Below are 56,335 nucleotides of genomic sequence, written 5' to 3' on the forward strand. Positions count from 1 at the left end.
CCCGGTCCAAAGCCCCACCCTCTGACGCGGTACGCGCGCCGCGGCCCCGGCCGGCACGGGCCGGGCCGGCGGCGCGCCACACCGGAGGGAACACCATGGCACAGCCTGCAACGGAGCCGGCGAAAGGCTCCTGTTCCACCCCGCCGGAGCACACGAAGGACGCCGTCACGTCCGTGCACCCGGTGGACGAGAAGCTCCACCCCTCGCGGCTCGTCCCCGCCGCACTCCAGCACATCGCCGCCATGTACGCGGGCGTTGTCACTCCTCCGCTCATCATCGGCCAGGCCTGCGGACTCGACATCGAGGCCCGCACCCGGCTGATCGCCGCCTCGCTGCTCATCGCCGGCGTCGCGACACTGCTGCAGACCCTCGGCGTCAAGGGCTTCGTCGGCAACCGGCTGCCCTTCGTCAACGCCGCCTCCTCGGCCGGCATCGCACCGATCCTCGCCATCGCCGAGACCAACGACAAGGGCAGCCAACTCCCCGCCATCTACGGCGCGGTGATGGTCGCCGGCGTCTTCTGCCTCGCCGTCGGACCCTTCTTCGGCCGGCTGCTCCGCTTCTTCCCGCCCCTGGTCACCGGCGTCGTCATCACCCTCATCGGCGTCACGCTGATGCCCGTCCCGGTCGGCTGGGCCCAGGGCGGCGACAGGACCGCCGCCGACTTCGGCTCCATGAACAACCTCGCGCTCGCCGCCTTCACCCTCGGCGTCATCCTCGTGATGCAGCGCTTCGGCCGCGGCTTCTTCAAGCAAGTGGCCCTGCTGTTCGGCCTGTTGGTCGGCACCCTGGTCGCCATCCCCTTCGGCATGGCCGACTTCAGCGCCCTGAGGTCCGCACCGGTCGCGGCCCTGCCGACGCCCTTCGCCTTCGGCGCCCCCGAGTTCCAGCCCGCGGCCATCCTGTCGCTGTGCATCGTGATGCTGGTCCTGATGACCGAGTCCAGCGCCGGCATGCTCGCCCTCGGCGAGATCTGCGACCGCCGCGCCGACGGCAAGGTCATCACCCGCGGCCTGCGCACCGACGGCCTCGCCACCCTGGTCGGCCCCGTCTTCGGCGGCTTCCCCACCTCCGCCTTCGCGCAGAACGTCGGCGTCGTCTCCCTGACCCGGGTCCGCAGCCGCTACGTCGTCGCCGTCGCCGGCGCCACCCTGCTGGTCCTCGGCGCCTTCCCGGTCCTCGGCGCGGTCGTCTCCCTGGTCCCCATGCCGGTCCTCGGCGGCGCGGGCATCGTCCTGTTCGGCTCCATCGCCGTCAGCGGCATCCGCACACTGTCCGAGGCCGGACTGGACGACAGCTCCAACATCATCCTGGTCGCCGTGGCGCTCGGCGCGGGCATCATCCCGCTGGCCGCACCGACCTTCTACGCCGGCTTCCCGGCCTGGGCGCAGACCGTCCTCGGCTCCGGCATCAGCGCCGGCGCGCTCGTCGCGGTCACCCTCAACCTGTTCTTCCACCATCTGGGTGCCCGGAGCCGAGGCACGGCCCCGGTACTCGAATCCTCCTAGACCCCTGCCGTGCCCACCCCACGGGCGTCCGACCTCCCGCCCGTGGGCCGCACCGACTGACAAGGACGCAGCATGGCAGCACCATCGGCAGCCGAGCGCACGGTCATCGAGAACTGCGCGATCGCCACCGTCGACGCGGACGACACCGAGTACGCGTCCGGCCACCTGGTGATCTCGGGCAACCGGATCGAGTCCGTCGGCGCGGGACGGGCACCCGGGGGCCTGGAGAACGTCGTGGAGCGGATCGACGCGAGCGGCCACCTGGCCACCCCGGGCCTGGTCAACACCCACCACCACTTCTACCAGTGGATCACCCGGGGCCTGGCCACCGACCACAACCTGTTCGACTGGCTCGTCGCGCTGTACCCGACCTGGGCGCGGATCGACGAACCGATGGTGTACGCGGCGGCACAGGGATCCCTCGCCATGATGGCCCGCGGCGGCGTCACCACCGCCATGGACCACCACTACGTCTTCCCGCGCGGCACCGGCGACCTGTCCGGCGCGATCGTCCGCGCCGCCCGCGAGACGGGCGTCCGCCTCACCCTCGCCCGCGGCTCCATGGACCGCGGCGAGTCCGACGGCGGACTGCCCCCGGACTTCGCGGTGGAGAGCCTGGACGACGCGCTCGCCGCCACCGAGGCCACCGTCGCGGAGCACCACGACGCCTCCTTCGACGCGATGACCCAGATCGCCGTCGCCCCCTGCTCCCCCTTCTCGGTCTCCACCGAGCTGCTGCGGCGAAGCGCCGAGCTGGCCCGCCGGCTCGGCGTACGGCTGCACACCCACGGCTCGGAGACCGTGGAGGAGGAGAAGTACTGCCACGAGCTGTTCGGCATGGGCCCCACCGACTACTTCGCGTCCACGGGCTGGCTCGGCGAGGACGTGTGGATGGCGCACTGCGTCCACATGGACGACTCCGACATCGCCGCCTTCGCCCGCACCGGGACGGGCGTCGCCCACTGCCCGTCCTCCAACGCCCGCCTCGCCGCCGGCATCGCCCGCGTCCCCGACCTGCTCGCCGCCGGCGTCCCGGTCGGCCTGGGCGTCGACGGCACCGCCTCCAACGAGTCCGGCGAACTCCACACCGAACTGCGAGGCGCCCTGCTCGTCAACCGGCTCGGTCCCCACCGCGAGGCCGCCCTGACCGCCCGCCAGGCGCTGCGCCTGGGCACCTACGGCGGTGCGCAGGTCCTCGGCCGGGCCGCCGAGACCGGCTCCCTGGAGGCCGGCAAACTCGCCGACCTGGTGCTGTGGCGGATGGACACCCTCGCCCACTCCTCCATCGCCGACCCGGTGACCGCCCTGGTCCTCGGCGCCGCCGCCCCGGTCACCGCCTCGTTCGTCAACGGCCGCCGGATCGTCGAGAACGGCCGGCTGCTCACCGTCGACGAGGACGCCGTCGCCCGCTCCACCCGCGACCAGGCCCGACGGCTGGCACGGATCACCGCACGGGACTGAACACCACGCAGAACTGAACACCGAGCAGGACCGCACACCGCACGGCACCGAACACCGTGCGAAAGCACACCACTTGATCTCCGGCCGGGAGGGACGGCTCCCGGGCCGGTAGCCGTGGACCCGAGCGGGGTCCACGGTGGCCGTCTCCGGGGTGCGCGCATCCGTGCGCGCCCCGGAACGGTACCGCTCCTTTCGAACGGACCGTCCCGGTCCCTCCGCTCCCCGCCGGCCCAGTCCGTGCGGGAGGCGGGAGGAACCCCCCAGCCCACCCCGCACCACCTCCCTGACACCCACGTCAGAGTCGACGTGTACCCGACCGGAGGAACGCCGCCGTGGCCGACCACCCTGTTGACGAGAAACTCCCGCCGCTGAAAATGGCGACGACCGGCCTGCAGCACGTGGCCGCCATGTACGCCGGAGTCGTCGCACCACCCCTGATCGTCGGAGCGGCCATCGGCCTCTCCGCGACCGAACTCACCTTCCTCACCGGCGCCTGCCTGTTCACCGCGGGCCTCGCCACCTTCCTCCAGACGCTCGGCATCTGGAAGATCGGAGCCCGCCTCCCCTTCGTCAACGGCGTCACCTTCGCCGGTGTCGCCCCCATGACCGCGATCGTCGCCTCCACCGAGGACAAGTCCGACGCGCTGCCGATCATCTTCGGCGCCGTCATCGTCGCCGGCCTCCTCGGCTTCTTCGCGGCACCCTTCTTCAGCAAGGCGATCCGCTTCTTCCCGCCGGTCGTCACCGGCACCGTCATCACCCTCATCGGCATATCGCTGCTGCCGGTGGCCTTCGGCTGGGCACAGGGCTCCAGCCCGCAGGCCGACGACTTCGGCTCGTCGACCAACCTGGCACTGGCCGGGATCACCCTCGTGATCGTCCTGCTGCTGCGCCGCTTCACCCGCGGCTTCGTCAAGCAGATCGCCGTACTGCTCGGCCTGGTGGCGGGCACACTCATCGCCATCCCGTTCGGCGTCACGGACTTCAGCCCGGTCGCGGACGCCAGCATCGTCGGCTTCCCGACCCCGTTCCACTTCGGCGCCCCCCAGTTCCAGGTCGCCGCGATCCTGTCGATGTGCGTGGTGATGGTGGTCTCGATGACCGAGTCCACCGCCGACATGCTCGCCCTCGGCGAGATCGTGGACCGCAAGGCCGACGAGAAGACCATCGCGGCCGGCCTGCGCGCCGACACCCTCGGCTCGGCCCTCAGCCCCGTCTTCAACGGCTTCATGTGCAGCGCCTTCGCACAGAACATCGGCCTCGTCGCGATGACGAAGATCCGCAGCCGGTTCGTCGTCGCCGCGGGCGGCGGCTTCCTGGTCCTGATGGGCCTGTGCCCGATGGCCGCCTCGCTGATCGCCGTCGTCCCCCGCCCGGTCCTCGGCGGCGCCGGCGTCGTCCTGTTCGGCTCGGTCGCGGCCAGCGGCATCCAGACGCTGGTCAGGGCGAGCCTGGACAAGGACAACAACGTCCTGATCGTGGCCGTCTCGCTGGCCGTCGGCATCATCCCGATCGCGGTGCCGGAGTTCTACCACTCGTTCCCGGAGAACGCGAAGATCATCCTGGACTCGGGCATCTCGACGGGCTGCGTGGCCGCCGTCCTGCTCAACCTGGTCTTCAACCACATCGGCGGGAAGCAGAAGGACGCGGAGGACGTGACCCACCCGATGGAACCGGGCGAGGAGATCAGCGAATCCTCCCGCGCGGCGGTGACCCCGTGACGGTGACGCCGTGACGACACACCCCGGCACACCCGGACCGTTACCAGGGCCGGCGCCTCCACCAGAGGCGCCGGCCCGCACATCTGCCCGGCACCGGCTTCGCCCGTCTGCCGCCGCGCGGTGGCGCGCCGGACGGGGGCGCGCCCAGGCTGGCCGTAGAACTGCCGGTCCGAAGGGTGGCGGAACCCGATGGGGGTGCGACGTGCCGGACACCGGTGCTCCGTTCCGAGGGGCTCACCAGGCCGACGAGATCGGCGGCGTCGTCCTGGACACCTTGTTCAGGCAGTCCGCGGTGGGACTGCACATCCTGGACACGGAACTGAGGGTGGTGCGGGTCAACGCCCTGTCCCACGTGGCCGCGCCCGAGCGGATCGTGGGGCTGCACTTCACCGAGGCGTACCGGCTCGACGATCCGGAGCGGTCGGAGGAGCTGCTGCGCCGGGTCCTGGAAACCGGCGTACCCGTCCTGGACCACATGGTCCGCGGGGAGGTCACGGGCGTGCCGGGCCCCGACCGCAGTCTCACGGTCACCGTCCACCGCCTGGAGAGCGCCGACGGCCGGCCGCTGGGACTGCTGGCGGCCGTCATCGACGTCGACGAACGCGAGAAGTCACGCGCCCGGGTGGACGCGCTGGGCGTGGTCCGCGAGAACGTGGACCGCTCCCTCGACATGGCGACGATCTGCGAGGGCTTCGTCGAGGCGCTGGTGCCGCGGTTCGCCGACATCGCCGAAGTGGAAGTGGTGGACGAGCTCCTGCACGGTACGACTGCACCGCTCAGCCCGGTGGTGCCCGGCGTCACCCTGCGCCGCGCGGCCAGGACGGGGAAGGATGGGGCCGCGTCGGCGGGGGAGACGCGACGCCTGCCCGAGGCCACGCCGCACGCGCTCGCCGCCCACGACCTCGAGCCCCGGCTCGTCCGGCTGGGCCGGGACACCCCCTGGCTGCACGCGGACCCGGCCGCCGGGCAGGTGGTCTCGGCGACCGGGGCACACTCCCTGATCGTGGCGCCGCTGCACCTGCACGGAGCGTTCCTGGGCCTGGTGAACCTGTACCGCTGCCCCGGCAGGGAGCCGTTCGACGAGAGGGACGTCGTCCTCGCGCTGACGGCCGCCGCCCACCTGGCGCTGAGCATCGAGACCTCGCGCCGCTACGGCCACGACCACGTGATCGCCTCCACCGTCCAGCGCAGGCTCCTGCCTCAGCGCGACGACCCGCAGATGGCTGTCGGCATCGCGCACACGCTGCTGCCGGGACGCAACAGCGGCTGCTGGTTCGACACCATCGGGCTGCCCGGCGCCCGCACCGCGCTGGTCATCGGCGACGTCGCCGGACACGGGCTGCAGACCGCCGTCACCATGGGCCAGCTCCGCACGGCCCTGCACGCCCTGGCGGCCCTCGACCTGGGCCCCGACGAGATCCTGGCCCACCTCGACGACACCGCCGACCGCCTCGCGCAGGAACGCCGCTCGCTGCCGCCGGGCGACGCCCTGCACCGGCAGCCCCTGGCGGCGACCTGCCTGTACGCGGTCTACGACCCCTTCACCCGGACCTGCACGATGGCGCGGGCGGGCCATCCCGCGCCGCTCGCCGTCGACCCGGCCGGCAGACCGGTCGTCCTCGACGTGCCCGAGGGACCACCCCTGTTCTCCGACGACAGCGCCCCCTTCGCCCTCGCCACCGTCGAACTCGACGAAGGCAGCGTGCTGGCCTTCTTCACCGGTTCGCTGATGCCCGACGACCGGGCGGTGGCAGGGGCACGGGCCACCCTCGCCCGTCCGGACCGTCCGCTGCAGGAACTGTGCGACGCCCTCGTGTACAGCCTGCCCGCCGAAGCCCATCCGGACGGCGCGGCCCTGCTGCTCGCCAGGACGGGCGTCGTCCCGCCCGACCGGGCCGCGACATGGGAACTGCCCCACGACCGGACCGCGCCCGCCGCCGCCCGCGGCCTGGTCCGCGACCGGCTCCGGAGCTGGGGACTGGGCGAGGAGACGATCGAGGCCACCGAGCTGATCGTGAGCGAGCTGGTCACCAACGCGGTCCGCTACGGGACTCCGCCCCTGCGCCTGCGGCTCCTGCGGGGCTCCACGCTCACCTGCGAGATCCACGACTCCAGCCCGCTGACGCCGCGCCTGCGCCACGCCCGCACCGTCGACGAGGGCGGCCGCGGCCTGTTCATCGTCTCGCAGCTCGCCACGCACTGGGGCACCCGGTACGACACCGACGGGAAGACCCTGTGGGCCGAACAGGAACTCCGGGCCGGCGACAACGCCTGACGGGCTTCCCCGGACCCGCCGCCCGCCCGGTCACCCACCGGCACGTCCGGAAGCCTTGAGGGGACCGGTGGACGGACGGGCGCGGGCGTCACACCTTGCGCGGGGAGGCCAGCAGATAACGGGCCCGCGTACGCGGCTCGGTGTGCTCCCCGACCTGCCAGCCCGCCGCCTCCAGCGTGGCCGCGCAGCCCCGCAGCGCCGCGCCGTCGGCCTCGTACACGGCGACGGCCTCCGGCTGCGGTGTCGCCCGCACCCGGTACCCGTCACCGCCGTCCGGACCCGCGGGACGGTGCCCGGCCGCCTCCAGCGCGAGCGCGGCGGCCCGCACGAGATGCTTCCGCTCCCACCCGCACGGCCGGTCCACCGCCCCGTCCGGATGCGTCATCCGGCGCAGCTCCAGCAGCCCCTCCCAGGCCACACGCACCTCCCGCAGCCGCGCCGGCCCGGCATCGCCCCGCACGGCCTCCTCCCCGCCGACCCGCGCGGCGAACACCCCGTCGTCGGCGGCGGGCGCGACCGGCCCCGGAGCCGCCCCCTGCCCGGCCCCGTGTTCGGACTCGGACTCGGACTCGGCGGGAGCCTCCCGTATCCGATGCCCGGCCGGCGTCAGGAAGTGATCGTGCGGCGGCCGCGGATGCCGGAAGGCGAGCCCCCGCCTCACCAGCGCCGCGAGCTGCGCCTCCGTCCCCCGCAACCGCCCGGTGACGGGATCGGCGGCATCGACGACACGCCGCTGCGCGGCGGTGAGCGGCCGTGCCACGGCGTCCCCCCTTCTCTCCCGGCCCCTCACAGGCCAGCACCTTCGAAGACTACGACGGAGGTCTGACATTCCAGGCGGCGATCACCGGCCGCCCGTGCTCCGTACCCAGCCGGCACAGCGTTCCCGTCCCCAGCTGGAACAGCGCCCCCTCCGACGGCGGCAGCCCCAGGTACCGCGCGGTCAGCACCCGCAGGAAGTGCCCGTGCGCCACCAGCACCACGCACCCCTCGTTGTCGGCGTACGCCGCCTCCACCCGGGCCAGCACCCGGTCGGCCCGCTCGCCGACCTGCTCCGGACTCTCCCCGGGATGCTCCGGAGGCCCGGGCTCGACCCCGTCCGTGAACAGGAACCAGTCCGGCCGGGTCCGGTGGATCTCGACCGTCGTGATCCCCTCGTACCCGCCGTAGTCCCACTCGTGCAGGTCCGGATCGATACGGGGCGCGTGCAGCCCGATCAGCTCGGCCGTCTCCCGCGCCCGCTGGAACGGGCTGACGAACGCGGCCCCGATCCGGTGCGACCGGATCAGCGGCACGAGACCGCGCGCCTGCTCACGCCCCTTCTCGGTCAGCGGGACGTCCGTCAGCCCGGTGTGCCGCCCGGACCGCGACCACTCGGTCTCCCCGTGCCGCACAAGAAAAAGATCACCCATTCTTCCAGGCTACGGGCCGTTCCCCGGGACCGGCCGCCCGGCGACCGCATCGCTGACCCGTGAGTGTTCCCGCCGAGCGGGGCGCGTCACGTGTCCGTACGCCAGGAGGCGGAATACGTCATCGTCATGGTGGGCATTCGGACGCAGCCCCAGGGCCGCGTCGCCGGAAGGCATGTCTCATGCAGACATGATCGATGTCTCTCGGCGCACCGTGCTCCGTACCCCCCTCGCCATGGCCGGCGCGGGATTCCTGGCGGCCTGCACCACCTCCGGCCCGGGGGCCGGTCCGGGATCCGGTGCGGGCCCGGACCCCGGGCCCGGCTCCGGACCCCAACGAGCGGGAAGCACCCAGGCCTTCGTCCCGGAAGGGCCCCACGGGTACGTCAATCCCTCCGACCCGGAAGTCCACGCCGTCGAGCGGGAACGCGGTTCCGGCCCGGTGCGCAGGCACCGGCTCACCGCCTCCGAGACGACGCTGGACCTCGGTGGGCTGTCCGTCCGGAGCTGGGCCTACGGCGAATCGCTCCCCGGCCCGCTGGTGCGCGTCACCGCCGGGGACGTGCTCGACCTGACGCTCGCCAACCGGCTGCCCGCCGCGACCACGCTGCACTCCCACGGGGTGCGGCTGCGCTGCGACATGGACGGCGTCCCGGGCCTCACCCAGCACGCCGTCCGCCCCGGGGCCGACTTCCGCTACCGCTGCGTCCTCGCGGACCCCGGGACGTACCTGCTGCACTCCCACGTCGGCATGCAGCCCGACCGGGGCCTGTACGCGCCGCTCGTCGTCGACGACCCGAGGGAACCCCTCGCCTACGACGAGGAGTGGATCGTCCTCCTGGACGACTGGCTCGACGGCGTCGAGGGCTCCACCCCCGACGAGGTGCTGACCCAGCTCCGGCCCGACGCCGCCGCCATGGGACACATGGCCATGGGCCCCGGCCGACCGGCCGCCGGCCCCCCGGCCCCCGGTCGCCCCGCCCCCGGCAGCCCGGCCGTACCGCTGCTGCCGCCCAGACGGTCCGCGGGCCCCTCCCGGGTGCTGCGCGACTCCCACAGCCGCATGCTGCACGGCCACGGCGGCAACGTCGCCCACCCCCACTACCTGATCAACGGCCGTCTCCCCGGCGACCCCGCGGTCTTCCGTTGCCGGCCGGGCGCCCGCGTCCGCCTGCGCATCATCAACGCCGGCGCAGACACCGCCTTCCGCGTCGCCCTGGGCGGCCACGAGCTGACGGTCACGCACACGGACGGCTACCCGGTGCGGCACACGACGACCGACTCCCTCCTCGTCGGCATGGCCGAGCGGTACGACGTCCTGATCACCGCCGAGGACGGCGACTTCCCCCTCGTCGCGCTGCCCGAGGGCAAGAAGGGCCGGGCCCTCGCCGTACTGCGCACCGGCAAGGGGAAGCGGAGCCTGCCCCCGGCCGGCGTGCACCCCGACGAACTCGACAGGAGGACCGTCCCCGCCCGCCGCCTCGTGCCCGCCGACTCCGTCGCCCTCGACGACCGGGAACCCGACCGGGAGATGCGCATCAAGATCACCGGGAGCATGGAGAAGTACGACTGGGGGTTCGACCACCAGCCCTACTCCGTGCGCAAGCGCTACCCGGTGCGGGCCGGGGAGCGGGTCCGGCTCTCCCTCATCAACGCCACCGACATGTGGCACCCGATGCACCTGCACGGGCACACCTTCGCGATCACCGGCGTGGGCGGCATGGGCGCCCGCAAGGACACCGCGCTGGTGCTGCCGCACCGGAAACTGGTCATCGACTTCGACGCCGACAACCCGGGCCTGTGGATGCTGCACTGCCACAACCAGTACCACTCCGAAAGCGGCATGATGACGATCCTCGGCTACCGCAGATGAGCCCTCCCGGCCCGCCTCCGGAACCGGGGCGGTCCGGGGTGCGCCGGGGCGGAGCGCCGGGCGGTCACCGTACGGCGGCCCGCACCACCGCCTCGGCCAGACGGCGGTTCTCCGGTGACTCGCCCTGACCCGTCGGGAACGCGAAACGGCGCCGGGTGCTGCCGAACGGCACCCCGGCCTACTCCGAGGCGATCGCCGACGCGGTGGACGCCGTCGTCCTCCCGCCCCTCCACCCCCTGCCCGCCATCCCGAAGACGCCCCGGTACGAGAGCCTCGACGCACTCGCCGACGCGCTGGAGGAGTCCGTCGGCTGCGCACGGCGGCAGAAGTCGCGCGACGCGCTGCTGTGCGGCACGGAGCAGGCCACGACGACCACGTGCCCTCCTACGTCGTGACCGCGGCCGACTGGACGATCCGGTTCTGCGACACCGATACGGGTGAGGCCGCGGCCCGCCGGCTGGGCGGAGCCGTGGTGGAGCACGCTCCGGGCGGTTGAGCCGGCACAGCACCGGCGCACTCGGGCGGTCGAGCGCCGTATCAGGAAAGAGCGACTGCGGTCCTGGGTGCGGCGGCCAGCCGCAGGCCGACCTCCACGAGGGTCCAGCCGAGGCGGGTGCGGAGGCCGCGAGGGCACCGGGCCGCGGTGGCGAGGCGGTACGCGTCGGCTTCGGTACGGAGTTCGGAGGCGCGGAGTCGGTGCAGGGCGAGGTGGGTCTCGGCATGCATGGGGCTGAGTCCTTTCAGTCCGTGGTGAGGGGGAACGCGTGCGTGTGGATGCGTACCTGGGCGGTGTCGGCGTCGTCCTCGTCCGCGGCCCGATCGCGGTAGGCGTCGACGAGCGCATGCATCTTCTCGACGAGTTCCCGGGTGAGTTCGGGCGTCAGCCGTAGCGTCGCGCTGCTCATGTCCCAGGTGCGGTTCCACTCCTCCGGCCATGCCTGGCGGTTGCCGAGCCAGGTCGACAGCTCCCGGGTCTGGGCGGTCGCGACCTCGTGGAGATACATGTCCGCAGCCCCGCGTACGTCCGGGTTGGTGTCCGTGAGCAGGGAGTCGTCGAAGCGCAAGCCCATGTGGGCCGCCTTCCACCACCGCTCCCGCCCCTTGCCCCGCTCGGGGGCGTCCTCGATGAAGCCGTGGGCGGCGAGCTGACGCAGGTGGTAGCTGGTGGCGCCGCTCGACTCGCCCAGCTTTTGAGCGAGTTGGGAAGCGGTGGCCGGACCGCCGAAGCGCAGGGCGTCCAGCAGCCGCATGCGCAGCGGATGTGCGAGCCCGCGCAGGGAGCGGGCGTCGAGGTTGCGGACCTGTGGGTCCTGGGGCTCGTCCATGCGTACAAAGATAACTATGCAAAGGAAATGTTGCAACACTTCCTTTGCAAGTAACTCTTCGTGAGGCGGGCAGTTCACCGGGGCCCGTTCCCATGGGCCCTCGAGTGCTCCGACGGCACACGACGGTCTCCCTCCGCGCCGCTCGCGCTCGCCGACGCTGGGTCGTCGCGAGCGCCCGCGTCGTCGACGCCGCGGGCGCCCCCGCGATCGCCACCACCAGTGCCGGCGTCGCCTGGTCGTCGGGTCCTCCGGACGGCGACTTCCTCACCCGGGACCGGGCGCCGGAACTGATCGGCCGGATCGTCGCCGCCGTCGAGGCCCCGGTCACCACCGTCATCGAGGACGGGTACGGGCAGGACGCCGCCGACGTTCCTGGGAGTCCGAGATCAGCCGGTTGGTGAGCCGGACCTCGTTGTGTCCCACCGTCTTTCCCTCCCTGAGCCGGAGAAGGTGGAAAGGTCCATCGAGACCGGCGTTGTCCTCGCAGTCCAGTGGCAGTACTTGGAGCTCCACGTTCCGCAAGCAGGCGTGCCGGATCAAGTTGGCGGGGAACGCCGTCGTCGGACAGCGGTGGCGAGCACCGAACGCCTCCTCGGGAAAACCCCACACACGTCGGAGGGTTGGCCGGATGGCCGGGTGCGGCGGCGGATACGTACGGTCACGGCATGAAGCGAATGAGCAGGGTACTGATGGTCTCGGCGGTGTCGGTGGTGCTGACGGCGAGCGGCACGACGGCCGTGGTCGCACAGCAAGCGGAGGAACCCCGGGCCGCCGCTGTCGCGCCGGTTGCGGCGGACTTGTCACGGGGCACGCTCGTGTCGGTCGAGCACCTGCGCACGCTCACCGCCCGCGAGGTCGCGGCTGAGCTGGCGGGGGACAAGGCGGGTGCCTGGGACACCGGCGCCGTACGGTACGGACTGGACACCTTCCGGATCGTGTACCGCACAGTTGACCCTCACGGCCGGCCCACGACGGCCAGCGGACTGCTGGCTCTGCCTCGGAGCGGTGAACGGCGGCTGCGGACCGTGTCCTTCACGCACGGCACCGAACTGTTCAAGGGCGACGTCGCCTCCGTCTCGGCTGGCGTCTGGGACCAGGCCCCCGCTCTGACCTACGCCTCCGCCGGATTCGCCACGGTGCTCCCCGACTACCTCGGGCTGGGCCTGGGCCCCGGCCCGCACCCCTGGATGGACGTGCCCTCGGAGTCGACGGCCGCCCTGGACATGCTGCGCGCCTCCCGCGCCGTCGTAACGGCGAAGGGCCGGGAGCTGCGGCGCGAGGTACTGGTCACCGGCTTCTCACAGGGCGCCTCGGCGGCACTGGGACTGGCCCGGTCGCTGCAGGAGGGCGCCGACGGATGGTTCCGGCTGCGCGCCGTGGCGCCCATCAGCGGCGCGTACGCGTTCCGCGACGCGGAACTGCCCGCGCTGCTGGCCGGCCAGACGGAACCGAAGGCAAGCGTGATCTACGCGGCGCTGACCCTGGTCGCCTTCAACCGCCTGCACCACCTGTACGACACGCCGGCCCAGGTGTTCCGTGCGCCGTACGACCGGACGATCGAAGGTCTGCTGGACGGCACACACACCGGTCGGGAGGTCGAGGCGGGCACCCCGGACTCCATCGACGCGCTCCTCACGCCCCGAGGCCGGGCGATGCTGGCCCACCCCACCGGGCGGCTGGCGGCGGCCCTGCGGATCGCCGACGGCGTGTGCGCCGACTGGACGCCGCGCGCTCCGATCCGGCTCTACTACGCCGATGGCGACGAGCAGGCCGTCACCGCGAACACCGCCCGCTGCCACGCCCTCCTGCGCGCCCGCGGCGTCCATGCCCCGACGATCGGCCTCGGCACCCCTGACTACGGAGGCTCACGCCACCTGGGTTCCCAGCAGGCGGGAACCGCCGCCGTGGTGCGGTGGTTCCACTCCCTGCCGTAGGCGGGCTGTCTACCGGGTGTCCCCTCGGGAGAGAGGTCCGCTGTAGGGGGCGTTGCAACACCGTGGTGGGCTGATCAAGCTGCGAGCAGGTCGGACAGACGCTCGGCCGGGCTTTGCCGGCCGAGCGTCTTGTGCGGGTGGCTGTCGAGCCCGGCGGCGCCAGCGGAACACCCCGCATCGGCGGGGAGGGCACTTTCTGACCTGCTGTTCAGGAGCGGCTTTGCCGTTCCTCCGTCGGATTTGTGATCATGATGCTTGCTCTGGGCGACGCGTGAAGTCACCGCAGCTGCCCCGCATATCGACGTGCTGTCGGTCCGGAACACAATGCGCTGCTCACCGACCTCCGTTGAACCTGACCGACAATGGACGCATGGACGTACCCGAGCTGCTCGAAGCGGCTTCTCTGATCGTTCCGGAAGAGACCGCCACCGAGAACGACCTCACGGTGCGGGACATCTGGGACCACCTCGTCCACGACGAGTGGGAGGTCGCCCTGGGGCTGCTGGAGGAGCTCGGGGACGTCCGCCCGCTCCCGGCGGCGTTCTGGGAGAGTCTCGCCGAAGCGGCCGAGCAGCTCCGGATGGAGCGGAGCGCGGCCTGGTGTCATTGGCGGTGCTCCGAGATCCGCAACGGCGTGATCCGGGCGGACCTGACGCTCCGTCCTGCCGGTGAGTCGCGACGCACGACGCCGGTCCCCGGGGCCGGTGTCCTGCGCCCCATGTGGGACATCGGCCACGTCTCACCCACCGGTGGCCGTGCGGTCAGCATCGCCTCGCTCTGGGTCGAGAACGCGCCCGTGCTGGAGCCCGGCGGGCGGGCCACCGTGCGCCTCGTGCCCCTCACGCCCTCCCACTGGACGCACGTCCGGCCCGGTCGGCGGATCACCATGCACGAGGACAGCACCGTGGCAGGCACCGCGGTCGTCCTGGAGGTCCACCGCCCTGCCGCCGTCACGCCCGTGCGATGACATGGGCCGCTTGCCGGTGCGCCACGTGTCCCCGCAGGTGGTGTGCACTCGCGCGGCGGGGGAAGAGGGCTCGGCTTCCGTCTGCCGGGGTGTCTCCGGTCACTGCCGGTACCCGCTCAGGAACCGGCCGATCCGGCCGATGGCCGCCTCCAGGTCGTCCGCGTAGGGGAGGGTGAGGATACGGAAGTGGTCGGGGGCGGGCCAGTTGAAGCCGGTGCCCTGGACCACCTGGATCTTCTCGCGCAGCAGCAGGTCGAGGACGAACTTCTCGTCGTCGTGGATCGGGTGGACCTTCGGGTCGATGCGGGGGAAGGCGTACAGGGCGCCCTTGGGTCTGACGCAGGAGACGCCGGGGATCTCGTTCAGCTTCTCCCAGGCCACGTCGCGCTGTTCGCGCAGGCGTCCGCCCGGCGCGGTCAGTTCGCGGATGGACTGGCGGCCGCCGAGCGCGGCCTGGATGGCGTACTGGGCGGGCGCGTTGGCGCACAGGCGCATGGAGGCCAGCATGGTCAGGCCCTCCAGGTAGTCGCGGGCGTGCTGCTTGGGGCCGGTGACGACGAGCCAGCCGGAGCGGAAGCCCGCCACCCGGTAGGTCTTGGAGAGGCCGCAGAAGGTGAGGACGACCAGGTCGGGGGCGAGGGCGGCGGCGGAGTGGTGGACGGCGTCGTCGTAGAGGATCTGGTCGTAGATCTCGTCGGCGAGGACCATCAGGCCGTGGCGGCGGGCGAGGTCGAGGATGCCCTCGATGATCTCCTTGGGGTACACCGCGCCGGTGGGGTTGTTGGGGTTGATGATGACGACCGCCTTGGTGCGGTCGGTGATCTTCGACTCCATGTCGGCCAGGTCGGGGTACCACTCCGCCTGTTCGTCGCAGAGGTAGTGGACCGCCTTGCCGCCGGCGAGGGTGGTCACCGCCGTCCACAGGGGGAAGTCGGGGGCGGGGATCAGGACCTCGTCGCCGTCCTCCAGCAGGGCCTGTACGGCCATGGAGACCAGCTCGGAGACGCCGTTGCCGAGGAAGACGTCGTCGACGCCGACCTCCAGGCCGAGGGTCTGGTAGCGCTGGGCGACGGCGCGGCGGGCGGAGAGGACGCCGCGCGAGTCCGTGTAGCCGTGCGCCTGCGGCAGCATCCGGATCATGTCCTGGAGGATCTCCTCCGGCGCCTCGAAACCGAAGACGGCCGGGTTGCCGGTGTTCAGGCGCAGCACGCTGTGTCCCGCCGCCTCCAGCGCGTCGGCGTGCTCGATCACCGGGCCGCGGATCTCGTAGCAGACCTCGCTCAGCTTGTTCGACTGCCGGAACTCCATAAGCCGTTTCCCTCCGGTACCTGGCGTTGCTTGGTTTTACCAAGTGGGAGCTTGGAAAGTCCAACAACTTGTCTACACTGCGTCGCATGTCACCTCGCCGAAGCTACGACCAGTACTGTTCCGCCGCCCGCGCGCTCGACGCCGTCGGCGACCGCTGGACCCTGCTGATCGTCCGCGAACTCCTCGCCGGACCGCGGCGCTACACCGACCTGCACGCCGATCTGCCCGGCGTCAGCACGGACGTACTGGCCTCGCGGCTGAAGGACATGGAGCGCGAGGGGCTGACCACCCGGCGTCGGCTGCCACCGCCCGGAGCGGTGTACGTCTACGAACTCACGCCGCGCGGGCGCCGGTTGCTGCCGGTGCTGGAGGCGCTGGGGGCGTGGGGTGCCGGTGAGCTGGGGGAGCGGCGGCCCACGGATGCCGTACGCGCGCACTGGTTCGCGCTGCCCCTGCTGCGGGCCCTGCGGGCGGCGGGGGTGGGGGAGGGGGTCGTCGAAGTCCGGCTGGAGGAAGGCGACTTCCACCTGTTCGCCGGTGCGGAGGACGGGCCGGTGTACGGGTACGGGGCCGCTCCCGGGGAGCCGGACGCCCGGCTGGTGCTGGACGCGGGGACGTGCGCGGCCGTCTGCCGCGGGGAGCTGGACCTGCGGGACGCGGTGCGGGACGGGCGGGCCGGGGTGACCGGCGACGGCGCGGCGGCCGAGGTGCTCGGCGGGGCCGCCTGAAACGGCAGGAGGCCCGCCCCCGCCCGGGGAACAGGCCTCCTGACCGGTGCTCAGGCGCCCGGCGGCACCCGCGACGGGCGTCCGGAGCCGCGCGTCAGCGCGTAGCCGCCGATGCCGGCCAGCGCGGCCAGTACGGCGCCGGTCCCGGTCCACACCCACCGGTCGGACCACCAGCCAGAGGACCAGCCGTCCTCGGGCTCGATCGCGGACAGCACGGCGTTCCGGTCCGGGGCCGGACCGTCCCCGTCCTCGTCCTCGCCGGACCTCGTCGCGATCCCCGGCACCAGCGGCTCGGCCAGTGAGCCGTCGACGGCGGCCGCGCCGCCCATGTCCTCGGAGTCGACCCGGATCTCGGCGCCGACCGGCGCGCCGAGGTCGGACGTCGCCAGGTTCACCGCCGTCAGCCGGACGTAGTACGTGCCGGGCAGCGGGTCGTTCGCCCACGGCTCGGACCAGGCGCGGACGGTGCGCAGCACGCAGGCCAGTTCCACGGAGGAGGTGCCCGCGGCCGCCGTGCGGGTCTGGGCGCCCCACTGGCAGGCCTGGCGGCGGCGCAGGCCGTCGTGGACGTCGATGCGCCAGGTCTGGGCGGCGTGGGTCTCGGGCAGCTTCACGGTGGCCTTGACGGTCGGCCGTTGTGCGGCGTCCGCGGGGAACGACCAGTACAGGTAGTCGCCCGCGGAGGCGTCGGCCGTGGCCCGCTGTCCCTGCGCGATCTCCGTCGCCGTGCGGAAGGAGGTGCCCGCCGCGGACGGCGCGCCGTCGTCCTCCGACGGGCTCGCGGAGGGCGAGGAGTCGGCGGCGGCGGGTACCGCGGCGAGACCGAGAAGCAGTACGGCGGAACTCAACGCTCGTATGACACGCATCAGTTGGTCCTCCAGACCGCGAGCCGCCAGCGCGACAGCCAGCCCCACAGCAGGCCGGCGAGGAAGCCGACGAGCACCAGCAGGCCGAGCAGCCACCAGCCGCGTCCCAGGCCGAAGGAGGCGACGTCGTCGGCGTCGCCCGGGCCGTCCACGACATCGACCGTCAGCTCCAGCGGCAGGCCGGGGGTGGTCTTCACGCCGGGCGCGGCGGAGAAGGAGTGGGCGACCTGGAGGCACACCGTCTCCGCGGCCGGTTTGGTGTCGTCCGCGTCGTCGGTCTCCGGCTTCGGGTAGCGCAGCCCGGTGGAGACGGTGTCGGTGCGGCCGTTGTCCGCCGCCTCGCCGCGTACGATCTCCCGGCCGTGCACCGTGACCGCCCGCAGCAGCACGCCGTAGGAGGGGTTGACGGTCCGGTCGGCGGACACGCTCACGGAGGCGCGCAGTTCCTCGCCGGGCAGCACGTCCACCCGGTACCAGCGCTGCTTCCCGAACTCCTCGCGGTCGGTGTAGAGCCCGGACCTCAGGGCCGGCGCCTTCGCGCAGGCGTCCGCGCCCTCGACGGCGACCGGCGTCACCACCGGGTCGGCGGCGCGGTCCACCAACTGGTTGACCTTGTCGGCGAGTTCATCGGTGTGCTGCACGGAGGTGTAGGTGCCGCCGGTCGCCTCGGCGATGCAGCTGAGCTGCTGCCGCATCTTGACGTTGGGGACCAGGCCGAGGGTGTCGATGGTCAGCCCGATGCCCCTGGCGGCGATCTCGCGGGCCACCTCGCACGGGTCGAGCGGGGCGCAGGTGTCCTCGCCGTCGCTGATCAGCACGATCCGCTTGGAACCGTCGCCGCCGTCGAGGTCCTTGGCCGCCTCGAGCAGTGCGGGGCCGATCGGCGTCCAGCCGGTGGGCGACAGGGTCGCGACCGCCGTCTTGGCCTCGGTGCGGTCCAGCGGGCCGACGGGGTAGAGCTGCGCGGTGTCCTTGCAGCCCGTCCTGCGGTCGTCGCCCGCGTAGTCGGCACCGAGCGTCCGGATGCCCAGCCGCACCTCCTCGGGCGTCGCGTCGAGCACCTCGTTGAACGCCTGCTTCGCCGCGGCCATCCGCGTGCCGCCGTCGATGTCCCGGGTCCGCATCGAGCCGCTGACGTCGAGCACGAGGTCGACCTTCGGCGCGTCCTCGCCCGTGGGTTCACCGGCGGCCGCCCCGGCCGGGAGGGCGATCCCGGCCGTCAGTGCGGCGAGCAGAGCGCATACGCCCGCCGCCAGCCGTTTTCTTGTGATCATCGGCGGATCCTATTGACCGGTACGGTCGTGATCCAAAACGTAGCGGGCGGGACGCCGCGCGTTCACCCCGTGGTCAGGGGATTGGGCAGCCGCGCCCACAGGTCCCCGCCGCTCCCCGGCGACATACGCATGAGCGTCAGTGCCTTCACCGGCAGCGGCTCCTCCCGCAGCGCCGTCAGGTCCGGACCGGACGGCACATCGCCGAGGGCCGCCTCCAGTGCCGCCCCGAGCGCCGCCGCCGACCCCGCGGTCTGGGCGAGCGCCCCGGCGACCAGCGAGCCGAACAGCTTGCGGCGCAGGACCACCGGATCGTCGCTGACCATCCGGGCGGGCAGCTCCGGGACCCGCACACCGTGCCGGGCGAGGCGCTCCGGACTGACGCGGATGTCGGCCAGGTCGCGGTAGACCAGGCGCAGCGGCTCGCCCGACGCCGAGAGCACCACCAGCAGGTTCTGCCCGTGCGCCTCCAGCGCCACGCCCAGCTCCAGCAGTCCCAGCCCCGCCTTCAGGCACAGGCGCGCGAAGGCGGCCGTCCACCCGGGGGACCGGGGCAGCCCGGTGGTCGCCAGCGCCGCCACCGGGACGACGTGCTCGCCGGGCGCCGCGTACACCCGGGGCGACTCGCGCAGGACGGCGGCCAGGTCGGGGGAGTGCGCGGTGGCCGCGCCCAGCGTGCGGGTGACGTCCAGCAGCCCGTCCGTGCGCGCCGCCATCGCCCGCCCGAACGCCGACAGGGTGTCCGAGGCCGCGACGGAGGCGACGGAGATGTCTCGCACCGAGGACGTCAGCCGCGCGCTCAGCGCCGTCTTCACATGCGGCCCGCCGGGCACGGCGAGCGTGCGCAGCGACATCAGCGGACGCGCGGCCAGCGTCGCCTCCCCGCCCGTCCGCTTCAGCACGTGCGCCGCCTGCCACGGATGCACGGGCAGCAACAGCCGCTCCCCGTCCCGCAGTTCCTCCGGCCACCGTCCCGACACCAGACACCCGTCCGCCGGGACCGGCACCAGCCCCAGCTCCACCACCGGCCCGTGCTCGGGCCCGTAGGCGAACTGCTCGGCCACCGAGAAACCCGGCCGGGAGCGGCAGTTGGGGTGGAACGGGTGCCCGTCGGTCACCCGCTGCTCCCACCCCCAGTCACTGTCCGGCCACTCGTCCGGGTGATTGTCAGAGTGCCCGTACCGGCCCGTCCGCGACAGCGCCAACGACGCGACGCTGTGGCCGAGTTCGGCGGCGAAACCCGCGGAGTGCGGCACGGCGAGAACCGTCATCAGCCGCGCCGGATCGTCGTACGACGCCTCCTCGAGCCGTACGGCGCGGACGTACGCGGAGGTGCGGTACGGGTCCGCGGCCGGACCGTACAGCCGGCGCCCGTCCGCGAGGCGCAGCACGAGCCCGTCCCCCACGGACTCCCGGCCGGTGATCCACGGCAGCGGCTCGTACGCCAACGCCCGCCACAGCCGGGTCAGCACGGCCGCGCGGGCACCGGGCAGCCCGTCCGTGTACCGGGGCAGGAGACCGGGCCGGACGGCGGCCAGCTCGTCGGCGACCTCGGCCTCGGCGGTGACGGGACGGTGCACGGGCGGACTCCTCGGATACATGCGGATGCGGGTGCGGGAACGAGCCGGTTTGCGGACAGGGCGTCACGGCGAAGGGACCACGGAACACATACTGTTCGTCTCCGCCCTTTCAGACCGTAGGGAACGAGTGGAACGCGTGGATCTCCTGCCCACCCCCGCCGACGCCGACGCCGCTTCCCCGGACGCCGTCGCGGAACGCGCCGACGCCTGTGCGACGGTGCCCCTCCTCAACTGCCTGCTGCGGGAGATCGCCGAACCCCTCCCGGCCTCCGGCGACCGTCCGGCCTCCGGTGACCGTCCGGTGTACCGGCTGCCGGGCGGCCGGCTGCTGAGAGTCCGCGGCGGACGCCGGCCCGCCGAGCCGGAAGTACGCGCGGCCGGCGCCTGGCACCGCCTCGACCACGCCGGGCTGGTGAAACTCGTCGCCGAGGAACTGCGCCGGCACACCGGCCTGGACAACCACGAACTCCCCGTCGAGATGACCGACAGCCGGGACGCGGTGGCCGCCCTGCTGACCGCGCGCGCCCGGGCCACCCCGCCCGACGACCCCTACATCCGCTCCGAACAGTCCCTGCTCACCGGTCACACCCACCACCCCGCCCCGAAGGCGCGCGGCGGCGGCCCGCACGCCGACTGGCTGCCCTACGCGCCCGAGGCGTACGCCCGTTTCCCGCTGGCGCTGCTCGCCGTGCGCGCGGACACGGTCGTCGAGGAGGGCGACACCACCGCCCTGGACGCCCTCGGCGAGGCCCCGCCCGGCTACCGGCTGCTGCCCGCCCACCCCTGGCAGCTCGCCCTGACGGCGGACGCCCTCGCCCCGGCCTTCGCCGACGGACGGCTGATCCGGCTGGGCACGACCGCGTTCCCGGTGTGGCCCACGGCCGCGATCCGCACGGTGTACGCGCCCCGGTGCCCGCCCGGAGACGGAGACGACCTCTTCCTCAAGTTCAGCCTCGACGTGCGCATCACCAACGACATCCGTCGCCTGTGGCGCCACGACCTGCTGAGACTGCGCCGCACCGACACGGCGGTCACGGAGGCCTTCGTCTCGGTCGGCCCCCCGGCGGTCTGGCTCGCCGACCGCGGCCACCGCACCGCCGACTTCGCCTTCGAGGAGCTCGCCGTCGTCGTCCGCGACGGCCTGCGCGCCCGCCTGCTGCCCGGCGCGACCCCGCTGCTCGCCGCCGCCCTCGTGGAGGGCTTCCCCGGCAGCCCGCTGGCGGCCGTGCCGGACCCGGCGGCCTGGTGGACGGCCTACCTCGACGCGGTCGTCCCGCCCGTGCTGACCGCCTTCGCCGACGACGGCGTCGTCCTGGAGGCACACCTGCAGAACACGCTGGTCGCCGTGGACGCGGACGGCACACCCGTCCAGGCCCTCTTCCGGGACGCCGAGGGCGTCAAACTCCTCCCCGACACGCCCCGCGCGGCCGGCTGGGAACGGCTGGTGTACTGCCTGATCGTCAACCACCTGCTGGAGATCGCCGGCGCCCTCGCCGACCACCACCCCGGCTTCGACCCGCGGCCCGCCCTCCGCGCCGCCCTGGCCCGTCACGACCTGCCCGAGATCCCGGCCCTCCTCGCCGCCCCGGCCCTGCCCGCCAAGACCAACCTCCTGCTCCGCTGGACCGCCGCGGACGGCGCCGCGGCCCGCTACCGCCCGCTGCCCAACCCGCTGCTGAGGGCGTGAGGAGGGCACCGCGACACCGCGGAACGGACGCCGCAGCGACCACGCGGTGGCCGACGCGACCGGCACGCCGACGCGACCGGTGCGCCGGTGCGGCCGCGGCGTCGGAGACCCGGGCGTGTCAGCCGTGCAGCGGGGAGACGCCGGGAGAGAGGACCGGCACGCGCGCACAGCGGCGGCAGGCGCGGGCCGAGGCCGCCACCCAGGCGTGCGACACGGCCGCCAGCACACCGGCGAACGCGAGCAGCGGCCAGTTCGTGGCCAGGACGGAGGCGACGGCGAGCGCGAGCGTCGCGACCGCCATGGCCACGCTGGCGGTCGTGCCGGCCCAGGCGACCACGAGCGGCAGCCGGTGCGGCGTCGGCAGCCGGCGGGCGAGGGAACCGGTGACGGCCGGCGTCGCCGCGGCGAGCAGCGCGGCGAGGATCGCGACACCGGCCAGGTGAACGGCCAACAGCTGGGCCGTCTCCGCCAGTTGCCGGGAACGACCGTGACCGGCCGCCCGGGCCAGGTACCAGCAGGCGATCAGGAAGGGCGCGGTGAGCGCGACGGCCCGGGCGGTGTGGCGGGCCTGGGCGATGGCCAGTTCCCGCTGGCAGCTGGGCACCAGCTCGTCGGGGGTCCCGAACTCCCGTACCGCCCGGCGGGCGGCCTGCCCGTGGGGCATCCCGTCGTCGGCGTACGCCGCCACCGTGTCCACGAGGCCGTCGCGTATCTCCTCGAGCATCCGGGCCTTGACCCGGGCGGGACCGTGCAGGGCCGCCGAGAGGGTGGCGACGTACTCCTCGACGGGGTCGGCCCGCCGGCCCGCGGCGTTCACGTGGCCAGCCCGGGCCGCGCGGTGCCGGCGGGATCCAGGACCGCGCCGATCGCCGCCGTGAACTCGCTCCACGCACTCCGCTCACCGGCCAGGAAGTGCCGCCCCGCGTCGGTGAGTTCGTAACAGCGCCGCCGCCGTTCGCCGGAGGACTGCCAGCTGCTGCTCAGCAGCCCGAGCCGCTCCAGCCGGTTGAGCGCCGGGTAGATCGTGCCGGTGCGCAGCTCGAGCACGCCGCCGCTGCGCTGCTGGACCGCGGCGATGATCGCGTACCCGTGCAGCGGGCCCTCCTCGAGCACGGCCAGCAACAGTCCGTCCAGGTGCCCTCGCACCGCGTCTGCCTTCATGAGTAGGCAGCCTACCCAAAAACACTGTAGGCAGTGTATGTATTGGCAGCCAACACATTCGCGTTCCGGCTGGAGGCTCCTCCCGTGGCCAAGGTGCTGCTGTCCCTGCATGTCCTCGTGGCGATCCTGGCGGTCGGGTCGATCACCGTGGCCGCCTCGATGTTCCCCCGCTACGCACTGCGGGCGTCCGGCGGCGAGGAGCCGGACACCCGGGCCGCCACGATCGCCGCGCTCCTGCACCGGATCTGCCGCGGCTACGCCGTCGCCGGTCTCGCCGTGCCGCTCTTCGGCCTCGCCACCGCTGTCGCGCTCGGCGTCCTCACCGATGCCTGGCTGCTCACCTCGCTCGTGCTGACCGTGGCCGCGGCGGCCCTGCTGGCCCTGGTGATCCTGCCCGGCCAGCAGCGCCTGCTCGCGACCACCCCGGACTCGTCCGCCCAGGGGGACGGGCCGCACGCCGCGGCGAAACGGCTGACCATGCTCACCGGCGTCTTCAACGTCCTCTGGGTGATCGTCGTCATCCTGATGATCGTCCGCCCCGGCTCGACCACGGGAGCATGAGCGTGACCCTCCTGCGCACGCTGCGGATCGCGCCTACCTCGTTACCCCTGCTCTGCTCCCGAGTCTGCTTGTCCGGGACGTTTCCTCTGCCCGTGCGGCGATCCGTACGCCCCTTGACGGTGCGGGAGCGCGGGGCGCGCCTTTGGCAGCGGGGTGGGGAACGGTTTGCATGTGCCGTAGCGGCATGTGGTCCAGTAGGCGGCGAGCACGACATCGAGAGGTTTCCGCGCATGCCCCTTCCTGCGATTCCCCGCCGGGTCAAGATCGGCGATGCCGCCGCGTTCGCCGGGACCACACCCCGCGCCATCCGCCACTACCACGCCATCGGGCTCCTCGCCGAACCAGAACGCGGCAGCGACGGCCGCCGCCGCTACACATACGACGACATGATCCGCTTGCTGTGGATCCGCAGGATGGCTGATGCGGGTATCTCCCTGGACGACATCCGGGCCGGCTTCGAGGGCGCCACCGGCATCGAGCATTCCCTGGCCCGGCTGGAGGAGTCCCTCGCCTCCAAGGCGGCCGCCATCGAAGACCAGCGGGCCGCCGTGCACCGCCTCCGCGAGGTGGGCAGCCCCCTGGGCCTGCTCTCACCGCCGGTCAGTGGCCGCCTGCGTGATCTGCCGCCCGGGTCCCTGCGCCCGGCCGATCTCGATACCCTTCTGGTCACGGAGCGTGTCTTCGGCTCCCTGGGCGCCGCCGTCCAGGCCAACCGGTTCATCGTCCTGGCCACCCACCCCCAGCTGCGGGCCGAGGAAGACCGCCTGGCCGAGGCCGAGGCGGCCCTGGACGACACCGTGTCCCCCGACGACCCCCTCATCGAAGACCTGGCTGCCCAGCGGTGTGCTCATGAGGCCGCCTTGGGAGCCGCCATCGACAGATCCGGCCTGGACGAGGCCCTCGATCTCCTCCTGGACCAGGAGGACGAGCACGCCGGCGAGGAGGAAGGCGAGGCGAGGACGAGCCCGACGGAGGCCATCGGCAAGATGCCGTACGACTTCTCCCCGGCCCGCGTCCGGTACGAGGAACGTGTCATCGAACTGCTTCACTCGGCCGGTCAGGACGGCGACACCCCACGGACCTGCTGACCGGAATCGGAGCCCGGGGCGAGCCGGCAGGAGCAGCCCGGAACGGTGCAGCACGAACGTGACCACGGTGCCTCCGGCGGCCGTCGGGCACTGTCCCGGCCCACCTGCGCGCCGCCGGCCTCGGCGCCCTCGCGGACCCCGGAACACGGTCACACCAGCCCTGCTGACCAGCGATCTTCAGAGTGGCGGAGGCTCACTGCTGATCGTCGGGCGGAACATGGCTCATCACCCGCGGCCGGGGCACCCCCGGCCGCGGGGAGTCACCCGTCCAGTGCGCGGACCGTCTCCAGCACGCGGTCGACGTCCGCGTCCGGCGCGATGCGGCCGATGAGTTCGGGGGTGACCGGTTCCTTGCGCAGGACCGAGCCCACGGCCATGGCACCCACCCGGCGCCCGTGGAAGTCCTGCATGTGACCGGCGACCGAGGCGGGGCTGAAGTTGCGCCGCAGGGGACCGAGCACCCAGTCGGTGAGCTCGGGCTCCTCGCCGTCCCGGGGCTGCGGGGAGCCGTGACACCAGGAAGCGCCGTCGTGCCAGAGCGCCAGCGTGATGGCCGGGTACGACCTCTCGTCCTGCGGGAGGCGGGTCAGCGGTTCCAGGGGCTCCGGGAGTCCGTCGAGCAGGCCGGGCCACAGGGCGCCGCCGGCGTAGGGACTCAGGGGGGACTCGTGGTCGAAGGCGCGGAAGAAGGCCAGCGACGGGCCGAAGAAGACGTGGTAGCCGTCGCCGCCGCCGTTCTCGAACGCGAAGTGCTCGAAGCCGCTCTCACCGGCCGGTGTGTACGTGTAGCGGGGCCACCGGGAGTCGAGGCACGTCTCGATGACGGTGAGGCCGCGCAGCCACTGACGGAGCCGTTCCGGCGAGTGGAAGGCTGCGGCGAAATCGGAGAGAGCAGACATGCGGCGAAGCTTAGAGGGCGTGACGGACAAGGCTGACGGCACCTGCCTGCCGCCGGTCGCCGGCCAGGGTGCGGAGGACGGCGGGAGGAGCGGGACGACGGCTGCTCCGTACGCCCGCGCGGGCCGGCGACGGGCGAAGGCGTCGTAGGGTACGGCGGTGAACGATCCCGGGGTGCCGGGGCGGCTGGACCGGACGCCGCACGCCCCGGTGTCACCCCCGGCCGGAGGCGCCCGGCCGCACGGAGGACCCATGAGCACAGACGGACCGGAGCGCACCGGGCCTCCGCCCCCGCCCCCGCCCGCCGCAACCCCGGATCTGCTGGAGGAGACGCAGGCCCCCGCGCTGGCGGCCCTCCTGGCCGAGGAGTCCGGGACGGACGTGTGGCCCGCACACGACGACGTACTGCTCCGGGTCGGCGACATGGAGCTCGACTGGACGGTGTGCCGCGCCGCCCACGGCTACACGCTCACGCACCGCAACCGGGGCGGCCGGGCGACGACCGAGGCCACGCACTACCCCGACCTGGCCCGCCTCCTGCTCCTCACCCTCTCCCGGGACCGCCACCGGATCCGCCGCCCACGCCTCACCCGGTTCGACGTCGACCCCACGGTCGTCCTCGGAGGCACGCGCCGAGAACCGGCCGTGAGCCGGTACGCCGACGGGCGGGAACACCACGTCCGGGGCCCCGCCCTGTACGGGCTGCTCCTGCCGTTCGCCAAGCTGTGCCGGGGCACCTTCGAGGAGATCCGCCGCTCACTGGCAGACCCGGCCGGTCCGCCCCTGCTCGGCAAGCGGACCACCGACAGCCTCCCCGTTCCGCTCGACCGCGCGCACCTGCCGCGGATCGCCCGCTGGCTCGCCGACGCGAAAGCGGACTGGCACGACGCCCCGGGCGTCTACGACGTCTTCGCCCCGCCCTACGGCCCCGGCACGCTCCTCGCCCTGGGCGGCGGCCCCGAACCCGACCTCGTCCTCCAGGAGCACGACGGCGGCTACACCGTCCGCGACCACGAGGGGGAGATCGTCCGCACCACGGAGCTCGACCGGGCCGTCCGCGCTCTCGCCCTCGCCTGGTTCACCGCACCGCACACCCGGCCCCGGCCGTCGCGACCGACCCGGCGGGAACGGGACGCGCTCCTCGAACGGTTCGCCGGGGCCTCCCTGGACCACATCGAACGCACCCTCGCCCAGCCCCGGTTCCAGCCCTGACACGGGGACTGCGCCGCGGGTCGGCCGGGAGCCGGGATCCAGGTCGCTCTCGACCGGCAGGGCGGCCTTCCCACGGTCGGTGCCGAGCGACCGTGAACGCCGCCAGGAGGCGAGGATCTCCGGACGCGCCGGCGTCCGGCGGCGTCACTTCCAGACGGCGATCGGGTCGTCCTTGCCGGAACGGGGCAGCCACTCGACCCGGTCCGGGCCCGTCCCGCCCTCGTCGGTGAGGTAGATGCGGCACGTTTCGTAGCTCTTGCCCTTCGGGGCGACGGCGAAGTCCTTCGTGTCCGTGTCATCGGCATTGCACCTGGTGAACTCCGGTGCCGCCTCCATGGTGAGGTTGCCGTCCGCGTCGACGGTCGGGGAAGGGAGACCGGACATGATGCTCAGATGCGTGAGCCGCCCGTCGTCGCCCAGGACGTCGAGGTCGGGCCATTCGGCGGCCCCGTCCGCGGCCTTGGTGACGCGGTAGCGGACGTAGTACGGCGTCCGGCCGGCATACCGCTCGGGATTCTGCAGTACCGACAGGTCGCCGGCACTGCCCTCCTCCACCTCCAGGACGGTCACTTCGAGGTCCTCGCCGGTGGCCTTCCCGCCGTACGAGAGTTCCTGCGCGGAGGAGGAGCAGGCGGTGAGGACGACGGCGGAAAGGGCGATCAGGGCGGCGCGGTCCGGTCGGATCTTCATGGAGTTCCCCGTGGGTGTGGAGGTGGTCCGGCCCCGGCCGGACAGGCGTACGGATCTGACTCGTCATCGCAGGCGTTGACGGCCCGGAGCCGTTCGACGGTGTCCGGAGGACCTGCGCGGAAAGCGCGTGCGCGTCCTCTTCGGCGCCGCCAACACTGCCCCGGGCCGCTGCAAAACCGATGAAATCCTGCTGAAGGAGAGGGCCGAAGGAGAGGCCCCGCCCGACAGCGAACCGTTCCGCCGTGCCGCGGCCCCTGCGTGTCACCGGCCGGCAGCCGCTCGGCCGCCGGCCGGATCGACTTCCTGCGACCGTCCGGCATCGTTCCCCGCGGCTCAGCCGAGGCTGCCGACAAGCCCCACGTGGAAGGGCCTGAGCTCGTCGTGGCGCCCGGAGAGGACCTTCGCCAGCCACTCGGGGTCGCCCAGGAGGGCACGGCCCACCGCCACGAGGTCGAACTCGTCGCGCTCCATGCGGTCGAGCAGCTCCTCGATGTCCGTGGTGCGGGCCTGCTCGCCCTGGAACACCTGGAGGAACTCGTTGCTCAGCCCCACCGAGCCGACGCTGATCGCGGGCTTGCCGGAGACCTTCTTCGCCCAGCCGGCGAGGTTGAGGCCGGAGCCCTCGAACTCGGGGAGGTGGAAGCGGCGGGTGGAGCAGTGGAAGACGTCGGCGCCGGCCTCCGCCAGCAGGCCGAGGAGGGTCTCCAGTTCCTGCGGGGTCTCGGCGATCCTGGCCCGGTAGTGGTTCACCTTCCACTGGGAGAGCCGGAAGGAGATCGGGAAATCGCCGGACACGGCTGCCCGGCAGGCGGCGACGATCTCGGCGGCGAAGCGGGTGCGGCCGGTGATGTCACCGCCGTAGCCGTCGGTGCGCCGGTTGGTGCGGGACCACAGGAACTGGTCGATGAGGTAGCCGTGTCCGCCGTGGATCTCGACGCCGTCGAAGCCCAGGGCCTCGGCCGCGGCGGCGGCGGAGGCATAGGCGGCGACCACGTCGTCGATGTCGGCCCGGGTCATCGCGTGGCCCGACCGCGTGCCGTCCAGGGCTATGCCGGAGGGGCCGATCCGCGGGGCGTCGGGCACGGGCGGGTTGCCGGCGGTGCGGTCCATGCCGACGTGCCACAGCTGCGGCATGATCCTGCCGCCCTCCCGGTGGACCGCGTCGGCCACCGCGGACCAGCCGGCCAGCGCGTCGTCGCCGTGGAAGCGCGGTACCCGGGCGCTGTCGCCCGCGGAGTCGTGGCCGATGTACGTGCCCTCGGTGATGATCAGGCCGACGCCGCCCGCCGCCCGGCGGGCGTAGTAGCGCGCCACGTCCTCGCCCGGAACGCCGCCGGGGGAGAACTCGCGCGTCATCGGCGCCATCACGACGCGGTTGGGCAGGTCGAGGCCGCCCAGGGAGAAGGGGCGGACCAGGATGTCCTTGGCACGCTCGACCGGATTCGTGGGCATCGGTTTCTGCCTTCGGTAGGGAGCCGACCGCCTCGGTGACGGGGGAGGGGATTCGCCGTGCGGTCGGCGGCTCGGATGGGTGTCGGACGGGTCGGACAGATCGGCGCAGCCTGGGTGCGGGCGGGGACCGTCCCGGTGCCGGGGGCGTCCGGACGTGGCCCGGCCCGCGTTCAGGCCGCGGGCGGAGTGCGGACGGAGTCCGTCTCCGGGGTGCTTGCGGTGACGGTCTTCGCCGTCACCGGGCAGGGGGCCGGGGCCGCGCGGACGAACCACGCGGTGGCGAGTGCGATCACGGACAGCACGACCGTGCCGGCCACGACACCGTGCAGTCCGCTGCTGACGGCTTCTTCGACGGTGTGGCGTACACCGGCGGGCATGTCCTTCAGCAGCGCGGGGGTCAGCTCGCCGCCGGCGGTCAGACGTTCCTCGGCGGCCGGGCCGAGCCCGCCGGTCAGGACGTCGGACATGCGGCCGCTGTGCACGGCGCCGAGGACGGCGACACCGAGGGAGCCGCCGATCGTACGCACCAGGGTGACGGTGCCGGTCGCGGCGCCCATGTCGCGCGGGGCGGCGTTGTTCATGGTGGTGAGCAGGGTGCTCTGCATGAGGGCTCCGACACCGACTCCGACGACGAGGGTCAGTGCCGAGGCCGCGGCGAGCGGCGTACCGGGGCCGAGCAGGAGCAGCAGCAGCGTGCCGACGACGGTGACGGTGCCGCCGGTGAGCGGCACGACGCGCTCCATGCCTCCGCGGTCCATCAGCCGGCCGGTGGTCAGCTGGGCCGTCAGCATGCCGAGCATCAGCGGCAGGATCAGCATGCCGCTGACCGTGGACGAGGCGCCGTGGACGAACTGCATGTACTGCGGCAGGTAGTTGACGGCGGACACCAGGATCGCGCCGACCAGGAAGCTGAGGACCTGGGCGAGGGTGAACTCCCGGCCGGCGAACAGCCGCGGCGGCGTGATGGGTTCGGCGGCGCGCTGTTCCACGCGGACGAACCAGGCGAGGCTCAGCACGACCGCCACCGCGAGCGCCGCGATCTGCCAGGACGTCCAGGCGTAGGTGGTGCCGGCCCAGCCGGCGAGGAGGGTGAGGGCCAGGATGCCGGTGGTCAGCAGGATCGCGCCGAGGTAGTCGACCTGCCCCTTGACGCGGTGTGCGGGCAGTCGTACGCCCTTGGCGACGGCCAGCAGGGCGACGAGGCCGACGGGGACGTTGACGTAGAACGTCCAGCGCCAGTCCAGGTGGTCGGTGATGAATCCGCCGAGCAGGGGTCCGCCGACGAACGACACCGGCAGCATGACGCCCACCATCGACTGGATGCGGCCCCGCTCCTGCGGGGACACCAGCACACCGATGACCGCGAGCGCCCCGACCATCAGGCCGCCCGCGCCGAGGCCCTGGACCGCCCGGAAGGCGATGAGCTGCCCCATGCTCTGCGCCAGGCCGCACAGCACCGTCCCGACCAGGAACAGCAGCACGGAGTTGGTGTAGGCGCCCTTGCGGCCGTAGAGGTCGCCGAGCTTGCCCCAGAGAGGCGTGGCGGCGGCCATGGTGAGCAGGTACGCCGTCACCGACCAGGAGAAGTGGTCCAGGCCGCCGAGGTCGCCCACGATCGTGGGCAGCGCGGTGCTGACGATCTGTCCGTCGAGCGTCGCCAGGAAGATGCCGAGCATCAGTCCGAAGACACCGAGCCGGGGTAAGGCGGGGCGGTCGGACGCGGGAGTGGGCGTCGGGCTGTCGTTCATCGTTGTCCCCGGGTCGCGAGTGGCGGGCCGTCAGGCGGCGTACGGGCGGACACGCCTGGCGTCACGCAGCGCGTGCGCCCACCAGGTGAGCTGGTCGAGCATGGCCTTGGCCGCGGCGTCGCAGCCGGGGTCGGCCGGCTTGCCGTCGGGGCCGAAGACTTCGCCGTAGTTGTGGAAGCTGACGGTGTTGCGGATGGTGACCGCGTGCAGTTCCGCGAGGACCACGCGGAGCTGTTCGACGGCGCGCAGGCCGCCGGCGAGGCCGCCGTAGGAGACGAAGCCGACCGGCTTGGCATGCCACTGCTCGTTGTGCCAGTCGATGGCGTTCTTCAGCGGCGCCGGGAAGCTGTGGTTGTACTCCGGGGTGACGATCACGAAGGCGTCGGCCGCGGCGAGCCGCGGTGTCACCGCGCCGAGCCGGGCCATGACCTCGTCCGAGGGGGTCTGGCCGAAGGCGGGGAAGACGGTCGGCAGCGGCGTCTCGACGAGGTCGACCAGGTCGGCCGTCATGTCCTCGCGCTGGGCGATGTGCCCGGTGATCCAGTCGGCGACGACCGGACCGAACCGTCCGTCCCGCGTACTGCCGATGATCACCGCGGTCCGCAGCGGGCCGCCGGTCACGTCGGTCATGGAAAGCACCTCCAGGGTGTGTACGACGTATCTTTCGCGTACAACGTATACGTCGGTGTGTACGTTGTCTACTCCTGATACGCTGTACGCAGCACCGTCCGGCGGAAGGAACCCAGGCGATGGCCGCCCAGCAGAGACCGGCACAGACCGAGGAACGGGACCACGTCTCCGTGTGGGAACGCCTCGAACGCCCGGCACCGGCCCCCCGCACCACGCTCACCCCGCAGCGGATCGCCAAGGCGGCGGTGGGCATCGCCGACGCCGAGGGGCTGGACGCCGTCACCATGCGGCGCCTGGCCACCGAGCTCGGCGTGGCTCCCATGGCCGCATACCGCTACGTCACCGGCAAGGACGAGCTCATCGAGCTGATGGTCGACTCCGTCTACGGCGAACTGGACCTGCCGGACGGAACGGAAGGCTGGCGCACGACCATGCGCACGCTGGCCCTGCGGATCCGGGAGGTCCTGCTGCGGCACTCCTGGGTGACCCGGGCGGCCTGGTGCGCGCCCACCCCGAACCAACTGGCCGTACCGGAGGCCGCGCTGGCCGCGCTCGACGGCCTCGGACTCGACGCGGACACGGCGATGGCGGTCTACAGCACCGTCACCGCGTACGTGCACGGCGCGGTCGGTGCGGAGGTCGGCCTGACGCAGCTGCTGAGCACGCGCGGCTGGGCCAGCCGCGAGGAGGCCCGGTCGGGACTGGCCTCACAGATGGCCTGGCTCATGAGCACCGGCCGCTTCCCGATGTACGCGCGCTACATCGGCGAGGCCGACCGCAAGGACGACCTGCTGTGGCAGTTCGAGACCGGCCTGGACTGCGTCCTCGACGGCATCGCGGCCCGCCTGCCGGTCTGACCGCGCCCCTGACGGTGTCCGGCGGTCTCGCCCGCCCGGCCGCCCGCCCGCGCCGCCGGCGGGCGGGCGAGGAAGCGGGCCCAGTCCTCCGGGGAGCCGGTGAGCTGTGCGCCCTGCGGGGCGTTCGGGCCGCGGGCGTGGACGGTCCGCAGACGCTCGACCCGGCTGCCCGCTCGGGGCGTTCAGTCCGGCAGGGGAAGCAGCCTGCCGCTCCAGCGCTCGTCGGCGTCGTCGGGCTGCCGCAGGCGGATGCCGAAAGCGTTCTCCGCCAGTGCCAGGACGCTGTGCAGAGGCGCGACCTCGCCGGGGACGAGCCCGAGGGGCCTCATGGCGTCATCCAGTCGTGCCGGGTCCTGCCCGGTCGGTTCGATCGCCTGGAGCGTGTGGAAGCCGACGACGACCTCGCCGCCCACCGCGTACGTGAACCAGTGCATCGGCTTCTCGTTGTGGTGGAGCACGACGGCTTCCGTACCCGCGGAGACACGACTCAGGATCCCCTCGTCGAGTCCGTGCATACCACCCTGTTCCCACGCCCACGTCCACGCGCCGTCGATGCCGCTGGTGACGACGGGTTCCTCGTCGTCGAAGAGGTCGTCACCCAAGTCGTCCGACAGGTCCACGGCGTCGCGAAGCGCCAAGGTCTCCGGATCGACCCCCATGCGGGCGAGCAGCTCCGCAGGGGGCAGGTCCCGCACAAAGGTCAGCGTGTAGAAGGGGAAATCGCCCCCTCGGAGCAGGTCCAGACCGCGGCTCATTCCTGTACTCGTCATTCCGCGGATGCTGCCACACACCGCTGACACGCTCCCCGGCCTCAGACCCCAGCGGTCGAGAGCTCTGCCCACCGGCAGCATGGCGGGCAGAGCGCCGGCACCCACGAGAAGCAGAGCGAAGCCGACGAGCGCCGAGGCCGGCAGAGCACGGTGCCGGACGAGGGCGGCGGATCGTCACGGGTAGATCAGTTCGCGGTTCGCCATCATGGTGACGAACTTCTCGATCCGCCTGGCGCGTGTCTCGGGTTTCTTGGCGCTCTGTACGCGGTACAGGATCGCGTACCGGTTCTTGCTGTTGAGGGTGGCGAAGAACTCCGCCGCCCCGGGGACTTCCAGGAGCGCTTCCTGCAGGTCGTCCGGGACGGTCATCCTGCTCTGCGAGGCGTAGGCGGCGTCCCACCGCCCGTCGGCGCGAGCGGCGTCGATCTCCCGCTGCCCGGCCGGCCGGATGCGGTTCTCGGCGGCCAGCCGTTCGGCCCGTTCACGGTTCACCTGGGACCAGGGGCTCTTCTTGGAGCGCGGGGTGAAACGCTGCCGCCAGTACAGGTCGTCGACCTTGTCGCGCCGGCTGTCGATCCACCCGAAGCAGACGGCGGCGTCGAGGGCTTCCGTGTAGGTGATGCTCGGAATGCCGCTGGCCTTCTTCGCGATCTGCACCCACACCCCGGCCGCGCTCTCGTGGTTCTCCTCCAGCCACTGCTCCCACTGGGCCTGATCCGCGAAAGTGAGGGTCGGTTCGCTCATGAGCCGATCCAATCAGAACAGGGCGGGAGGCGGACCTTTTTCGCAGACCCGGGGCCGCAACCGTATCGGGGCGTCCCGCCTTTGCCCGGGTCACGGCTTCAAGTCCCCGGCGGGAGCGGTCTGTCGGGGCCCGCGGGGGCGGGCCGGCCGGGTTCGTCGAACATGGCCAGCAGCGTCTGCTCGTCCGGCTCCGGTTCGGCCTGCTCCCGCTGCGGAACCTGCTCGGCCCACACCGTCTTGCCCTGCGACGTGTAGCGGGCGCCCCAGCTCTTGGTGAACTGAGCCACCAGGAACAGGCCGCGCCCGCCCTCCTCGGTCGTGGCCGCCCGCCTCAGGCGCGGAGAGGTGTTGCTGCGGTCGGAGACCTCGCAGATCAGCGAGTCGTCGCGCAGCAGCCGCAGACACACCGGCCCCTGACCGCCGTACCGCACGGCGTTGGTGACCAGCTCGCTGACGATCAGCCCGGTGCTGAAGTCCAGCTCCGGCATGCCCCAGGCGGCGAGCTGGTCGCGGGTGAGTTCCCTGGCCCGCGCCACGACCGAGGAGTCGGACGGGAACTCCCAGGAGGCCACCCGGTTCTCGGGCAGCGCGTGCACACGGGCCAGCAGCAGGGCCACGTCGTCGTGCGGACCGCCGGGCAGGAGGGCGCCCGTGATCCGGTCGCAGACGTCCTCCAGTTCCGGGCCGGCGCGGTCCAGCGAGGCCAGCAGCCGTCCGGTGCGCGCGTCGGTGTCCCCGTAACCGCGGCTCTCCTTGAGCAGACCGTCGGTGTACATCGCCAGCAGGCTGTCCGGGGGCAGGCCGACGGCGGCGGACTCGTACGGCTGGATCCCGCCGAGCCCGAGCGGCGGGCCGGGCGGCAGGTCGAGCAGCCGCGCCCTGCCGCCCGGCGTCAGCAGAGCGGGTGGCGGATGACCGGCCCGGGCGGCCGTGCAGGTGCAGGAGACCGGGTCGTACACCGCGTACAGGCAGGTCGCCCCGGTCGCGGGGTCCTGTTCGCCGGCCGACTCGTCGAGGGTGCGGCTGACCAGGTCGTCCAGGTGCGCCAGCACCTCCTCGGGCGGCAGGTCCTGCCCGGCCAGCGTCCGCACCGCCGTCCGCAGCCGGCCCATGGTCGCCGCCGCCTGCAGACCGTATCCGGGCACGTCCCCGACGACCAGCGCCACACGCGTCCCGGACAACGGGATCGCGTCGAACCAGTCCCCGCCCACGCCCGCCCTGGCGTCCGCGGGCAGATAACGGAAGGCGAGGTCGACGGCGCTCAGCCGGGGCAGGACGCGCGGCAGCAGGCTGCGCTGCAGGGTGAGGGAGGCGTGGTGCTCCCGGCGGTAGTGGCGGGCGTTGTCCACGCTGATCGCGGCACGGTCCGCCAGCTCGCCCGCCAGCGCCAGGTCGTCCTGCTCGTACGGCCTGGCCCTGCCGCGGCGGTAGAACCCCACCAGGCCCAGGACGGAACCCCGTGCGGACAGCGGAGCGCCCAGATAGGAGTGCACGCCCTCGCCGAGCAGACCGATGGGGTGCACCTCGCCGGCCGGGTGCCCGGCCAGGGCGGCGGTCACCACCGAGTCCGTGACCGGCCGCCCCGACTCCAGGCACCGGGACTGAGGCGTACCGGCGGGGTAACCGACCGGCTCGTCCGCACCGCCGCCCGGGGTGCCGGGGGAGTCCTCGCCCGCCCAGGCGGCCACCCGGCGCAGCGCCACGCCGGGGGAGGACCGTCCGGGCGGCGGCTCCTCGCCCGCCAGGACGCCGTCCACCAGGTCGACGACGACCAGGTCGGCGAAGCGCGGCACGGCGATCTTCGCCAGTTCCTCGGCGGTACGCACCATGTCCAGGGTGGTGCCGAGCCTGGTGCCCGCCTCGTTCAGCAGGGACAGCCGCCCGCGCGCCTCGGCGGCGAGCCGGCCGACGCCCGGCTCGCCCACCAGCAGCAGCCACGCGTCGGCCGGCCCGGCGGCGTGAGGTTCGGCCGTGGTGTCGGGCGTGCCCGCCGCCCCCGGCCCCGCCGCCGCGGTGGGACGGTCCAGGAGCGGCACATGTCGGCCGTCGGGGGCGGTCACGACGGCCGGGCCCGCCGCACCCGTGCCGCGGACGTCCCCGAAGCTGACCTCGACCGCCGCTCCCTCCGCGTCGCCGTGATGCAGCTCCCGGCGGCGCAGCACGGCCGTACGACCGCCCGCGAGCGGGACCTCGGCGAACGCCTCACCGGTGGAGGAGATCAGCTCGACGGCACGCTCCAGCAGCAGCGACCGCTCCTGCGAGGCCAGGTGGGGCGGCGGACCGCCGAGCCGGGACAGCTCTCCCGAGCCCAGGTCCAGCTCGGCGTGCCCACCGCGCTCCCTGGCCCGGCGGAACGAGTCCATCAGCGCGAGCTCGCGGGCCGTGCCCAGCTCCAGCAGGCGCTCCCCGATGAGCTCGGTGGCGTCCTGCAGGAGCAGCGCCATGCCGGGGTCGGCCAGCTCCCGGGGCACGGAGAGGTTGACCGCGCCCCGCACGGCGCCGCCCACCGGGTCGCGCACCGGCGCGGCCATGCAGGTCAGCTCCTTGAGATCGTGCAGGAAGTGTTCGTGGCCGACGACCACGAACGGCGCCCTGGTGCTCAGCACCATGCTGACGCTGCTGGTCCCCATGAACCGCTCGTCGACGTTGGCACCCTGCACCAGAGAGGCGGCGTCCATCAGCCTCAGCCCCGCGGGGGCGCCCCACCGGTCCACGATGTTCGCCCGTGAGTCGGCCAGCGCCACCGTCACCGGCACACCCGAGAGTTTCTCGTACAGACGTTCGAGTACCGGTGTGGCGGCCCTGATCAGCCGGGAGTCGGGGTCCAGGTCGCTCTCGACCGGCAGGGCGGCCTTCTCGCGGTCGATGCCGAGCGATTGCGAACGCTCCCAGGAGGCGAGGATCTCCGGACGCACCCCGGCGTCCGGTGGCGTCCGGCCCTCGCCACCGCTGCCCGGAGGAGTTGCACGCGGCTCCACAGAATCAGGGTAAGCGGGCAGAAGGGACGTCCGCCTGGCGCGGGCGTTCGATCACGAGTGTTTCAGGAGTGAAGGAAACCCGCCGGACGGGACGTCGAGCCCCTGCTGCGGCTCGACGCGTGCACGCTGCGGATCGACGTGTCCGACAGCAGGGGGGAGCGCCGTCCGCCCGCGCCCTCCGGGGTGGCCGTGTCGCCGGAGGGCGAGGGCGACGCTGTTCCAGCGGAGGAGGACCGTGCCTCGTCCCCTGACCGCGCTCCTTCGTGCGGCCCCCGGGTCCATAGCGCCCCGCTTCCTGTCACGCTCGGTCACTATGCTCGCTCCATGCCGGAAGACAGAAGTGAGAAGTCGGGAGCAGGGGACGGACGGATGAGACAGGTCACCGCCACCCGCTACGTCGAGCCCCTGCACACCGGCGGCTCCGTGCCCGGCGTCGTCGAGGCCGACGACCTGGGCACGTACGTCGTCAAGTTCACCGGCTCCGCGCAGGGGCGCAAGGCGCTGGTCGCCGAGGTGATCGTGGGCGAGCTGGCGCGGGAGCTGGGGCTGCGCGTGCCCGAGCTGGTGCGCGTCGGCTTCGATCCGGCCGTCGGCGCGGGGGAGCCGCACCAGGAGGTGCGGGACCTGCTGAAAGCCAGCGCGGGGCTCAACCTCGGCATGGATTACCTGCCGGGCGGCGTCGACTTCACGCCCGAGGTCGCGAAGAGGTTCCCGGTGGACCCGGCGGAGGCCGGGCGGATCGTCTGGCTGGACGCCCTGACCGTGAACGTCGACCGGACCGTGCACAGCTCCAACCTGATGGTGTGGCCCACCTTCGGTGCCGTGCCCCCGCGCCTGTGGCTCATCGACCACGGCGCGGCCCTGGTCTTCCACCACCGCTGGGACGCCTCCGAGCCGCGGAAGGCGTACGACTTCCGCCACCACGCCCTCGGCCACAGCGCGCCGGACGTCCGGGCCGCCGATGCCGAGCTGGCGCCGAAGGTGACGCGGGAGCTGTTGCACGACGTGGTGGCGCGGGTGCCGGAGGAGTGGCTGACCTGCGAGGCCGGCCTCGACACGCCCGACCGGGTCCGCGCCGCCTACGTGGATTACCTGGAGGCGCGCGCACGGGCCTCCCGGGACTGGCTGCCCACCGACTTCCCGACGCGCGAGGAACTCGCCGCCGAGAACGCCGCCCGCGCGGCCCGCACCCGGCAGGGCCGTCCCGACTGGCTCAAGCAGGTCCCCGACCTGCACGGCAAGCCGCCCGCGGAGCAGGACTGGTCCGTGCACCTGGAGTGATCCGGAGCGGGTGCGGAGCCGTCCGGAGCGACGCGGACGCGAACAGGCCCGTGCCCCCGGTGCTGTACGAGACCGGGGACACGGGCCTGCCGTGGGCGTCGGGCGGCCGTCAGCCCTTGAGCTGCTCGTACGCCGGCAGGGTCAGGAAGTCGGCGTAGTCCTCGTCGAGGGAGACGGTCAGCAGCAGGTCGTGCGCCTGCTGCCAGTTGCCGGCCGCGAAGGCCTCGTCGCCGATCTCCTTGCGGATGTTCTCCAGCTCCTCGGCGGCGACCTTGCGGGCGAGGTCGGCGGTGACCTTCTCGCCGTTGTCGAGGACGACCTCCGCGTTGATCCACTGCCAGATCTGCGAGCGGGAGATCTCGGCGGTGGCCGCGTCCTCCATCAGGTTGAAGATGGCGACGGCGCCCAGGCCGCGCAGCCACGCCTCGATGTAACGGATGCCGACCTGGACGGCGTTGACCAGGCCCGCGTACGTCGGCCTGGCGTCGAGCGAGTCGATCGCGATGAGGTCCTCGGCCTTGACGTCGACGTCCTCGCGCAGGCGGTCCTTCTGGTTCGGCCTGTCGCCGAGGACCTTGTCGAAGGACTCCATGGCGATCGGGACCAGATCGGGGTGGGCGACCCAGGAGCCGTCGAAGCCGTCGCCGGCCTCGCGGTCCTTGTCGGCGCGGACCTTCTCGAAGGCCACCTTGTTGACCTCGGGGTCCTTGCGGGACGGGATGAACGCCGCCATGCCGCCGATCGCGTGCGCGCCGCGCTTGTGGCAGGTGCGCACGAGGAGTTCGGTGTACGCGCGCATGAACGGGGCGGTCATCGTGACCGCGTTGCGGTCCGGGAGCACGAACTTGGCGCCGCCGTCACGGAAGTTCTTGACGATGGAGAACAGGTAGTCCCAGCGGCCGGCGTTCAGCCCGGAGGCGTGGTCGCGCAGCTCGTAGAGGATCTCCTCCATCTCGTACGCGGCCGTGATCGTCTCGATCAGGACGGTGGCGCGGACGGTGCCCTGCGGGATGCCGACGTAGTCCTGCGCGAAGACGAAGATCTCGTTCCAGAGGCGGGCCTCCAGGTGCGACTCCGTCTTCGGGAGGTAGAAGTACGGGCCCTTGCCGAGGTCCAGCAGACGCTGCGCGTTGTGGAAGAAGTAGAGGCCGAAGTCGACCAGGGCGCCGGGGACCGGGCGGCCGTCGACCTGGAGGTGGCGCTCGTCGAGGTGCCAGCCGCGCGGGCGCATGACGACCGTCGCCAGCTCGTCGTTCGGGCGCAGGGCGTACGACTTGCCGGTGCGCTCGTCGGTGAAGTCGATGGTGCGGGTGTAGGCGGAGATCAGGTTGAGCTGGCCGAGGACAACGTTCTCCCAGGTCGGGGCGGAGGCGTCCTCGAAGTCCGCGAGCCAGACCTTCGCGCCCGAGTTGAGGGCGTTGATGGTCATCTTGCGGTCGGTGGGGCCGGTGATCTCGACGCGGCGGTCCTGCAGCGCGGCCGGGGCGGGGGCCACCTTCCAGGAGTCGTCCGCGCGGATGTGCGCGGTCTCCGGGAGGAAGTCGAGCGTGGAGGTGCGGGCGATCTCGGCGCGGCGCTCCGCACGGCGGGCGAGGAGCTCGTCACGCCGGGGCGTGAACCGCCGGTGCAGCTCGGCCACGAAGGCGAGCGCCGCATCGGTGAGGACCTCCTCCTGCCGGGGCAGGGGCTCGGCGTCGACGATGGCCAGCGAGGACGGCGCTGGTGCGGACATGAGCTGTCACTTCCTTCAGCGGTGGCACCGGGTGCCAACGGGCGCGTATGGGGCATAGCGCACTTGCTGTGCGGGCGAGTGCTTCTGGTCAGTGGATAGTAGTTTCCTCATCGTGGAACTTCAATGGTTTGTTGATGTCGAGATTCTCCGGGTCGAGGGACAGTGGCGCTCGGTGCCACGCCTCTCACTCAAGGTGGCGCAGGTCGGCCACGGTGTCGATGTCGTACGGCCGTGCCACGTCCCCGCACTCGACGAGGGCGATCTCCGTCTCGTGTTCCCGCAGATAGGCGCGTGCCCCCCGGTCCCCGGTCGCAGTCGCCGACACGCCCGCCCAGTGCGCCGCCCCGAGGAGTACGGGATGCCCGCGCACGCCGGCGTACGCCGCCGAGACGAGTGACGTCTCGTCCCGGTACCCGGCACGCACCCGTGCCATCGCCTCCGCGCCGATGCCGGGCTGGTCCACCAGGCAGACCAGCGCCGCCCGCGCCTCCGTGCCGGCCAGCGAGGCGAGCCCGGCGCGCAGCGAGGCACCCATGCCCCGCTCCCAGTCGGGGCTGTCCACCAGCACACACCCCTCGAGCGCCGCCCGCGCGCGTACGTCCTCGGCCCGCGCCCCCAGGACGACGTGCACGCGGGCGCAGCCGGCCGCGCGCAACGCACCGGCCACATGTTCGACGAGTGGATGTCCGCGATGTTCGAGCAGTGCCTTGGGCCGGCCGCCGAGCCGTCGCCCGCCGCCGGCGGCGAGCAGCAGGCCCGCCACCTGGCCTTCGGTGTCCGTCATGGCACCTGCATACCCGAGCGGGCGTCAGGCGCCTTGGTGTGCGGGGGATTTCCGGGGACTGGATTTCGTCCCCCGTGGTGGCGCGTCCGGCGTGGGGTGGCGTTTACTGTCCCGCGTCCCCGGCGCCCGGCCGGTGTCAGGGGGCGCTCGGCAGTTGCACCGCACAGGGGCGCACAACGGAGTGCGAGGGGGAGGGCTGTGTTGCGGAGCCTGGAACAGGGGCGGACGACCGCCGGCGACGAGGACCTGCGGGTGGCGGAGCTGCGCACCGCGGTGTCCCGGTTGCGCCGCCGGCTCGCCGTGCTGCCCGCGGACTTCCCGGACCGGACGTTCGCCGAGGACGAGCTGGCCGACCTGGCCGCGATGACCGGCCACGGCGTCCCCGAGGTGGCGCGGCTGCACCGCTCCCTGCTGCTGATAGCCGGCGCGATCGGTTCCGTCAGCGCCCTGTCGCGGGAACTGGCGGACGTCCGCGACGCCGTCGCGCTCTTCGGGGAGCCGTCGCACCGGTGAACCCCCGGCACGCGGCGAGCGTGCCGCCCCGGCGGTGAGGGCGGCCCCGGCGGCTCCCGGCGACGGCGACTTCGGCCGTTCGGCCCTCAGTGGTGACGGCGGCCCCGGTTGTCCGGCCCGCGGTTGTCCGGCCCCCGGCGGTGACGGTGACCCCGGCCGTTCGGCCCCCGACGGCGGCGGCCCCCGGCGGTGTGACCGCCGGGGGCCGAGCGTGTGCGGTGCGGGTCAGGCGGCCGGGGTGCCGTTCGAGGCGAGCAGGGTCTCCGACAGCTCGGCCGCCACCTGCTGCAGCAGCGGCACCATCCGCTCGGTGGCCTCCTCCGTGACGCGGCCCGCCGGGCCGGAGATGGAGATGGCCGCCGCGGTGGGGGAGTTCGGCACGGAGACGGCCAGGCAGCGCACGCCGATCTCCTGCTCGTTGTCGTCGACCGCGTAGCCCCGGCGCCGCACGTCCTCCAGCGCCGCGATGAAACCGTCCGGCGTGGTGATCGTCTTCTCCGTCGCGGCCGGCATGCCCGTGCGGTTCAGCAGGGCCCGCACCTCCTCCGCCGGGAAGTCGGCGAGCAGCGCCTTGCCGACGCCCGTCGAGTGCGGCAGGACACGCCGTCCGACCTCGGTGAACATGCGCATCGAGTGCTTGGACGGCACCTGGGCGACGTAGACGATCTCGTCGCCGTCGAGCAGGGCCATGTTCGCCGTCTCGCCGGTCTCCTCGACCAGCCGGGCCAGGTGCGGACGCGCCCAGGTCCCCAGCAGCCGGGAGGCGGACTCGCCGAGGCGGATCAGGCGCGGGCCGAGCGCGTAGCGGCGGTTGGACTGCTGGCGTACGTACCCGCAGGCCACGAGGGTGCGCATCAGACGGTGGATGGTCGGCAGCGGCAGCCCGCTGCTGGCGGACAGCTCGCTCAGACCGACCTCGCCGCCCGCGTCCGCCATCCGTTCGAGCAGGTCGAAGGCGCGTTCCAGGGACTGGACGCCACCCGTGGCGGACCTGGCGGAGTCGGTGGTGCTGGCGCTGGACGTCGGCACGGCACGTTCCTTTCGGGACTGGCGGGAGGGCAGAAGCCTACCCGGCGGCCGGTTGACTCCCCGCTTGTACATAGCTACGTTCTGTCTGTCGGAATAGTAATTCCGCTTTGTGGAAACGTCTAGAGCGAAGTCGTCGGCCGTGCCCGGCCGGAGGGTGCCTCTTGACGGCGTGGAACGGGAAGTGAACACTCCTTCAACAGAATGTTGAAGTCCGCCGCGTGGACGCGGTGAGAGTTCCCGTTTCCCGAGGTGAACCGGCGGGCCGGCGTCCCGGCGACGGGCCGGCGGCAGAACGACTGCAGAGAGAGGGGTTCGGGTGTCCCAGACCGACCTGGTGCTGCGCTCGACGCGCGTCATCACTCCCGAGGGCATACGTGCCGCGTCCGTCGCGGTGAGCGGCGGCACGATCACGGACGTACTGCCCCACGACGCGCCCGTACCGGACGGTGCCCGCCTGGAGGACGTCGGCGACCACGTCGTCCTGCCCGGCCTGGTCGACACCCACGTGCACGTCAACGACCCCGGGCGCACCGAGTGGGAGGGCTTCTGGACCGCCACCCGCGCCGCGGCCGCCGGTGGCATCACCACCCTCGTCGACATGCCGCTCAACTCCATCCCGCCCACCACCACGGTCGAGAACCTGCGGACCAAGCAGCAGGTCGCCGCCGACAAGGCGCACATCGACGTCGGCTTCTGGGGCGGCGCCCTGCCCGACAACGTCAAGGACCTGCGTCCGCTGCACGAGGCCGGCGTCTTCGGCTTCAAGTGCTTCCTGTCGCCGTCGGGCGTGGACGAGTTCCCGCACCTCGACCAGGAACAGCTCGCCCGGTCCCTCGCCGAGATCGCCGCCTTCGACGGCCTGCTGATCGTCCACGCCGAGGACCCGCACCACCTGGCCGCCGCCCCGCAGCAGGGCGGCCCCAAGTACGCCCACTTCCTCGCCAGTCGGCCGCGCGACGCCGAGGACACCGCCATCGCCTCCCTCATCGAGCAGGCGAAGCGGTTCGACGCACGCGTGCACGTGCTCCACCTCTCCTCCAGCGACGCCCTGCCGCTGATCGCCGAGGCCCGCGCCGAGGGCGTCCGCCTCACCGTGGAGACCTGCCCGCACTACCTCACGCTCACCGCCGAGGAAGTCCCCGACGGCGCCAGCGAGTTCAAGTGCTGCCCGCCCATCCGCGAGGCCGCCAACCAGGACCTGCTGTGGCAGGCGCTGGCCGACGGCACCATCGACTGCGTGGTCACCGACCACTCGCCCTCCACCGCCGACCTGAAGACCGACGACTTCGCCACCGCCTGGGGCGGCATCGCCGGCCTCCAGCTGAGCCTCGCGGCCATGTGGACCGCGGCCCGCGGGCGCGGCCACGGCCTGGAGGACATCGTCCGCTGGATGTCGGCCAACACCTCCCGCCTCGTCGGCCTGGACACCCGCAAGGGCGCCATCGCACCGGGCCGTGACGCGGACTTCGCCGTCCTCGCCCCCGACGAGACCTTCACCGTCGACCCGGCCGGCCTGCAGCACCGCAACCGCGTCACCGCGTACGCGGGCAAGACCCTGTACGGCGTCGTGAAGTCCACCTGGCTGCGCGGAGAGCGCATCGTGGCGGACGGCGCGTTCACCGAACCGAAGGGACAGCTCCTCTCCCGGACCCCCTGACCTCCTGACCGGTCCGGACCTGCCCGAAGACCCATCCCGAACGACCCCGGAAGGAACACCTGATCACCGTGACGGCCCAGCAGAACACCTCGTTGGCCAGCTTCACCGGAGACGCGAACCCCTACGGAGGCGGCGACCCGTACGCGGACTACCGCAGCACCGACCTCCCCTTCACCCAGTACGCGAACCTCGCCGACCGGCGACTGGGCGCCGGTGTCGTCGCCGCCAACGACGAGTTCTTCGCCCAGCGCGAGAACCTGCTGGTGCCCGAGCGCGCCGAGTTCGACCCCGAGCACTTCGGGCACAAGGGCAAGGTCATGGACGGCTGGGAGACCCGCCGCCGGCGCGGCACCTCCGCCGAGCACCCCTGGCCCACCGAGGACGACCACGACTGGGCGCTGATCCGCCTCGGCGCCCCCGGCGTCATCCGCGGCATCGTCGTCGACACCGCCCACTTCCGCGGCAACTACCCGCAGGCCGTCTCCGTCGAGGGCGCCTCGGTCGCCGGCTCCCCGTCGCCCGAGGAACTCCTCGCGGACGACGTGAAGTGGACGACCCTCGTCCCGCGCACCGCGGTCGGCGGCCACGCCGCCAACGGCTTCGCCGTCACCGCCGAACAGCGCTTCACCCACCTGCGCCTCAAGCAGCACCCCGACGGCGGCATCGCCCGCCTGCGCGTCCACGGCGAGGTCGTACCCGACCCGGCGTGGCTCGCCGCCCTCGGCACCTTCGACGTGGTCGCCCTGGAGAACGGCGGCCAGGTCGAGGACGCCTCCAACCTCTTCTACTCGCCGGCCACCAACACCATCCAGCCGGGCCGCTCCCGCAAGATGGACGACGGCTGGGAGACCCGCCGCCGCCGCGACCGGGGCAACGACTGGATCAGCTACCGGCTCGTCGACCGCTCGCAGATCCGCGCGATCGAGATCGACACCGCCTACCTGAAGGGCAACTCGGCGGGCTGGGCGTCGGTCTCCGTCAAGGACGGCGAGGACGGCGAGTGGCGCGAGGTGCTGCCCCGCACCCGCATGCAGCCCGACACCAACCACCGCTTCGTCCTGCCGGAGGCGGCCGTCGGCACCCACGCGCGCGTCGACATCTACCCCGACGGCGGCATCTCCCGCCTGCGCCTGTTCGGCTCCCTGACCGAGGACGGCGCGGCCCACCTCGCCGCCCGCCACCAGGAACTCGGCGGCTGACCCACGGCCCGGCCGCCTCCCCGGCGACGGGAGGCGGCCGGTTCCCGGACACCCACGGGGCGCACCGGCGGCACACACCGGCGCGCCCCGCGCACGTCGTCACGAGAGCCCGGGCCCGGCCGACGCCGGCGGCCGGGAACGGCGCCCGCCGGTCGGACCCCGTCTCACCCGGACTTCCGGCTCTCGGCGGCGGCGAACAGGGCGAGGGCCAGCACGATCAGCGCGACGCTCGCGTACACCTCGTACCCGTCGAGGAAGCCGATCCGCTGCACGAACCCCCAGTCCCAGTCGGTGAACACGTGTACCAGGCCCGCCACGCCCTGCACCAGCACGAGGAATCCGACGATCTCCAGAAACTCCTTCATGCCTCCGACCCTCGCCCCGCGGACCCCCCGCCCGCATCGGCCGCGGGGCGGGGCGTCCCCGGCGAAAGCCCCCGCCGCCCGCCGGGGGGAACACCGAAGGTCTACGTCCCCGCGACTTCGGTAGCCGATCCGCCGCGCACCGGGACGACGGCGGCCGACGCTGCGTAGATTTGCCGACCGTGGACGAAGACAGGCCGGTAGGCACCAACCCGGCGTTCCCCGGGCGGCGCTGGCTGCTGCCGTCGGCGCTGGCCGACCAGCTCGACCCGGACGCCGGGGGGTCCGGACGCCGGTCCCGGCGGACCGCCCGCGACTGGCTCGTCGACTTCACCTGCTTCCTGCTCGCCGTCCTGATCGGCCTGCTGGGCGCGGACACCCTGGACCAGGAGCCCGGTCTCCCGCCCGGCTGGGGAGTCGCCGACCAGCTGGTCGGCGCCCTGGCGTGTGCCGCCGTGTGGCTCAGGCGCCGGTGGCCGGTCGGGCTCGCGGTGGCGCTGGTGCCCGTCGGCTTCGTGTCGGTCACCTCGGGCGGTGCCGCCCTCGTCTCCCTCTTCACCGTCGCCGTCCACCGTCCCTTCCGGTACACGGCCTGGCTGACCTGCGCCAACATCCTGGTGCAACCCCTCTTCTACTGGCTGCGCCCGGACCCCGAGCTGCCCTATCTCGGCAACGTCCTCCTGGGTGTCCTGCTTGCGGTGACGGTGGCCGGCTGGGGCATGCTCGCCCGCTCCAGGCGCCAGCTCCTGCTCAGCCTGCGCGACCGGGCCCGGCACGCGGAGACGGAGGCGCGACTGCGGGCCGAACAGGCCCAGCGGCTCGCCAGGGAAGCCATCGCCCGGGAGATGCACGACGTCCTCGCCCACCGGCTGACCCTGCTCAGCGTGCACGCGGGCGCGCTGGAGTTCCGGCCCGACGCCTCCCGCGAGGAGGTGGCCCGGGCGGCCGGCGTCATCCGGGAGAGCGCCCACGAGGCACTGCAGGACCTGCGGGAGATCATCGGCGTCCTGCGGGCCGGCGACTCCGACGACGCGGGCCGCCCCCAGCCGACCCTCGCGGCACTGGACGCCCTGGTCGCCGAGTCCCGCGAGGCCGGCATGAGGGTGACCCGCGCCGGACACGTCACCGACCCCGCCTCGGTCCCCGCCTCCGTCGGCCGCACCGCCTACCGCGTCGCCCAGGAGGCCCTGACCAACGCCCGCAAGCACGCCCCCGGCGCCGAGGTCACCCTCTCCGTCACCGGGGCGCCGGGCGAGGGACTCGACGTGACCGTGCGCAACGCCCCGCCCGAGGGGGACGTGCCCGAGGTGCCCGGTTCCGGGCAGGGCCTGATCGGACTGGCCGAGCGCGCCACGCTGGCGGGCGGCACGCTGGAGCACGGCCCCACGGCCGACGGCGGCTTCGAGGTACGGGCGCGGCTGCCGTGGGGGTGAACTCCGCCTTCGCCGCGAACGTGCTGGCGGGCCGTCAGCACCGGGCGGCCCCGGTCCGCCACCGGCCTGTGCCCGCCCCGGCCGGCGTGGTTTCGTAGGCGCATGACCGCGATCAGACTGCTCCTCGTCGACGACGATCCGCTCGTGCGGGCCGGACTGTCCTTCATGCTGGGCGGCGCCGCCGACGTCGAGATCGTCGGCGAGGCCGCCGACGGCGACGAGGTCGAGGCGCTCGTCGACCGCACCCGGCCGGACGTCGTCCTCATGGACATCCGGATGCCGGGGACGGACGGCCTGACCGCCACCGAGCGGCTGCGCACCCGCGAGGACGCCCCGCAGGTCGTGGTCCTCACCACCTTCCACGCCGACGAGCAGGTGCTGCGGGCCCTGCGCGCGGGCGCCGCCGGCTTCGTCCTCAAGGACACCCCGCCCGCCGAGATCCTGGATGCCGTGCGCAAGGTCGCGGCCGGCGACCCGGTCCTGTCGCCCGCCGTGACCCGGCGGCTGATGGAGCACGCGGCCGGCGGCGCCGCCGACATCAGGCACGCGCGCGCCCGTGAGCGCGTCGCCGTCCTCAACGACCGCGAACGCGAGGTCGCCGTCGCCGTCGGCCGGGGCCTGGCCAACGCGGAGATCGCCGCGCGGCTCTACATGAGCGTGGCCACCGTCAAGACCCACGTCTCCCGCGTCCTGGCCAAGCTGGACCTGAACAACCGCGTACAGATCGCGCTGCTGGTGTACGACGCGGGACTCCTGGACGAACACCGGGACGACGGGCGCCAGACGGGACGGGGGACGGGCGCGGACCGGGAGGCGCACGCGCCGCCGGGACGAGGGGACCCGGTGTGAGAGGGGGTGCACCCGCCGCTTCCGGACACCGACCGCCCTCATGTCAGGACAATCGGACTTCACGACTTCCCGTCAACAGCACGCGGGACTACGCTCGCCCCGTGCCCAGACCAGGAGTGGACCCGACCGTGACGCTCGACCTCGGCGTGGACCGCAGCAGCCCCGTGCCGCTGTACTTCCAGCTGTCGCAGCAGCTCGAGGCCGCGATCGAGCGCGGGGCGCTGACCCCGGGCAGCCTGCTGGGCAACGAGATCGAGCTCGCCGCGCGGCTCGGCCTGTCCCGTCCCACCGTCCGCCAGGCCATCCAGTCGCTGGTCGACAAGGGACTGCTCGTGCGCCGCCGGGGCATCGGCACCCAGGTGGTCCACAGCCAGGTCAAGCGCCCGCTGGAGCTCAGCAGCCTGTACGACGACCTGGAGGCCGCCGGGCAGCGCCCCACCACGAAACTCCTGGTCGACACCGTCGTCCCGGCCACCGCCGAGGTCGCCGCGGCCCTCGGGGTGACCGAGGGCGAGGACGTCCACCGGGTGGAGCGGCTGCGGCTCGCGCACGGGGAGCCGATGGCGTACCTGTGCAACTTCCTGCCGCCCGGCCTCCTCGACCTGGACACCGCGCAGCTCGAGGCCACCGGCCTCTACCGGCTGATGCGCGCCGCCGGGATCACTCTGCACAGCGCCCGCCAGTCCATCGGAGCCCGCGCCGCCACCGCCGCCGAGGCCGAGCGGCTCGGCGAGAAGGAGGGCGCCCCGCTGCTCACCATGCGGCGCGTCACGTTCGACGACACCGGGCGGGCCGTGGAGCTGGGCACGCACACCTACCGGCCGTCCCGCTACTCCTTCGAGTTCCAGCTGCTCGTACGGTCCTGACGCCCCCGGCGCCGGCCGGTGCGGATCCGCACCGGCCCGCCGTGCACACCCGTCCCCATGTCCGGACAATGTGACCGACCGCTGCTCCCCGGTACGGCGCGAGCGATGCCGGTGTCGGACAATGGGGCGTTTGGGATTTCCAGAACCCACTAGCACAGCACGGCACAGCAAGAAGGGCACGGCCTCGTGGCACGGTTTCGGACATGGGTGGGCATCGCGCTGGCAGGGGCACTGTCGGTGTCCCTGGCCGGCTGCAGCAGCACGGGCGGCAAGCGCGCCGAGGACGCCCGCAAGGCTGCGGCGGCCCAGGGGAGGGCGGCGGTGAACACCCCCCGCTGGACCTTCGCGATGATCACCCACTCGGGTGACGGCGACACCTTCTGGGACATCGTCCAGAGCGGCGCCGAACAGGCCGCGAAGAAGGACAACATCAACTTCGTCTACTCCCACGACGACGAGGCGCAGCAGCAGGCCCAGCTCGTGGACGCGGCCGTCGACAAGAAGGTCGACGGGATCATCGTCACGCTGGCCAAGCCCGACGCCATGAAGGCCGCCGTCGCCCGCGCCCGGAAGGCCGGCATCCCGGTGATCACCGTGAACTCCGGATCGCGGGAGTCGAAGCAGTTCGGCGCCCTCACCCACATCGGGCAGGACGAGACGATCGCCGGCGAGGCCGTCGGCGAGGAGCTGAACCAGCGCGGCCGCAAGCGGGCGCTCTGCGTCCTGCACGAACAGGGCAACGTCGGACACGAGCAGCGCTGCGACGGCGTCGAGAAGACCTTCGACGGCAAGGTGGAGCGGCTCTACGTCACCGGCACGAGCATGCCGGACGTGCAGTCCGCCCTCGAGGCCAAGCTGCAGACCGACAAGGCCGTCGACGCGGTCGTCACCCTCGGCGCCCCCTACGCCGACACGGCCGTGAAGGCCAAGCAGGGCGCGGGCAGCAAGGCCGAGATCGACACCTTCGACCTCAACGCCAAGGTGGTCGCGGGCCTCGAGGACGGCAGCCTCGGCTTCGCCGTCGACCAGCAGCCCTACCTCCAGGGCTACGAGGCCGTCGACCTGCTGTGGCTGTACAAGTACAACGCCGACGTCCTCGGCGGCGGCCGGCCGGTGCTCACCGGGCCGCAGATCATCACCGAGGACGACGCCGCGGCCCTGGCCGACTACACGGAGCGGGGCACCCGATGAGCGCCACGCAGGTGAAAGAGGCCGGCGAACGGACGCCGCAGGGGCCCGGGCTGCGCAGACTGCTGGGCCGCCCCGAGCTCGGATCCGTCGTCGGCGCGATCGCGGTCTTCGTCTTCTTCGCCTTCTTCGCCGACAGTTTCCTGCGCGCCTCCAGCCTCAGCACGGTGCTCTACGCCGCCTCCACGATCGGCATCATGGCCGTCCCGGTGGCGCTGCTGATGATCGGCGGCGAGTTCGACCTGTCCGCCGGCGTCATGGTCACGTCCTCGGCGCTGATCTCGTCGATGTTCAGCTACCAGATGACCGCCAACGTCTGGGTCGGCGTCGGCGTGTCCCTGCTGGTCACCCTGGCCATCGGCGCGTTCAACGGCTTCATGCTCACCCGCACCAGGCTGCCCAGCTTCATCATCACGCTCGGCACCTTCCTGATGCTGACCGGCATGAACCTGGGCTTCACCAAGCTGATCGGCGGCACCGTCTCCACCAAGACGATCGCCGACATGGAGGGCTTCCCCTCGGCCCGCGACGTCTTCGCCTCCACGATCACCGTCGGCGGGGTCGGCTTCAAGGTGACCATCCTGTGGTGGCTCGCCCTGGTCGCCGTCGCCAGCTGGATCCTGCTGCGCACCCGCGCCGGCAACTGGATCTTCGCGGTCGGCGGCAACAAGGACGCCGCCCGCGCGGTCGGCGTCCCGGTCACCCGGACCAAGGTCGGCCTCTACATGGGCGTGGCCCTCGGCGCCTGGATCTCCGGCCAGCACCTGCTCTTCTCGTACGACGTCGTCCAGTCCGGCGAGGGCGTCGGCAACGAGCTGATCTACATCATCGCGGCCGTCATCGGCGGCTGCCTGATCACCGGCGGCTACGGCAGCGCCGTCGGCTCGGCGGTCGGCGCCCTGATCTTCGGCATGACCAGCAAGGGCATCGTCTTCGCCGAGTGGAACCCCGACTGGTTCAAGTTCTTCCTCGGGGCGATGCTGCTCCTCGCGACCCTGCTCAACGCCTGGGTCCGCAAGCGTGCGGAGGCCACCAAGTGACGCAGACCGGAAACCGCACGGCGCTCGTCGAGCTGACGGACGTCAGCAAGCACTACGGCAACGTCCGCGCCCTGGAGGGCGTCTCCCTCCAGGTCCACGCGGGCGAGATCACCTGCGTGCTCGGCGACAACGGCGCCGGAAAATCCACCCTCATCAAGATCATCGCCGGTCTGCACCAGCACGACGGCGGCACCCTGCGCCTCGACGGCGAGGAGACCCGCCTCGGCTCCCCGCGCGAGGCCCTGGACCGCGGTATCGCCACCGTCTACCAGGACCTCGCCGTCGTCCCGCTCATGCCGGTCTGGCGGAACTTCTTCCTCGGCTCCGAGCCGCGCAAGGGCGTCGGCCCCTTCAAGCGCATGGACGTCGACCACATGCGCCGCACCACCCACGCGGAGCTCCTGCGCATGGGCATCGACCTGCGCGACGTCGACCAGCCCATCGGCACCCTCTCCGGCGGCGAACGCCAGTGCGTGGCCATCGCCCGCGCGGTGCACTTCGGCGCGAAGGTCCTGGTGCTCGACGAGCCGACGGCGGCCCTCGGCGTCAAGCAGTCCGGCGTGGTCCTCAAGTATGTGGCGGCGGCACGCGACCAGGGCCTGGGTGTTGTACTCATCACCCACAACCCCCACCACGCGTACCTCGTGGGCGACAGATTCGTGCTGCTGAAGCGCGGCACGATGGTCGGCAACCACGAACGCGAGGACATCACCCTGGACGAGCTCACGAGGCAGATGGCGGGCGGGAACGAGCTGGACGACCTGCGCCACGAGCTGCAGCGCCGCTAGGCGGCGCGGGGCCGCGCCGGCGTGCGGGCCCCCGTGTGGGCGCTCGCGCCCGCACGGCTCCCGTCCCCGGTGACGGGACGGCCCCGCCCCCTGCCGCATTCGGTTCCCGGCGGGGGCGTGCGGCACAATCTCATCCGATGAGCACCTACCGCGACTTCACCGCCCCCATCGGCTCCCGCCGTGCCACGGTCCTGCGCACCGTCGGCACCAGGGAGCGCCGCTCGCACCTCACGGCCCCCCGGGTGCCGACGGTCGGCATCGACATCGGCGGTACGAAGGTCATGGCGGGTGTCGTCGACGCCGACGGCAACATCCTGGAGAAGCTCCGCACGGAGACCCCGGACAAGTCCAAGAGCCCCAAGGTCGTCGAGGACACGATCGTCGAGCTGGTCCTGGACCTGTCCGACCGGCACGACGTGCACGCCGTCGGCATCGGCGCGGCCGGCTGGGTCGACGCCGACCGCAACCGCGTCCTGTTCGCCCCCCACCTGGCCTGGCGCAACGAACCGCTGCGCGACCGCATCGCCGGCCGCCTCGCGGTCCCCGTCCTGGTGGACAACGACGCCAACACCGCAGCCTGGGCCGAGTGGCGCTTCGGCGCCGGCCGCGGCGAGGACCACCTCGTCATGATCACCCTCGGCACCGGCATCGGCGGCGCGATCCTGGAGGACGGCCAGGTCAAGCGCGGCAAGTACGGCGTCGCCGGCGAGTTCGGCCACATGCAGGTCGTCCCCGGCGGCCACCGCTGCCCGTGCGGCAACCGCGGCTGCTGGGAGCAGTACAGCTCCGGCAACGCCCTGGTCCGGGAGGCCCGCGAGCTGGCCGCCGCCGACTCGCCGGTGGCGTACGGGGTCATCGAGCACGTCAAGGGCAGCATCGCCGACATCAACGGCCCGATGATCACCGAGCTGGCCCGCGAGGGCGACGCCATGTGCGTCGAGCTGCTCCAGGACATCGGCCAGTGGCTCGGCGTCGGCATCGCCAACCTGGCGGCCGCCCTCGACCCGTCCTGCTTCGTGATCGGCGGCGGGGTCAGCGCCGCCGACGACCTGCTGATCGGCCCGGCGCGCGACGCCTTCAAGCGCCAGCTCACCGGCCGCGGCTACCGCCCCGAGGCCCGCATCGTCCGCGCCCAGCTCGGCCCCGAGGCCGGCATGGTGGGCGCCGCCGACCTGGCCCGCCTGGTCGCCCGCCGGTTCCGCCGCGCCAAGCGGCGCCGGGTGGAGCGGTACGAGCGCTACGAGCGGTACGCACAGGCCCGCCGCTCGGCCCAGGAGGCGCCGTGACGAGCCCCCTGCCGCACCGGTCCGGCTCCCCGCAGGAGCCCGCCCGTCCGGCGGAGGACCGCTGGCACATGATCCGCCGCCGGACGCTCACCCTGCTCATCATCGTCCTGCTCATCGGCATCCCCGCCGGTTACCTGGTGATCTCCGCCAACCAGAGCCGTGACAGCGGCAAGGTCAAGGAGGCCCGGTACTCGGCGACCGGCCTGACCGATGGCTGGCCGACCAAGCTCCAGCGCCGTCTCTACGAGGTCCCCGTCCCGGCCCCCGCCGACGAGGTCGCCCACTACGAGACGAACAACTGGAAGACCAGCCGCCTCTACGTCCAGTTCGAGACCACCGGCGCGGGCCTGGACGCCTTCCTGGCGAGCATGGGCGTCACCAGGGGCGACCTGAAGCGCGACGAGAAGGTCATCAGCGACCGCGACCAGGAGGTCACCGGCTGGAACTTCGACCGGCCCGGCCCCTGGTGGGGACTGGTCCACGAGCAGAAGAACCCGGCCCCGACCCAGGACGTCCTCGTCAACCTGGGCCACCCCGACCGCCCGATGGTCTACGTCGTCTCCCGCACGGTGCCCTGACCGGTGCCTGCCGGGTTCCCCGACCGGGGTCCGCCGGGCTGCCTGCCCGGGACTCCGCCGGGAACCCCGGCCAGGGCTTCGGCCGGCCCGCCGCCCGCCGCCCGCCGCCCGCCGTTTCTCGCCCGCTGCCGCCCCGCCGCCCGTCCGGCAGGGGCCCGGTCCGTCCGGCAGGGTCCCGCCCGTGCGGTACGGGCCGAGCAGGCCGCCGGGGCCGGTTGTCAGACCCCGCCCGTAGAGTCGAAGACATCTGATCCGGGACGCGGGCGGGAGGTGACAGGACGTATGAGCGACAGGACCGCGACGGCCATCCTGGCCGGACGGGACGAGCGCGGCGAGCGCACCGACGCGGGACAGGCGTCCGTCCCCGTCCGGCTCGCCGCCGTCTTCCTGCCCGCACCCCTCCCTCGCCACGGACGCATCGCCTTCTGGGACCCCGACGACGGCCCCGTCACCGCCGCCCCGCCCGGCGACGGGAGCCCGCCCGCCGGAGACCCGGCCGATGACACCGCCGGGGACGGGCCTGAGCTCACGGAGATCACCGTCGTACGCCGGCACGGCGCCGCGGTGCGCCGCAAGGCCACGCCCGCGCTGTCCCTCCCGCTCACCGAGGCCCTGCCCCTGCTGGTGCGGGCCCGGCACGACCCGGCCGCCCACCCGGCCACCGCCTGCTGGGGCGCCGCCGCCCTGCACGCCCTGCGGATCACCGCACGCGGACGCCTGCTGCCCGGCCTGACGGCGAGCGGGCACGACGCCTGGCGGGCCGGCCCGCTCGACCGCGAGGACATCGCGCACCTGCGGGCGGTGGCCGCCGCGCTGCCCCCCGAAGGACACGCCGTGCCGCTGGACGGCCCCGGGCCGATCCGGCTGCCGGCCCCGGAGGCGCTGATGCGCGCCTTCCTGGACGCGGTCGCCGACACCCTGCCCCGCACCCCCGCCGCCCCGCACGCCTCCGGCCGCCCTTTCGCCGCACGCACCGCCCAGCACCTGCCCCGGGCCCACGACTGGGCCGCGGAGGTCGCCGCCGGCATGGACGCGGGCGTGCGGATCTCGCTCCGCCTGGACCTGTCGGCGTTCGACCTGTTCGACCGCGGCGCGAGCGGGGGAGTCCGCGCCGCGGGAGCGGCGGTCGTCCAGGTGCACAGCCTCGCCGACCCCACCCTCGTGGCCGACGCCGCGGACCTGTGGTCGGGCGCGGCCGACGCCGCGTTCGGCCCCCGCGCCCGCGTCGACGCCGCCCTCGCCGTGCGGCGCGCGGCCCGCGTCTGGCCCCCGCTCGACCGGCTCACCGAGCAGGACGTGCCCGACGTCCTCGGACTGTCCGAGGAGGAGGTCACCGACCTGCTGGGCGTGGCCGCCGGCCGGCTCGCCGCCGCCGGGGTCGCCGTGCACTGGCCCCGCGACCTCGCCCAGGACCTCACCGCGACCGCAGTGGTCCGGCCCGCGCCCGGCTCCGCCACCGACGGCACGGGCTTCTTCGAGAGCGGATCCCTCCTCCAGTTCCGCTGGCAGCTGGCGATCGGCGGCGACCCGCTCACCGAGGCCGAGATGGACACCCTCGCCGAGGCCCACCGCCCGGTCGTGAGGCTGCGCGACCGGTGGGTGCTGGTCGACCCGGCCGTCGCCCGCCGCGCCCGCCGGCGCGACCTGGGCCTGCTCGACCCGGTCGAGGCCCTCTCCGTCGCCCTCACCGGCACCGCGGAGGCGGACGGGGAGACGGTCGAGGTGGTGCCGGCCGGCGCGCTGGCCGCCCTGCGCGACCGGCTGACGGCGGGCATCCGGCCCGCCGAACCCCCGCCCGGCCTGCACGCCACCCTCCGCGACTACCAGCTGCGCGGCCTCGCCTGGCTCGACCTCATGACCTCGCTCGGCCTCGGCGGCTGCCTCGCCGACGACATGGGCCTCGGCAAGACGGTCACCCTCATCGCCCTGCACCTGCGCCGGGCCCGCCCCGAACCGACCCTGGTCGTCTGCCCCGCCTCCCTGCTGGGCAACTGGCAGCGGGAGATCGGCCGGTTCGCCCCCGGCGTCCCCGTCCGCCGCTTCCACGGCCCCGACCGCACCCTGGACGGCCTGACCGGCGGCTTCGTCCTGACCACGTACGGCACGATGCGCTCCGCCGCGACGGAACTCGCCGAGCAGCCCTGGGGCATGGTCGTCGCCGACGAGGCACAGCACGTCAAGAACCCGTACTCGGCGACCGCGAAGGCACTGCGCACCATCCCGTCCCCGGCCCGCGTCGCGCTCACCGGCACACCCGTCGAGAACAACCTCTCCGAGCTGTGGGCGCTGCTCGACTGGACGACCCCCGGTCTCCTCGGCCCCCTCAAGACCTTCCGCGCCCGGCACGCGCGCGCCGTGGAGAACGGCGAGGACGAGGAGGCGGCGCGGCGCCTGGCCCGCCTCGTCCGCCCCTTCCTGCTGCGCCGCAGGAAGTCCGACCCCGGCATCGTCCCCGAACTGCCGCCGAAGACCGAGACCGACCGCCCGGTGGCCCTCACCCGCGAACAGGCCGCGCTGTACGAGGCGGTGGTGCGCGAGTCGATGGCCGCCATCGAGGCCGCGGACGGCATCGCCCGGCGCGGCCTGGTGCTCAAGCTCCTGACCTCGCTGAAGCAGATCTGCGACCACCCGGCGCTGTTCCTGAAGGAGGAGCACCCGCCGGGAGCGGGCGAGGGCCTCGCCGCCCGCTCGGGCAAACTCGCCCTCCTGGACGAGCTGCTGGACACCGTCCTCGCCGAGGACGGCTCGGTGCTCGTCTTCACGCAGTACGTCGGCATGGCCCGCCTCGTCACCTCCCACCTGGCCGCCCGCGCGGTCCCGGCCGACCTCCTGCACGGCGGCACGCCGGTGCCGGAGCGCGAGCGCATGGTCGACCGCTTCCAGAGCGGGGCGGTGCCCGTGCTGGTCCTGTCCCTGAAGGCCGCCGGCACCGGCCTGAACCTCACCCGCGCCAGCCACGTCGTGCACGTCGACCGCTGGTGGAACCCGGCCGTCGAGGAGCAGGCCACCGACCGGGCCTACCGCATCGGCCAGACCCAGCCGGTCCAGGTCC

Annotated in this window: 51 protein-coding genes (1 of these 51 only partly in view); 28 read left to right on the plus strand and 23 right to left on the minus strand. The window is 73.1% G+C overall.

The window, feature by feature from the left end:
* Window positions 1–95: 95 nt before the first annotated feature.
* The 4 genes from ACFYOJ_RS11945 (at window position 96) to ACFYOJ_RS11960 (ending at window position 6,965) form a co-directional block, all read left to right on the plus strand.
* Window positions 96–1,508 (plus strand): nucleobase:cation symporter-2 family protein, encoded by a 1,413-nt coding sequence (locus tag ACFYOJ_RS11945; protein WP_356556347.1) that lies wholly within the window; start codon window positions 96–98, stop codon window positions 1,506–1,508.
* 72 nt (window positions 1,509–1,580) lie between these two features.
* The gene (locus tag ACFYOJ_RS11950) at window positions 1,581–2,969 is read left to right on the plus strand and encodes an 8-oxoguanine deaminase (protein WP_356556349.1); all 1,389 of its coding nucleotides are present in this window, start codon (window positions 1,581–1,583) and stop codon (window positions 2,967–2,969) included.
* A 332-nt stretch (window positions 2,970–3,301) separates the two neighbouring features.
* Entirely contained in the window at window positions 3,302–4,690 is a 1,389-nt protein-coding gene (locus ACFYOJ_RS11955; RefSeq protein ID WP_356556351.1) for a nucleobase:cation symporter-2 family protein, read from the plus strand.
* Between the two features lie 202 nt (window positions 4,691–4,892).
* Complete coding sequence (locus ACFYOJ_RS11960; RefSeq protein WP_356556353.1) at window positions 4,893–6,965, plus strand: SpoIIE family protein phosphatase; 2,073 nt, start codon at window positions 4,893–4,895, stop codon at window positions 6,963–6,965.
* 88 nt (window positions 6,966–7,053) lie between these two features.
* Here ACFYOJ_RS11960 and ACFYOJ_RS11965 read toward each other — a convergent pair whose 3' ends face one another.
* Both ACFYOJ_RS11965 and ACFYOJ_RS11970 read right to left on the minus strand, forming a co-directional pair.
* Window positions 7,054–7,725 (minus strand): hypothetical protein, encoded by a 672-nt coding sequence (locus ACFYOJ_RS11965; RefSeq protein ID WP_356556354.1) that lies wholly within the window; start codon window positions 7,723–7,725, stop codon window positions 7,054–7,056.
* Between the two features lie 49 nt (window positions 7,726–7,774).
* Complete coding sequence (locus tag ACFYOJ_RS11970) at window positions 7,775–8,374, minus strand: histidine phosphatase family protein (RefSeq protein WP_356556356.1); 600 nt, start codon at window positions 8,372–8,374, stop codon at window positions 7,775–7,777.
* Window positions 8,375–8,561: 187 nt separating this feature from the next.
* Here ACFYOJ_RS11970 and ACFYOJ_RS11975 point away from each other — a divergent pair, with 187 nt between their 5' ends.
* Both ACFYOJ_RS11975 and ACFYOJ_RS11980 read left to right on the plus strand, forming a co-directional pair.
* Entirely contained in the window at window positions 8,562–10,244 is a 1,683-nt protein-coding gene (locus ACFYOJ_RS11975; protein WP_356556357.1) for a multicopper oxidase family protein, read from the plus strand.
* 155 nt (window positions 10,245–10,399) lie between these two features.
* Window positions 10,400–10,639 (plus strand): hypothetical protein, encoded by a 240-nt coding sequence (locus tag ACFYOJ_RS11980; RefSeq protein WP_356556359.1) that lies wholly within the window; start codon window positions 10,400–10,402, stop codon window positions 10,637–10,639.
* 142 nt (window positions 10,640–10,781) lie between these two features.
* Here the strand turns inward: ACFYOJ_RS11980 and ACFYOJ_RS11985 are convergent, their stop codons facing one another.
* Entirely contained in the window at window positions 10,782–10,970 is a 189-nt protein-coding gene (locus tag ACFYOJ_RS11985; RefSeq protein ID WP_356556361.1) for a hypothetical protein, read from the minus strand.
* 14 nt (window positions 10,971–10,984) lie between these two features.
* On the minus strand, window positions 10,985–11,569 hold the full coding sequence (locus tag ACFYOJ_RS11990; RefSeq protein WP_356556362.1) for a helix-turn-helix domain-containing protein: 585 nt from the start codon (window positions 11,567–11,569) through the stop codon (window positions 10,985–10,987).
* A gap of 104 nt (window positions 11,570–11,673) precedes the next feature.
* Here ACFYOJ_RS11990 and ACFYOJ_RS11995 point away from each other — a divergent pair, with 104 nt between their 5' ends.
* Window positions 11,674–11,970 (plus strand): isocitrate lyase/phosphoenolpyruvate mutase family protein, encoded by a 297-nt coding sequence (locus ACFYOJ_RS11995; RefSeq protein ID WP_388596692.1) that lies wholly within the window; start codon window positions 11,674–11,676, stop codon window positions 11,968–11,970.
* Here ACFYOJ_RS11995 and ACFYOJ_RS12000 read toward each other — a convergent pair.
* Window positions 11,903–12,316 (minus strand): Scr1 family TA system antitoxin-like transcriptional regulator, encoded by a 414-nt coding sequence (locus ACFYOJ_RS12000; protein WP_356556364.1) that lies wholly within the window; start codon window positions 12,314–12,316, stop codon window positions 11,903–11,905. The two genes, ACFYOJ_RS11995 and ACFYOJ_RS12000, sit on opposite strands and share 68 nt — an antisense overlap.
* On the opposite strand from ACFYOJ_RS12000, the gene ACFYOJ_RS12005 reads away from it, so the two are divergent.
* A complete protein-coding gene (locus tag ACFYOJ_RS12005) occupies window positions 12,235–13,503 on the plus strand; it encodes a lipase (RefSeq protein WP_356556366.1) in 1,269 nt (422 codons plus the stop codon). The genes ACFYOJ_RS12000 and ACFYOJ_RS12005 overlap by 82 nt on opposite strands.
* Before the next feature lie 370 nt (window positions 13,504–13,873).
* Window positions 13,874–14,470, plus strand: coding sequence for a hypothetical protein (locus ACFYOJ_RS12010; protein WP_356556368.1), 597 nt, complete (start codon window positions 13,874–13,876; stop codon window positions 14,468–14,470).
* 99 nt (window positions 14,471–14,569) lie between these two features.
* On the opposite strand, the gene ACFYOJ_RS12015 is transcribed toward ACFYOJ_RS12010, so the two are convergent.
* Window positions 14,570–15,778 (minus strand): pyridoxal phosphate-dependent aminotransferase, encoded by a 1,209-nt coding sequence (locus ACFYOJ_RS12015; protein WP_356556370.1) that lies wholly within the window; start codon window positions 15,776–15,778, stop codon window positions 14,570–14,572.
* An 86-nt stretch (window positions 15,779–15,864) separates the two neighbouring features.
* On the opposite strand from ACFYOJ_RS12015, the gene ACFYOJ_RS12020 reads away from it, so the two are divergent.
* Window positions 15,865–16,506: a helix-turn-helix domain-containing protein gene (locus ACFYOJ_RS12020; RefSeq protein WP_356556372.1), complete on the plus strand. Its 642-nt coding sequence runs from the start codon at window positions 15,865–15,867 to the stop codon at window positions 16,504–16,506.
* Window positions 16,507–16,556: 50 nt separating this feature from the next.
* On the opposite strand, the gene ACFYOJ_RS12025 is transcribed toward ACFYOJ_RS12020, so the two are convergent.
* From ACFYOJ_RS12025 to ACFYOJ_RS12035, 3 genes are all read right to left on the minus strand, one after another.
* Window positions 16,557–17,372 (minus strand): hypothetical protein, encoded by an 816-nt coding sequence (locus tag ACFYOJ_RS12025; RefSeq protein WP_356556375.1) that lies wholly within the window; start codon window positions 17,370–17,372, stop codon window positions 16,557–16,559.
* The gene (locus tag ACFYOJ_RS12030) at window positions 17,372–18,646 is read right to left on the minus strand and encodes a VWA domain-containing protein (RefSeq protein WP_356556377.1); all 1,275 of its coding nucleotides are present in this window, start codon (window positions 18,644–18,646) and stop codon (window positions 17,372–17,374) included. Before ACFYOJ_RS12030 ends, ACFYOJ_RS12025 begins: the two co-directional genes overlap by 1 nt.
* Before the next feature lie 62 nt (window positions 18,647–18,708).
* Window positions 18,709–20,223, minus strand: coding sequence for an IucA/IucC family protein (locus tag ACFYOJ_RS12035; protein WP_356556379.1), 1,515 nt, complete (start codon window positions 20,221–20,223; stop codon window positions 18,709–18,711).
* Window positions 20,224–20,350: 127 nt separating this feature from the next.
* On the opposite strand from ACFYOJ_RS12035, the gene ACFYOJ_RS12040 reads away from it, so the two are divergent.
* Window positions 20,351–21,910 (plus strand): IucA/IucC family protein, encoded by a 1,560-nt coding sequence (locus ACFYOJ_RS12040; protein ID WP_356556381.1) that lies wholly within the window; start codon window positions 20,351–20,353, stop codon window positions 21,908–21,910.
* A gap of 118 nt (window positions 21,911–22,028) precedes the next feature.
* Here ACFYOJ_RS12040 and ACFYOJ_RS12045 read toward each other — a convergent pair whose 3' ends face one another.
* The gene (locus ACFYOJ_RS12045) at window positions 22,029–22,727 is read right to left on the minus strand and encodes a permease prefix domain 1-containing protein (RefSeq protein WP_356556382.1); all 699 of its coding nucleotides are present in this window, start codon (window positions 22,725–22,727) and stop codon (window positions 22,029–22,031) included.
* Window positions 22,724–23,071: a helix-turn-helix transcriptional regulator gene (locus ACFYOJ_RS12050; RefSeq protein WP_356556384.1), complete on the minus strand. Its 348-nt coding sequence runs from the start codon at window positions 23,069–23,071 to the stop codon at window positions 22,724–22,726. The genes ACFYOJ_RS12045 and ACFYOJ_RS12050 overlap by 4 nt, the downstream gene beginning before the upstream one ends.
* Window positions 23,072–23,155: 84 nt before the next feature.
* Here ACFYOJ_RS12050 and ACFYOJ_RS12055 point away from each other — a divergent pair, with 84 nt between their 5' ends.
* Both ACFYOJ_RS12055 and ACFYOJ_RS12060 read left to right on the plus strand, forming a co-directional pair.
* Window positions 23,156–23,632 carry a DUF2269 family protein gene (locus ACFYOJ_RS12055; protein WP_356556463.1) on the plus strand — a complete coding sequence of 159 codons (477 nt, stop codon included), beginning with the start codon at window positions 23,156–23,158 and terminating at the stop codon, window positions 23,630–23,632.
* 230 nt (window positions 23,633–23,862) lie between these two features.
* A complete protein-coding gene (locus ACFYOJ_RS12060; RefSeq protein WP_356556386.1) occupies window positions 23,863–24,720 on the plus strand; it encodes a MerR family transcriptional regulator in 858 nt (285 codons plus the stop codon).
* A 260-nt stretch (window positions 24,721–24,980) separates the two neighbouring features.
* On the opposite strand, the gene ACFYOJ_RS12065 is transcribed toward ACFYOJ_RS12060, so the two are convergent.
* Window positions 24,981–25,619, minus strand: coding sequence for a hypothetical protein (locus ACFYOJ_RS12065; RefSeq protein ID WP_356556388.1), 639 nt, complete (start codon window positions 25,617–25,619; stop codon window positions 24,981–24,983).
* Between the two features lie 250 nt (window positions 25,620–25,869).
* Here ACFYOJ_RS12065 and ACFYOJ_RS12070 point away from each other — a divergent pair, with 250 nt between their 5' ends.
* Complete coding sequence (locus ACFYOJ_RS12070) at window positions 25,870–26,829, plus strand: hypothetical protein (RefSeq protein WP_356556390.1); 960 nt, start codon at window positions 25,870–25,872, stop codon at window positions 26,827–26,829.
* Window positions 26,830–26,973: 144 nt separating this feature from the next.
* On the opposite strand, the gene ACFYOJ_RS12075 is transcribed toward ACFYOJ_RS12070, so the two are convergent.
* The 4 genes from ACFYOJ_RS12075 to ACFYOJ_RS12090 all read right to left on the minus strand — a co-directional run bounded on the left by ACFYOJ_RS12075 (window position 26,974) and on the right by ACFYOJ_RS12090 (window position 31,349).
* Complete coding sequence (locus tag ACFYOJ_RS12075) at window positions 26,974–27,519, minus strand: hypothetical protein (RefSeq protein ID WP_356556391.1); 546 nt, start codon at window positions 27,517–27,519, stop codon at window positions 26,974–26,976.
* Between the two features lie 333 nt (window positions 27,520–27,852).
* Window positions 27,853–28,971, minus strand: coding sequence for an NADH:flavin oxidoreductase (locus ACFYOJ_RS12080; protein ID WP_356556393.1), 1,119 nt, complete (start codon window positions 28,969–28,971; stop codon window positions 27,853–27,855).
* Window positions 28,972–29,141: 170 nt separating this feature from the next.
* Window positions 29,142–30,719: an MDR family MFS transporter gene (locus ACFYOJ_RS12085; protein WP_356556394.1), complete on the minus strand. Its 1,578-nt coding sequence runs from the start codon at window positions 30,717–30,719 to the stop codon at window positions 29,142–29,144.
* Between the two features lie 30 nt (window positions 30,720–30,749).
* Window positions 30,750–31,349 (minus strand): NAD(P)H-dependent oxidoreductase, encoded by a 600-nt coding sequence (locus ACFYOJ_RS12090; RefSeq protein WP_356556396.1) that lies wholly within the window; start codon window positions 31,347–31,349, stop codon window positions 30,750–30,752.
* A 119-nt stretch (window positions 31,350–31,468) separates the two neighbouring features.
* On the opposite strand from ACFYOJ_RS12090, the gene ACFYOJ_RS12095 reads away from it, so the two are divergent.
* Window positions 31,469–32,206 carry a TetR/AcrR family transcriptional regulator gene (locus ACFYOJ_RS12095; protein ID WP_356556398.1) on the plus strand — a complete coding sequence of 246 codons (738 nt, stop codon included), beginning with the start codon at window positions 31,469–31,471 and terminating at the stop codon, window positions 32,204–32,206.
* Between the two features lie 182 nt (window positions 32,207–32,388).
* On the opposite strand, the gene ACFYOJ_RS12100 is transcribed toward ACFYOJ_RS12095, so the two are convergent.
* The 3 genes from ACFYOJ_RS12100 to ACFYOJ_RS12110 all read right to left on the minus strand — a co-directional run bounded on the left by ACFYOJ_RS12100 (window position 32,389) and on the right by ACFYOJ_RS12110 (window position 36,698).
* The gene (locus tag ACFYOJ_RS12100) at window positions 32,389–32,976 is read right to left on the minus strand and encodes a DUF6461 domain-containing protein (protein ID WP_356556400.1); all 588 of its coding nucleotides are present in this window, start codon (window positions 32,974–32,976) and stop codon (window positions 32,389–32,391) included.
* Between the two features lie 174 nt (window positions 32,977–33,150).
* On the minus strand, window positions 33,151–33,720 hold the full coding sequence (locus ACFYOJ_RS12105; protein WP_356556402.1) for a YdeI/OmpD-associated family protein: 570 nt from the start codon (window positions 33,718–33,720) through the stop codon (window positions 33,151–33,153).
* 98 nt (window positions 33,721–33,818) lie between these two features.
* A complete protein-coding gene (locus tag ACFYOJ_RS12110; protein WP_356556403.1) occupies window positions 33,819–36,698 on the minus strand; it encodes a SpoIIE family protein phosphatase in 2,880 nt (959 codons plus the stop codon).
* 369 nt (window positions 36,699–37,067) lie between these two features.
* Here ACFYOJ_RS12110 and ACFYOJ_RS12115 point away from each other — a divergent pair, with 369 nt between their 5' ends.
* Entirely contained in the window at window positions 37,068–37,979 is a 912-nt protein-coding gene (locus tag ACFYOJ_RS12115; RefSeq protein WP_356556405.1) for a HipA family kinase, read from the plus strand.
* A gap of 109 nt (window positions 37,980–38,088) precedes the next feature.
* On the opposite strand, the gene aceB is transcribed toward ACFYOJ_RS12115, so the two are convergent.
* Both aceB and ACFYOJ_RS12125 read right to left on the minus strand, forming a co-directional pair.
* Entirely contained in the window at window positions 38,089–39,711 is a 1,623-nt protein-coding gene (gene aceB, locus ACFYOJ_RS12120; RefSeq protein ID WP_356556407.1) for a malate synthase A, read from the minus strand.
* 184 nt (window positions 39,712–39,895) lie between these two features.
* Complete coding sequence (locus ACFYOJ_RS12125) at window positions 39,896–40,495, minus strand: nucleotidyltransferase family protein (protein WP_356556409.1); 600 nt, start codon at window positions 40,493–40,495, stop codon at window positions 39,896–39,898.
* A gap of 198 nt (window positions 40,496–40,693) precedes the next feature.
* On the opposite strand from ACFYOJ_RS12125, the gene ACFYOJ_RS12130 reads away from it, so the two are divergent.
* The gene (locus ACFYOJ_RS12130; RefSeq protein ID WP_356556411.1) at window positions 40,694–41,008 is read left to right on the plus strand and encodes a DUF5955 family protein; all 315 of its coding nucleotides are present in this window, start codon (window positions 40,694–40,696) and stop codon (window positions 41,006–41,008) included.
* Window positions 41,009–41,233: 225 nt separating this feature from the next.
* Here the strand turns inward: ACFYOJ_RS12130 and ACFYOJ_RS12135 are convergent, their stop codons facing one another.
* Window positions 41,234–42,037, minus strand: coding sequence for an IclR family transcriptional regulator (locus ACFYOJ_RS12135; RefSeq protein WP_356556412.1), 804 nt, complete (start codon window positions 42,035–42,037; stop codon window positions 41,234–41,236).
* Window positions 42,038–42,353: 316 nt separating this feature from the next.
* Here ACFYOJ_RS12135 and allB point away from each other — a divergent pair, with 316 nt between their 5' ends.
* Window positions 42,354–43,694, plus strand: coding sequence for an allantoinase AllB (gene allB, locus ACFYOJ_RS12140; RefSeq protein ID WP_356556414.1), 1,341 nt, complete (start codon window positions 42,354–42,356; stop codon window positions 43,692–43,694).
* A 68-nt stretch (window positions 43,695–43,762) separates the two neighbouring features.
* Complete coding sequence (alc, locus tag ACFYOJ_RS12145; RefSeq protein ID WP_356556416.1) at window positions 43,763–44,893, plus strand: allantoicase; 1,131 nt, start codon at window positions 43,763–43,765, stop codon at window positions 44,891–44,893.
* Window positions 44,894–45,057: 164 nt separating this feature from the next.
* Here alc and ACFYOJ_RS12150 read toward each other — a convergent pair whose 3' ends face one another.
* Complete coding sequence (locus tag ACFYOJ_RS12150) at window positions 45,058–45,258, minus strand: hypothetical protein (protein ID WP_356556418.1); 201 nt, start codon at window positions 45,256–45,258, stop codon at window positions 45,058–45,060.
* 179 nt (window positions 45,259–45,437) lie between these two features.
* On the opposite strand from ACFYOJ_RS12150, the gene ACFYOJ_RS12155 reads away from it, so the two are divergent.
* The 9 genes from ACFYOJ_RS12155 to ACFYOJ_RS12195 all read left to right on the plus strand — a co-directional run.
* Window positions 45,438–46,688: a histidine kinase gene (locus tag ACFYOJ_RS12155; protein WP_356556420.1), complete on the plus strand. Its 1,251-nt coding sequence runs from the start codon at window positions 45,438–45,440 to the stop codon at window positions 46,686–46,688.
* Between the two features lie 102 nt (window positions 46,689–46,790).
* A complete protein-coding gene (locus ACFYOJ_RS12160; protein WP_356556421.1) occupies window positions 46,791–47,537 on the plus strand; it encodes a response regulator transcription factor in 747 nt (248 codons plus the stop codon).
* A 128-nt stretch (window positions 47,538–47,665) separates the two neighbouring features.
* A complete protein-coding gene (locus ACFYOJ_RS12165; protein ID WP_356556464.1) occupies window positions 47,666–48,403 on the plus strand; it encodes a GntR family transcriptional regulator in 738 nt (245 codons plus the stop codon).
* A 186-nt stretch (window positions 48,404–48,589) separates the two neighbouring features.
* A complete protein-coding gene (locus tag ACFYOJ_RS12170) occupies window positions 48,590–49,594 on the plus strand; it encodes a sugar ABC transporter substrate-binding protein (RefSeq protein ID WP_356556422.1) in 1,005 nt (334 codons plus the stop codon).
* On the plus strand, window positions 49,591–50,631 hold the full coding sequence (locus ACFYOJ_RS12175; protein ID WP_356556423.1) for an ABC transporter permease: 1,041 nt from the start codon (window positions 49,591–49,593) through the stop codon (window positions 50,629–50,631). Before ACFYOJ_RS12170 ends, ACFYOJ_RS12175 begins: the two co-directional genes overlap by 4 nt.
* Window positions 50,628–51,419 (plus strand): ATP-binding cassette domain-containing protein, encoded by a 792-nt coding sequence (locus ACFYOJ_RS12180; RefSeq protein WP_356556424.1) that lies wholly within the window; start codon window positions 50,628–50,630, stop codon window positions 51,417–51,419. The genes ACFYOJ_RS12175 and ACFYOJ_RS12180 overlap by 4 nt, the downstream gene beginning before the upstream one ends.
* Before the next feature lie 137 nt (window positions 51,420–51,556).
* Complete coding sequence (locus ACFYOJ_RS12185) at window positions 51,557–52,705, plus strand: ROK family glucokinase (RefSeq protein WP_356556425.1); 1,149 nt, start codon at window positions 51,557–51,559, stop codon at window positions 52,703–52,705.
* Window positions 52,702–53,283 carry a sugar kinase gene (locus tag ACFYOJ_RS12190; protein ID WP_356556426.1) on the plus strand — a complete coding sequence of 194 codons (582 nt, stop codon included), beginning with the start codon at window positions 52,702–52,704 and terminating at the stop codon, window positions 53,281–53,283. Before ACFYOJ_RS12185 ends, ACFYOJ_RS12190 begins: the two co-directional genes overlap by 4 nt.
* A 282-nt stretch (window positions 53,284–53,565) precedes the next feature.
* Window positions 53,566–56,335 carry the 5' portion of an SNF2-related protein gene (locus ACFYOJ_RS12195; protein WP_356556427.1) on the plus strand. It continues 161 nt past the right edge of the window, so the window shows 2,770 of its 2,931 coding nt (coding positions 1–2,770); it begins with the start codon at window positions 53,566–53,568; its stop codon lies beyond the right edge, outside the window.

Source organism: Streptomyces sp. NPDC006384 (assembly GCF_042870695.1).
Classification (GTDB): domain Bacteria; phylum Actinomycetota; class Actinomycetes; order Streptomycetales; family Streptomycetaceae; genus Streptomyces.

What these genes read in the sequence shown, in the direction of transcription:
- ACFYOJ_RS12020 (WP_356556372.1), top strand. Translation starts at nt 15,865, where the DNA reads ATGTCACCTCGCCGAAGCTACGACCAGTACTGTTCCGCCGCCCGCGCG.
- ACFYOJ_RS12050 (WP_356556384.1), bottom strand. Translation starts at nt 23,071, where the DNA reads ATGAAGGCAGACGCGGTGCGAGGGCACCTGGACGGACTGTTGCTGGCC.
- ACFYOJ_RS11970 (WP_356556356.1), bottom strand. Translation starts at nt 8,374, where the DNA reads ATGGGTGATCTTTTTCTTGTGCGGCACGGGGAGACCGAGTGGTCGCGG.
- ACFYOJ_RS12005 (WP_356556366.1), top strand. Translation starts at nt 12,235, where the DNA reads ATGAAGCGAATGAGCAGGGTACTGATGGTCTCGGCGGTGTCGGTGGTG.
- ACFYOJ_RS12150 (WP_356556418.1), bottom strand. Translation starts at nt 45,258, where the DNA reads ATGAAGGAGTTTCTGGAGATCGTCGGATTCCTCGTGCTGGTGCAGGGC.
- aceB (WP_356556407.1), bottom strand. Translation starts at nt 39,711, where the DNA reads ATGTCCGCACCAGCGCCGTCCTCGCTGGCCATCGTCGACGCCGAGCCC.
- ACFYOJ_RS12010 (WP_356556368.1), top strand. Translation starts at nt 13,874, where the DNA reads ATGGACGTACCCGAGCTGCTCGAAGCGGCTTCTCTGATCGTTCCGGAA.
- ACFYOJ_RS11990 (WP_356556362.1), bottom strand. Translation starts at nt 11,569, where the DNA reads ATGGACGAGCCCCAGGACCCACAGGTCCGCAACCTCGACGCCCGCTCC.
- ACFYOJ_RS12160 (WP_356556421.1), top strand. Translation starts at nt 46,791, where the DNA reads ATGACCGCGATCAGACTGCTCCTCGTCGACGACGATCCGCTCGTGCGG.
- ACFYOJ_RS12080 (WP_356556393.1), bottom strand. Translation starts at nt 28,971, where the DNA reads ATGCCCACGAATCCGGTCGAGCGTGCCAAGGACATCCTGGTCCGCCCC.
- ACFYOJ_RS11975 (WP_356556357.1), top strand. Translation starts at nt 8,562, where the DNA reads ATGATCGATGTCTCTCGGCGCACCGTGCTCCGTACCCCCCTCGCCATG.
- ACFYOJ_RS12070 (WP_356556390.1), top strand. Translation starts at nt 25,870, where the DNA reads ATGAGCACAGACGGACCGGAGCGCACCGGGCCTCCGCCCCCGCCCCCG.
- ACFYOJ_RS12105 (WP_356556402.1), bottom strand. Translation starts at nt 33,720, where the DNA reads ATGAGCGAACCGACCCTCACTTTCGCGGATCAGGCCCAGTGGGAGCAG.
- ACFYOJ_RS12075 (WP_356556391.1), bottom strand. Translation starts at nt 27,519, where the DNA reads ATGAAGATCCGACCGGACCGCGCCGCCCTGATCGCCCTTTCCGCCGTC.
- ACFYOJ_RS12095 (WP_356556398.1), top strand. Translation starts at nt 31,469, where the DNA reads ATGGCCGCCCAGCAGAGACCGGCACAGACCGAGGAACGGGACCACGTC.
- ACFYOJ_RS11945 (WP_356556347.1), top strand. Translation starts at nt 96, where the DNA reads ATGGCACAGCCTGCAACGGAGCCGGCGAAAGGCTCCTGTTCCACCCCG.
- ACFYOJ_RS12125 (WP_356556409.1), bottom strand. Translation starts at nt 40,495, where the DNA reads ATGACGGACACCGAAGGCCAGGTGGCGGGCCTGCTGCTCGCCGCCGGC.
- ACFYOJ_RS11950 (WP_356556349.1), top strand. Translation starts at nt 1,581, where the DNA reads ATGGCAGCACCATCGGCAGCCGAGCGCACGGTCATCGAGAACTGCGCG.
- ACFYOJ_RS12100 (WP_356556400.1), bottom strand. Translation starts at nt 32,976, where the DNA reads ATGACGAGTACAGGAATGAGCCGCGGTCTGGACCTGCTCCGAGGGGGC.
- ACFYOJ_RS12185 (WP_356556425.1), top strand. Translation starts at nt 51,557, where the DNA reads ATGAGCACCTACCGCGACTTCACCGCCCCCATCGGCTCCCGCCGTGCC.
- ACFYOJ_RS11985 (WP_356556361.1), bottom strand. Translation starts at nt 10,970, where the DNA reads ATGCATGCCGAGACCCACCTCGCCCTGCACCGACTCCGCGCCTCCGAA.
- ACFYOJ_RS12065 (WP_356556388.1), bottom strand. Translation starts at nt 25,619, where the DNA reads ATGTCTGCTCTCTCCGATTTCGCCGCAGCCTTCCACTCGCCGGAACGG.
- ACFYOJ_RS12015 (WP_356556370.1), bottom strand. Translation starts at nt 15,778, where the DNA reads ATGGAGTTCCGGCAGTCGAACAAGCTGAGCGAGGTCTGCTACGAGATC.
- ACFYOJ_RS12060 (WP_356556386.1), top strand. Translation starts at nt 23,863, where the DNA reads ATGCCCCTTCCTGCGATTCCCCGCCGGGTCAAGATCGGCGATGCCGCC.
- ACFYOJ_RS12090 (WP_356556396.1), bottom strand. Translation starts at nt 31,349, where the DNA reads ATGACCGACGTGACCGGCGGCCCGCTGCGGACCGCGGTGATCATCGGC.
- ACFYOJ_RS12175 (WP_356556423.1), top strand. Translation starts at nt 49,591, where the DNA reads ATGAGCGCCACGCAGGTGAAAGAGGCCGGCGAACGGACGCCGCAGGGG.
- ACFYOJ_RS12085 (WP_356556394.1), bottom strand. Translation starts at nt 30,719, where the DNA reads ATGAACGACAGCCCGACGCCCACTCCCGCGTCCGACCGCCCCGCCTTA.
- ACFYOJ_RS12030 (WP_356556377.1), bottom strand. Translation starts at nt 18,646, where the DNA reads ATGATCACAAGAAAACGGCTGGCGGCGGGCGTATGCGCTCTGCTCGCC.
- ACFYOJ_RS12115 (WP_356556405.1), top strand. Translation starts at nt 37,068, where the DNA reads ATGAGACAGGTCACCGCCACCCGCTACGTCGAGCCCCTGCACACCGGC.
- ACFYOJ_RS12025 (WP_356556375.1), bottom strand. Translation starts at nt 17,372, where the DNA reads ATGCGTGTCATACGAGCGTTGAGTTCCGCCGTACTGCTTCTCGGTCTC.